Raw genomic sequence first — 54,451 nt, 5'->3', positions numbered from 1 at the left:
GGGTCGTCACGCGCAACGAGAAATGGCATCGGCTGCCCGGCACGTTTCCGCCGTCGCAGACGTGCTACATCAGGTGGCTGCAATGGCGCCGCACGGGCTTGATGAGCGCGATTCTCGACGAGCTCGGCCTGAGCGGTTGCGCGCTTGCATCGGCGTCTCGCGCGGATTCGGCGCCTCCGGCGGGGTCGACTGCCGACGCCTGAAAATCGCGGCCTGGAATGGCATATATTGTTGGAACGGGTGAGTACCCGCAACGGCGCGGCCCCGATCTGCAGCAGCCGCGCGCCTCCGGGTATGATGCCGGGCGCGGTACCCGCCGCGACGGCTTCCGATGCCGCATTCTTGCCACGAGAACCATCATGCCTGCCCAACACGACGAAGCACCCGGCGCTCACGACACGACGGACAAGCCGAAGCGCAAGACACTGTCCATGTCCGTGCGCAATCTCCTGATGGTCGCCATTGGCGTCGTGATGTTCGCGATCGTGTCGGGCGTCGTGCTGTACAACCCGATCATGTACGGCGACGAGATCCCGAACTTCGGCATCATCCTGATGCTGACGGTGCCGGTCATCGCAGGCGTCGCGTTTCGGGTCGGGCTCGACGCGTGGCTCGATCGCGAGTGAGCGGCAAGAACGCCACCTCCTCATCCCATCATGCCGCCTTGACCGGCAATACGACCCACACTTCGAGGCCGCCGCCGTCGCGCGGATGAAACTGCAGGCCGCCGCCGTGCAGCCGCGCAATCCGCTCGACGATCGACAGCCCCAGCCCCGTGCCGCCGCTATGCGCACGCGCGTTGCGGCCGCGCTGGAACGGCGCCTTCAGCTTCTCCAACTCCTCCGCCGTCAAACCTTTACCGCGATCGCCGACCGCAACCGTGACCGCGTCCTGCGTCGCCCACGTGCGCACCGCAAGCCCGCTGCCGCCGTAGACGATCGCGTTCTGCATCAGATTCATCAGCAGCCGCATCATGCTGATCGGCCGATATCGAACGGCCGGCAAGCTGCCCAGCGACAGGTCGAACTCGTGCCCGAGCCCCGCGAAGTCGCCCGCGAGCCGTTCGATCAGCGCATTCAGATCGCCGGGCCGCGCTTCCTCGCGCTCGCCGCTGCCCGCGTAATCCATGAACTGCTGCAGAATCGTCTCGATCTGATCCAGATACGATTCGGCGGCGATCACGAAACTGCTGTCGGCCCCCTGCGGCATCGCCATCGCCATCGACAGGCGCAGCTTCGTCAACGGCGTGCGGATGTCGTGCGAGATGCCCGCGAGCATCAACGCGCGCGTCGCTTCGGCGTCCTGTAACGCGCGCGTCATCTGATTGAAAGCGCTGCCCACGGCGGCGATTTCGGCGGGGCCGTCGGTCGGCAGCGGCGCGGGCAGGTCGCCGGCGCTGACGCGCCGCGCCGCTTGCGTGAGCTCGTGCAACGGTTCATTCAGGTGCAGCTGGATCGCGTAGCCGGCGAGCGCGGCGAGCACGCCAAGACCCAACGACAGGAAGATCGCCGCTTCGAGGCCGCTGCCCTGCGCGTCCTCGGGAACCGGCAGCGCGATCCAGTATGGTGCGCTGGCCAACGAACCCGCCGCGTGGTCGGACCCGGCAGCCGGCGCATGCATGCGAATCCACAGCCGCTGCGCGCCCTCGGTCTGCCACCGCACGGGCATATCGGCGGGCAGATGCTTCTGCAGGCTGTCGATGAAAACGCCGCGCTGATAGGTGCTGTACACACGCAACAGATCGTGCGGCGGTGTGTCGGTCGCTTCGGGGGGCAACTGCTCGCGCGCGTCGAGACGCGCGGTCAGCGCCGCGCGCGAGGCGGGCGGAGTGGCCGCGAGCAGGTTGTCGAGCGTCGTCACGTAGGTCGCGAACACGGCCGCCGCGCGTTCGACGCGTGGCCGCTGCACGTAATGCAGCAGCACGACGATCGAGCAGAGCTGGCTCAGCATCACGAGCGCGATCAACAGCGCGATATTGCGCGCGAGCAGCGTGCGCGGCAGCAGTGCGCGCGACAGCGAGCGCATCATGATTCGACATCGGCGACGAGCATATAGCCGGCGCCCCAGACGGTGCGAATGAAACGCGGCTTCGACGGATCGTCCTCGACGATCTGCCTCAGCCGCAGCACCTGTACGTCGATGCTGCGATCGAGCGCGTCATGGTCGCGCCCTCGCGCACGCGCGAGCAGGTTGTCGCGGCTCACCGCGCGATTCGGCGACGACGCGAGCGCGACCAGCAGCAGCATCTGCGCGGAATGAATCTCGAGCGGCTCGCCCGCGCGAGACAGCTCCTGCTTGCCGACGTCGAGCGTGAAGTCGCCGAAACGCACGCGCTGCGACGTCAGCGTGACGTCGCCCGCGGCCATCTTCTGGCGGCGCAGCAACGCATTGACTCGCGCCACCAGTTCGCGCGGCAGAAACGGTTTCGCGAGGTAGTCGTCGGCGCCGGTTTCGAGGCCGGTCACGCGATCGAGCGGATCGCCCTTCGCGGTCAACATCAGGATCGGCAAGGTCTGTCCTAGAGCGCGCAGCTTCGCGCAGATCTCGAGGCCGTCCTCTTCGCCGATCATCAGATCGAGTATCAGCAGGTCGAAAGGCTCGCGCTCCAGGTAGCGATTCAGGCGCTTGCCGTCCTCGGCCGCGCGCACGTCGAAGCCGTGACCGCGCAGGAACCGCAGCAGCATGTTGCGCAACTCGGCTTCGTCGTCGAGCACGATGATCCTGGCGGGGCGCTCCATCCGAAAGCTCCTCGATAACCGAGCCGCTCAGTGTGCGGCCCCGCGTTCCTGCATGAATGCCTCGATCTGCGGGAGCGTGATGTAGCCGGCCTTCTGCGTGTCGATCTCGTCGAAATGACGCGCGAGCATCGGCATGCCGGCCGCCGCCTGGTCGCGGGTCAGCTTGCCGTCGTGGGTGGTGTTCGCGCTTGAAAAACGCGTTTGCAACTGCTGCTCCATGCGCTCCATCCGCTGCTGGCCGATACCTTGCGGCGCGGCGGCCTGAGCGAATGCGACGGTGGACGCGCAGCACAGCAGCACGGTGGCGAGCAACTTCTTCATGACTGACTCCTTCGGTTGGAACATCGACCGTCGCCTGCCTGGGTGCCGCGATCCGTTTCGATGGACAGGCCGAATTCTTGGTCAGACGCCGCGCAATCGCAATTCAAGAATCATGTCGAATCATGTCACGGCGCCGGGTGCCGCTGCAGCGTGACATCGAACGAAATGAGTTCGCGGTTTCGTTTTGCGGGCCTGCTGCGTATCGTTCCGTCTGCCGTTCGTCGGCATTCACGTATCAGGAGTCCCAAATGACTATCCGTCTCGCCTGCGCCTCGACTTTCACCGCCGTCGGTCTCGCCTGTTCTTCCGCTGCCTACGCGAGAGTCGTCGTGTATCTGCCCGCCGCCGTGGTCTACGCGCCGCCGCCGCGGCCGGTCTACTACCCGGTGCCGGTCAATCCCGTGTACGTATCGGCACCGCCTGTCGCCGTGCCAGTGGCGGCCGCGACCATCGTCGCGGTGCCGCCCGTGCTCAACTATGCGGTGGTGCCCGCGCCGACGGTCAGCTATGCGCAACCGCTCGTGATCGCGCCGCGTTGAAAGCGCGCGCCGGGCCGTCGCGCGGGCGGTTTCGATCGCCCCGAGACCGGCCCACACCGTTGACTCAGCATAGGACACGGGCCTCGCGGGCACGCCTGGTGAATTCCCGTTGTCCCGTTGAAAGGTGGAGCGCCGCGTAAAACTTGCATGGAGTTTGCCGCTTCTTACCATCGCGCACCGCGCCAGGTGCGCGCCCGAAATGGCGCTCTGTGCCGTCACGGCTGATATTGACTACATATAGGCGGGATGGAACGGACCTTGCGATCCCTGTCGAGTTCGCGCGCCCCTATCCATCCTTCTTTCCTGGACCTTTGTGATGAATTACCAAGATATCGACAAGGAAATTGCCCACCTCGAAGTCGTTTTCAACGCACTTTCAGGGCGCGACCGTTTTCCGCTGTCGTACTGGCAGCGTCGGCTGCATGCGTTGAACCGTTCGTCGATGGTGCCCGCGCAACGCCAGCGCGTCGCCCGCCTCGAAGCGAGGCTGCGCTCGGTCGGCGCGCGACTGGACCAGCTCACCGGCGCGAACCGCGTCGGCTCCTGCACAAGCCCGCCGATGGCGGGCGGGTCCGGCATCCGTTCAGCCAGTTAATATCCGTGCCCCAAGCGCCAGCACGAGCGCGGGTACCATCACCAGCGCGCCGACTTTCAGAAACTTCATGAAGCTGACGTCTTCGCCTTCGCGGCGAATCGCGTTGAGCCACAGGATCGTCGCGAGCGAGCCGGTGATCGACAGGTTCGGCCCGAGGTCGACGCCGATCAACAGCGCGTCGATCACACGCTCGGGGCTATGCGCCTGCATCACGGTCGAACTCGCGATCAAGCCGGCCGGCAGGTTGTTGATCAGATTGCTGAGGAACGCGACACTCGCGCCGGCCCAGCCGGCGGCTTCGATTTCGTTGTGTTCGGTCGCGCGGCGCAACGCACCCGCGAACATGTTGATCACACCGGTGTGATCGAGCATCTCGACCAGCACGAACAGCCCGGCGACGAGCGGCAACACGTTCCACGAAATTTCGCGCATCATCGGCAGCGGCGATCTGCGCTCCTTGATCAGCACGACGAGCGCCGTCAGCGTGCCGAGGATCGCGGTCGGCAGGCCGAGCTGGATGTCGTAGGCGGAGACCGTCAACAGCGCGCCGGCCGTCACCACGATGCCCGCGAGCGCGACGCGCCCGCTCGCCGAGAGCTCGACCGCGTCGAGATTTGCCTCGCAGACGCCAGCGAGCGCCTCGCGTTGCGTCCAGCGCAGCATCACGAAGGTCGCGGCAATCGACAGCACCGACGGCAGCGTGAAGCGCAGCATCCACGGTCCCAGCGGCGGCGTGTGATTGCCGTACAGCACGATGTTGGCCGGATTCGAAATCGGCAGCACGAAGCTCGCCGCATTGGCGACGAACGCGCAGACGAACAGCAGCGGCAGCGGCGGTGTCTTCGCTTTCTTCGCCGCCGCGAACACGGCGGGCGTCAGCACGACGGCGGTGGCGTCGTTGGAAAGAAACGCGGTGATCACCACGCCGAACAGATACACGAGCACGAACAGCTTGCGCGGCGAACTGCGCGCATGATTGACAGCGAGCACCGCGACCCAGTCGAACAGCCCTTCGCGGCGGCCGACTTCGGATAGCAGCATCATGCCGAACAGGAACAGATAGACGTCGGTGCCCTTGCCGATCGCTTCGACCGCGAGATGCAAGGGCAATAGGCCGAGGGCGACGAGCAGCGCCGCGCCGCCGACGGCCCACACGGCTTCGGGCCATTTGAACGGCCGTGTGATCACGCCGGCGGTGGCGAACGCGGCAATACTCCAGGAAAGAAAAATGGAATTCACGGCTTAAAGCCCGAATAATGGGTTATGTCGATGGCTGCGCAAAGCGCGCAACCTTGTAGTTCGGGGCAACAAATTACCACAGCGGTACCCAGGCGAGCGCTCCACAGCAGTGTGCGTGCCTTCATGCGCGTACCTTCAGCGCGCATGCCTTTCGACACGATTGACATCACCGCGACAACGATCTGTTCCCGCGCACCCGCCTATTCAGTTTGAATGGGCATCCCTACTATCCGCATTCCCACGCGGCTTCTCGCGAGCAACGGATAGAACACGATGCAAACACACGCTTGCGCTCCCACGCGCTACCACGGCGCGGCGATCGCGCTGCACTGGCTGGTCGCCGCGCTGATGATCTGCGGCTTCTACATCGGCTGGATCATGACCGATATCCCCGGCTTCACGCCGACGAAGCTCAAGTACTTCTCATGGCACAAATGGATCGGTGTGACCGTGTTCGCGCTTGCGCTGCTGCGCGTGCTGTGGCGCGCGACGCATCGCGCGCCCGCGCTCGATGCCGCGACGCCCGCGTGGCAGAAGGCCGCCGCGCATCTGGTGCACGGTCTGCTGTATCTGCTGATGCTCGCGATTCCGCTGTCCGGCTACTTCTACAGCTCGGCGGCCGGCATTCAGGTCGTGTATCTGGGCATCCTGCCGCTGCCGACGATCATCGGTCCCGATCAGGCGCTGAAGGCCACGCTGCGCACGGTGCACGTGCTGCTCAATTACACGCTGCTCGCGCTCGTGCTGATGCACGCGCTCGCGGCGCTCAAGCATCAGTTCATCGATCGCGACGGATTGCTCGCGCGCATGGTGCCGTTTCTGAAGACCCGCGCATAACGATATGACAGCTACAAGAAAGCCATAACTCCTGTCGATTGGTTACGACTGGTTGGCAATCAAATTCCTCGCGGTGTGCAATCAGGCCGCGAAGCTCGGATAGGATGCGTACCATTATGAAGACACCCTTTTATCACTCCGCTCATCGCGCGACGCTCGCTTCTTTCGCGGTGCTTGCGCTGCTCGGCGCGAACCTCGCGCACGCCGATGTCGACCTCGCGAAAAGCAGCGTCATCGCCACGACCAAACAGATGAACGTGCCCGTCGACGGCAAGTTCAGGAAGTTCTCCGCGCAACTGAATTTCGATCCGGCGAAGCCTGCCGCGGGCAGCGCGAACGTGTCGATCGACACCGCGAGCTACGACCTCGGCGCCGACGACTACAACAAGCAGGCGCAAGGCAAGGAATGGTTCGACAGCGGCGCCTTCCCGAGTGCGACCTTCGTGTCGAGCTCGATCGCGCCGGCTGGCGGCAACCAGTACAAGGTGACCGGCAAGCTGACGATCAAAGGCAAATCGCAAACGGTCGTCGTGCCGGTCGTGATCGCGAGCCAGGGCGCCACGCAAACTTTCGACGGCTCGCTGCCGATCAAACGCACGCAGTTCGACGTCGGCACCGGCGAATGGAAAGACACGTCGGTGGTCGCCGACGAAGTCGTCATCAAATTTCATCTGGTCGCGGCGAAGAAATAACCCACAACGCCGCAGCACCGCCTTACCCTTCGACCTCTGGAGTCCAACTTGAAGAAATCCTTCCTGCTCGCCGCCGGCGCGCTCGCCGCTGCATGCTCGTTCAACGCGATGGCCGCCGCCGAAACCTACCTGCTCGATCCGACGCACACGTCGCCGAGCTTCGAGACCGACCACTTCGGCGGCCTGTCGATCTGGCGCGGCAAGTTCAAGAAAAGCAGCGGTACCGTCGTGCTCGATCGCGCGGCGAAGACCGGCACGGTCGAGGCGACGATCGACCTGACCTCGGTCGGCATCGGCAACGACAAGCTCAACGAGGAACTGGTCGGCGACAAGTTCTTCGACACCGCGAAGTTCCCGACCGCGACCTACAAGGGCACGCAGATCCGCTTCGACGGCGACAAGCCGGTCGAAGTGATCGGCACGCTGACGCTGCACGGCGTCACGAAACCGGTCAATCTGAAGATCGAATCATTCAAGTGCATCAAGCACCCGATGCTGAAGCGCGAAGTGTGCGGCACCGAATCGGTCGCGACGTTCAATCGCGACGATTTCGGCATCGACTTCGGCAAGGCGTACGGCTTCAACATGAAGACCACGCTGCATATCCAGGCGGAAGGCGTCAAGCAGTAAGCGCATCGCGCCCGGCACGGCCGGGCGCCGAACTACTGGATCGCGGGCTGCGCCGGCGCGCGCGACGCGTGGCGCGCCTCCAGCCATGCGACCAGTTCCTCGCGGCGCATGGCCTTCGCGAACAGCCAGCCCTGCGCCCATTCGAGCGATGCCAGGAACGACACCTGCCGCGCGATCCGCTTGAACGCGAACCAGCCGAACCCGGCGCCCATCGCGACGCCTATCGACAGCCACATCGCCAGCAGGCCGGGCCAGTCTCTCAGCGGGCTGGAGCGCCGGCCCTTGACGACGACGCCAAGCGCGCGCGTCGCCGATCGTGCGACCGCGTAGTTCCATTCATCGCTATCGACGCGCCCCGCCCGCTTCCATGCACGGAGCTTCTCGTCGGGGTCCGCGCCCGTCGACAGCGCGAAGTTTCTGAAGCCACTTTTTTTCAACATTGCGTTGAACGACACGCGTGCGGCCGACCGCGGCGGCCCTGACCGGCGGAAGTCGCGGCAAGGTACCATGCCGGGCTGGCGCGATCGGAACGCGCGCCTTCGCCGCTCCTGCTCATTGCCGTCGTCCGCGTCAATCCCCATGAATTCGCCAACCCGCCGCATCGCGCACCTCGATATGGACGCGTTTTATGCGTTCGCCGCCGAACTGCTGCGCTATCCGGAACTGCGCGGCCGCGCGGAGGTGATCGGCGGCGGCCGCAACAGCGCGCCGCAGGTGCTCGAAGACGGCAGCAGGCGCCGCCCGATTACGCGGGCCGCGGCGTCGTGACCACCTCGACCTACGAGGCGCGCGCGCTCAGCTTGTTTTCGGCGATGGGCATGATGAAGGCCGCCGTCAGGACGTTCACGGACCGCATCGAGGATCGCGGCATCGACGAGATCGACGTGGGCTGCCTCGCCGACAAACGACCTTTATTTTCCGCATCAGTTTCCGATCAACCGCTCCATCCTTGCCGCGCGCGCTACTGGATCGGCGGCACCACGCCGAGTTTTTCAGCCAGCATCCTTTCGTAGACACCGAAGTGCAGGTCGACCTCCTCCTGCGTAACGACGGTCACAAGGATGTTGATCTGCGCCGGTTGCAGCCCGAGCACCGTCGCGACCGCCGCTTCCAGGTGCGGCGCGCATAACCGGTCGTCGGCGAACGTGGTGCCGACAGCGATCTCGTAAGCGGAATCATGCCGGCACACCACTTCAACCAGCCGCGCCCGGGCGCTCATGTTGCTGTCGATCGCCAGCCGGATGACTTCAACCGCCGTGCGCATCGTCCCGGTCGGGAAACCCTTTGTTGAGCGCAACCGGATACGGTGCCGGCCAAGGGTGAACCAGTCGTATTCGAATTCCATGGTGTCCTCGCAGGGTGTTGCAGGGTGTCGTGAAAATAGGGGTGTGGCAATCCGAATTCAAGAACAAAAAGTCGCCATAGCTCCTTGAAATTTCCGTTTCCAGTCCTATTTTAGATATCGCTCAGGCAGTCGCGCCGGGATGTTTTGGCGCACTGCGTGTTTCGATTTGTTTGCCGGCAGCATGGCGGACGGACTGGAGCGCGTAGGCCAGTTCGTCTTCCTGCTGGTTTATAGGAGGAAACGACCATGAGTGATCTCTACTTCGGGACCGACCTTTTCAGCGAGTTCGACCGTCTGCAACGGCAGATGGCAAACCTGTTCGGCGGCTTCCCCTCCAGCATCCGTTCCGGGCGCTTCGGCGCATTCCCGCAGGTCAACATTGGTTCGACCGACGACTCGATTGAAATCGTCGCGTTCGCGCCGGGTATCGATCCGGCGAACCTCGACGTATCCATCGACAAAGGACTGTTGACCATTAGCGGCGAACGCGGGACCGCACAGCCGGACGCGGCTGGCGACGACACGCGTACCTATGCGCAGGAGCGCTTCACCGGCTCTTTCCGGCGCGTCATTGAACTGCCGCAGCATGCCGACCCCGACAAGGTGACGGCGCAGTACACCAATGGCTGCCTGACCGTGAGCATCGGCAAGCGGGAGGCGTCCAAGCCGCGGGCCATCACCGTTCAATGAAATGCGTCAAGGAACTGAGGAGGACATCATGAACGACACGACAGAACTTGCCCGGAAAGATGAAACGGCAGTGTCCCGGCGCGAAGACGAGCAGTCGCAACGCGGAATCACGCTAACGCCGCCCGTGGATATCTTCGAGGATAGCCAGGGCGTCACCCTGTGGGCTGATCTGCCCGGCGTAACAAGGGACCGGCTCGATGTGAAGGTGCATGACGGCAACCTGTACATCGAGGCCGAGGCGGTGGTGCCCACGCCAGCGGGGCTACGCGTACAGCATGCGGAGATCCGCCAGCCTCACTTCGCGCGGGCTTTCTCGCTTGGTGCCGAGTTCGACACCTCGAAAATCGACGCAAACCTGAAGGACGGCGTGCTGAAGCTGACGATACCGCGCCGCGACGAGGCGCGGCCGCGCCGCATCGAGGTCCGCACGAACTAGCAGTGCGGGCGACAGCGACGAGGAGGAAACCCGGTGGTGGCCGTCTGGCCACCACCTCTCGACCGCCGCAGCCCGGATGTGACACGTTGAGTGTAAGTAGGCGGCGAAATCGCTGCTTCGGTGAAATGACCCATATCCGGCTCTCCTGCCAGACCGTAGAGGAGGATGCGATGAACACCGACCCGAAGAAGTGGAATCCCTTCAAGTTCCTGCGTGGCGCGGGGCGCAAGTCCGGCGCGGACAGCCCGGAAGGCCCGCCGGCAAGCGAACAGTGGCGGGCCCCGTTCTCCGACATTCCACGATTCTTCTCGCGCGAACCGTGGCGTGCAGTCGAAGAGTTCTTTCATGATCCGTTCGCCGGACGGGGTGCTCTGGAACGATGGTTTGGCGACTTCAGTTCATCGCGCTTCCAGCCGCGCATCGACGTGGTCGATGATGGGCAGGTACTGCGTGTAACCGCCGAGTTGCCCGGAATGGAGCGGGAGGATCTGAACGTCACCGTCGAGGATGGGTCGCTCGTGCTGCGCGGCGAGAAAAAACAGGACGTGCGCAGCGAGGAAGACGGCTGCTACCGGCTTGAGCGCGCCTATGGAAGCTTCGTGCGCACGATCCCGATGCCGGAAAACGCCGACCCCGAGCACGCCCTGGCGAAGTTCGACAACGGCGTGCTCACGTTGACCGTACCGAAATCGGAGCCGTCGCGATCCGCGAGCCGCACGATCGATATCGGCTAGTGGGCTGGCAAGTCGCGCCGGTAGCGGATGAATATCGGGCTAGCCGGGCCGATAGCTCAGCTTGTAGAGCTGCATCGGGGCGGGCATCAAGTCTGCTCATTTGCAGCATCGGGCGATGATCGTCACGCGTATCGCGTGACGCCAGCAGCAGCGCATCGGGCGCGGTGCTTGCGTCACGTGAATGATGGCGCGCGACTCGATAGACGCGCACAGCGCTGTAACGGCGTTTCCTTGGCTACTGGGAGGCACTATGCAGAGGGAAGACATTACCTACCGTGGTTTCGTGATCCGGCCGCTCGTTACGATGTCGGAGCGGGGGCGCTATGCAGCCGCGGCCATTGTCACGGATCGGGACAGCGAAAGCCGGACGCTCGGCGTCGAGGGCGACTTTGGCGACATGCAAGAAGCGTGGGACCAGGCAATCGAACTGGCGATTGCATGGATCCATCAACGCAATGTCGTATCGGACCACTACATCCGTCAGCGATAAATCCAGATGTCGTCCGACACCGGCGATCTCGTCGGTAAGCCGCACGCGGTCCGGAACGTCTGTGTCATGTTTGCCGTGGCCAGCGCGGGGTCTGACCATGCGGCGCGGCGAATGGGACCGACCATTGCCCCCCGAAAGGCGGACGACAGACTCGATTCAAGCTGGCGAAAAAAAAGCGCGCAGGGTGACGCATCCACAGCATCCACATGATGCCAGTCATTCGCGTCGGTCGGCAGAACGTCGTCTGGAGCGGAGGCAACGCAAAAAACCCGGAAAAACAGCGCACCTCAATCCCATCGCTCGTCACGGACCTGAACAACGTCGGCCTCGATCCGCACCGGAAATGCCACCACATCCTCATATGCCGGCGGCGCCAACACCTTCCCGGTCCTGATGCAAAACCGTGCACCGTGGCGCGGACAGACGACCACGTCGCCTTCCACAACACCGCCCGTCAGGATGCCGCCGTCGTGCGGGCAGACATCCTCGATTGCATAACAGGTGCCGTCGACGTTGAACACAGCAACCTGCGCGCCATCGACCTCGACGCTGCGTACAGACCCAGCGGGGAAATCCCCGATCGCGGCGACATCGACCCAGTCGGACATGTCAAAGCATCCCCAATTGCAGGCGCGCCGCATCCGACATCCGGTCTCTCGACCACGGCGGATCCCACACCAGTTCAACGTGCACGTCGTTCACTCCGCTCGCCGAGAACACCGCATCCTCCACCGTCGCCGGGAAGGTCTGCGCAACCGGGCAGCCGGGCGCGGTCAGCGTCATGCGGATCCCAACGCGGCCTTCGGCTTCGTCCACGTCAAGACCGTAAACAAGCCCCAGATCGTAGATGTTGACCGGAATCTCCGGGTCGAACACGGTGCGCAGCGCGTCGATCACGCGCTCTTCAAGATGTTTTGTCGTTGTGCCACTGCCGGGTTGTGCGGCCTCGGCGCGCTTCAGCCAGTCGAATGTGCTCATCGTCTGCCTCACTCTGTGGAAACGGGGCGATCCTCGTCGTGCAGCGCGGCGTGCAGCGTATGCCAGGCGAGCGTCGCGCACTTCACCCGCTCGGGAAATTCACGTACTCCGGACAGCACCGCCAGCTTGCCCATCTCCGGCGCGGCTGCCGCCTGCCCTGCAGCGGGTGTTGTCACCATGTCGTGAAAGCGCCCGAACAGCGCTTCGGCCTCTGCTTCGGTTTTGCCTTTCAGCGCCTCGGTCATCAGCGACGCTGATGCTGTCGCAATTGCGCAGCCTGCGCCTTCGAAGCTCGCCTCTTTGACGATGCCGTCCTCGATTCGCAGATATAGCGTAATCCGGTCGCCGCACAGCGGGTTATAGCCTTCAGCCGTGTGATTGGCACCGGACAGTCCATGACAGTTACGCGGCCGCCGGTAGTGGTCGAAGATAACCTCCTGATACAGATCACGCAGATCGCTCATGTTCCGAATATCTCCCTGACTTTGACGAGGCCTTCGATCAGCGCGTCGATATCCTGGTGCGTGTTGTAGAGGGCGAGCGACGCGCGCACGGTAGCCGGTACGCCGAAGCGCTGCATCACCGGCATCGCGCAATGATGGCCCGCACGCACGGCGATGCCGTGACGATCGAGAATCGTGCCGACATCATGGGCATGCACGCCGTCGAGCACGAACGACACAATGCTTGCCTTGTCGCGTGCGCTACCGATAAAACGCAAGCCCGGTATCACCCGCAGCGCGGCCGTCGCATAGGCGAGCAGTTCGTTCTCGTGCGCGGCGATGACTTCCATGCCGATGCTGTCGACATAGTCGAGTGCCGCGCCCAGCGCAATCGCGCCGGCAATGTTCGGCGTACCCGCCTCGAACTTCCACGGAATCGCGTTGTATTCCGTTTTCTCGAACGTTACCGAGCGGATCATGTCGCCGCCGCCCTGCCATGGCGGCATCGCCTCAAGCATTGCGGCCTTGGCGTATAGCACGCCAATGCCAGTCGGTCCGTACACCTTATGCCCGGAAAACGCGTAGAAATCGCAATCTATCGCGCGGACGTCGACCGGCAGATGCGCGATTGCCTGTGCACCATCCAGCAGCACCGGCACGCCCCGCGCGCGTGCCGCTGCAACGATGCGCTCCACCGGATTGATGCTGCCGAGCGCGTTGGCCAGATGAGTCATCGCGACCAGCCGCGTACGTTCACTCAACAAACGCTCGTACGCGTCGGCGTCGAGCGCGCCCGTATCGTCGATCGGCACGACCTTCAGCGCCGCGCCCGTCTGCTCGCAGACGAGTTGCCACGGCACAATGTTCGAATGGTGCTCCATCGCGCTAATCAGGATTTCGTCGCCGGGCTTGATTTGCGGGCGAGCATAGCTCTGGGCGACGAGATTGATCGCTTCGGTCGTGCCACGCACGAACACGATCTCCTCCGGACGCTGCGCATTGATGAAGCGTGCAATCTTCGCGCGTGCGGCCTCGAATGAATCGGTCGCGCGCTGAGACAGCAGATGCACGCCGCGGTGTACATTGGCGTTGCTATGCCGGTAGTAAGCGTTTTCCGCGTAGATGACCGAGGCAGGCTTTTGCGTAGTGGCGCCATTGTCGAGATAGACCAATGGCCGGCCATGCACGCGCTCGCCCAGAATCGGAAAATCGGCTCGCCAGTGCTCGACATTGCGCGGATCGGGCGTCTGCATCTGTTCGATCGGCTTCATAGCAATTCCCTGATGCGCTCCCCTTCCGGGGTGCGCGCGAACAGCAGGTTTTCGAGACGGCCACGCAGCGAATCGATGCGCACACGTTCGACAATGTCGCGCGCAAATGCGTATGTCAATAGCGCCCGCCCCATACGCTCTTCGATGCCCCGTGCACGTAAATAGAACAGCTGGCTGTCGTCCAGTTGCCCGACCGTCGCGCCGTGTGTGCATTTCACGTCGTCGGCGTAGATCTCGAGTTGCGGCTTCGTGTCGATCTCCGCATCGCGTGACAGCAGCAGGTTGTGATTCGCCTGATGCGTGTCCGTTTGCTGCGCATCGCGATGCACGATGACGCGTCCGTTGAACACGCCGCGCGCAGCGCCGTCGAGCACGCCGCGATAGTATTCGCGACTCGTGCCGTGCGGCTCAGTATGATCGATGCGCGTGTGGTGATCGACGTGCTGCCGGCCCCCAACGAAATAAAGACCGTTCAACGTGGCTTGCGCGTTCTCGGCGTTCAGGCTTGTGCCAATACCAGTGCGCGACAACGCGGCGCCGAACGCGAACGCATGTGAGGTAAAACAACTGCCACGTTGCTGCGCAACGGCGACTGACGCGATATGAAAAGCCTTCGAGCTTTCCCGCTGCAACCGGTAGTGCTGCACATCCGCCTGTTCGTCTGCGACGATGCGGGTGACCGCGTTGGTCCAGTACGCGTCGTCGCATAGCCCTAAAAAGTGCTCGACGATCGTGCAGCCCGAGCGTGTTCCTGCAAGCACGACATTGAACGGCTGCATCGCAAGATTCGCTTCATCGGTCAGGAACAGGATCTGCACCGGTTGATCGATGACCTCGCCAGGCGGCAGCACGACGGCAAACCCGTCCGTCATAAACGCCGTGTTTAGCGCGGCAAAGCCATCTGCATATTCCGGCGAGACAATCGCCGCCTCCAGCCGTTGCGGCATTTCTTTCAACGCCCGCGTGAGCGAGCCTACAAATACGCCATGCGGCAAGCCGTTGAGCTTCGACAGCCGCGGCACATGCCGACCGTTGACAAAGACCAGTCGATGCCCGGCAGGGTCCAGCTCGAGTTCATCGACGATGCGGCGCCCGTCCCTACCGCCGCTGAGGTCGATGAGGTCGGTGCGTTGTGCCCTGAAATGCCAGGGACGCTTGCCAAGCGCCGACACGTTCGTGTATTTCCAGTCCTCGTGCCGCGTGGTCGGAAAACCCAGCGCGTCGAACTGGTCGAACGCGCTTCGGCGCGCGTCACGCAGCCACGGAAATTCAGCGCCGGGCAACGTCTTCGCGAGTTGCCCAAAAGCCTGATGGAAATAGTCGAGAGATTCGTTTTTCATGGACGCCCCGCACTTTCCTGGCTTGCTCTATTTTCTGCTTGCACCGCTTCATCGTCGATCCAACCATAGCCTTTACGCTCCAGCTCCAGCGCCAGTTCACGGGACCCCGACTTCACGATCCGGCCATTCGCCAGCACATGCACGCGATCCGGCACGACGTAGTCCAATAGCCGCTGATAGTGCGTCACGAGCACGATCGCCCGTTCTGGACTGCGCATGCTGTTGACGCCCTGCGCGACAATCTGCAATGCATCGATGTCGAGTCCGGAATCCGTTTCGTCGAGAATGGCGAGCCGGGGCTCCAGCACGACCATCTGCAGAATCTCGTTGCGTTTCTTCTCTCCGCCGGAAAAACCTTCGTTCACGGCGCGATACAGCAGACTCTCGTCCATCTGCATCAGCGTTATCCTCTCCTTGACCCGTTGCAGAAACTCCATCGCATCGAGCTCCGGCTCGCCACGATACCGCCGCTGCGCATTCAACGCCGCCTTCAGCAGATAAATGTTGCTTACGCCGGGTATCTCGACGGGATACTGGAACGCGAGAAACAGTCCTTGATGCGCGCGCTCCTCGGGTGCGAGCGCCAGCAGATCACGGCCGAGATACGAGACCTCGCCGCCCGTGACAGCAAACTCCTCGCGCCCGGCCAGCACCTGGGCAAGCGTGCTCTTGCCCGAGCCATTCGGGCCCATGATCGCGTGCACCTCGCCGGCCTTTACACTCAGATCGATGCCATGCAGAATTTTCTTGCCGTCGACTTCGACCTGCAGATTGCTGATTTCAAGCATGGTTCGAATCCTTCGAATCGCTGAGGGTTATCCCACGGCGCCTTCCAGACTGACGCCGAGCAGCTTTTGCGCCTCGACAGCAAACTCCATCGGCAGCTCCTTGAAGACCTCCTTGCAGAAGCCGTTCACGATCATCGACACAGCATCTTCCGGCGACAACCCACGCTGCCGGCAATAGAACAACTGGTCTTCGCCGATGCGCGATGTCGATGCTTCGTGTTCGACCTTCGCGGTCGGGTTCTTGACCTCGATGTAAGGGAATGTGTGGGCGCTGCAACGGTTTCCGAGCAAAAGCGAATCGCACTGCGTGTAGTTGCGCGCGCCTTCCGCCGCACGGACGACCTTCACGAGGCCGCGATACGCGTTCTTGCCGCGGCCAGCCGAAATGCCTTTCGACAGAATCGTGCTGCGCGTATTGCGGCCGACGTGAACCATCTTCGTTCCGGTATCGGCCTGCTGATAGTGGTTGGTCAGCGCGACCGAATAGAATTCACCGACCGAGTTATCGCCCTGCAGGATCACGCTCGGATACTTCCACGTAATCGCCGAGCCGGTTTCCACCTGAGTCCATGAAATCTTCGAATTCGCCTCGCGGCAGTCGCCACGTTTGGTCACGAAGTTGTAGATGCCGCCCTTGCCCGACGCATCGCCCGGATACCAGTTCTGCACCGTCGAATAGCGGATCTGTGCACCTTCCAGCGCGACCAGTTCGACCACAGCGGCATGCAGCTGGTTTTCGTCACGCATCGGCGCGGTGCAGCCTTCCAGATAGCTCACGTACGCGCCTTTGTCCGCGACGATCAGAGTGCGCTCGAACTGCCCGGTATTCTGCGCGTTGATACGAAAGTAGGTCGACAGTTCCATCGGGCAGCGCACGCCCGGCGGGATGTAGCAGAACGACCCATCGCTGAACACGGCGGAATTGAGCGCAGCAAAGAAATTGTCGGTGTGCGGCACGACCGAGCCGAGATACTTTCGCACCAGTTCGGGATGATGCTGTACGGCATCCGAGAACGAACAGAACACAATGCCGAGTTCCGCCAGCTTTTCGCGGAACGTAGTCGCTACCGACACGCTGTCGAATACCGCATCCACCGCTACGCCCGCCAGCAGTTCGCGCTCCCTCAGCGGCACACCCAGCTTTTCGTAGGTACGTAGCAGTTCCGGATCGACTTCATCGAGACTCTTCGGTCGATTCTTCGTCATCGGCGCGGAATAATAGATGATGTTCTGATAATCGATCGGCGGGTGTTCGACAGTCGCCCAATGCGGCTCGGTCATCGTGAGCCAGTGGCGATAGGCCGCGAGTCGCCATTCGAGCATGAACGCCGGCTCCTCTTTCTTCACTGAAATGAGCCGGACCACGTCCTCGCTTATCCCGCGCGGAAGCGCATCGGCCTCCAGATCAGTCACGAAACCGTGCTGGTATTCGCGGCTGATCAGTTCATCGAAACCGGTTGTGGATGCGCTCATGCGTGGCCTCCGTCAGTCGACATGCGCGCAGGCATCGCGACCGCGCGGTGGCTGGGGATGCTACGGGCGCGGATCGCGCTGATATCGACCGCGCGCAAGGCGGGGCCCGCCATGTCCGCCAGCGTGACCTGCTGCAACGCTTCGTAGATCAGGCGATTGACCTTCTGCCAGTTGGCGCGCACCGCGCACGCCGCCTCCTGGATACACAGTCCTGGCGTAGTGCTGCATTCGGTCATCCCAATCGGGCCGTCGACAGCGGCGATCACCTCCGCCAGCGTGATCCGCCCGGGCGGTCGAGGCAACAGGTAACCGCCGTTTGTGCCGCGCAGCGACTCCACGACACCACCCCGCGTCAGAACTTTCAGCACCTTTGACACCGTAGGCATCGCGACGCCGGTCACCGTCGCAATGCTGCTTGCGCTGTGGACGGCATCCGGATCGCGCGCCATCGCGGTCATGATCACCGTGCCGTAATCGGCAAGTTTGCTCATGCGCAACATAGGAACATCTCCCGTTTTAATCGGGACCTATTTGGTCCTGATTAAATCGAAACCGAATCCGCACGTTTGCAGTGAGCGACACTGTCCTGTGGGGATTCCTGGCCACGTCGCCAGCCGCTTTCCGTTTCGGGAAAAGCGTTTCGCCAACGACGCAACGCCAATTTCATTCTAGACCTGTATGCACGACCTTGTCAGTGTATTGGGCCTATGTGTTCCGCGCATACATGAAAGCCCGGAGTCCACGTTCACCGTTGCCGGCATCGTCGTGGTGCCGACGGCGGTGTGAGCCGCGCACCGGACCGGGATCAGGTGAAGCTCACGGGACAATAGGGTGCGGTTCGTGGCAACCGTATCGCACTCGACACCTGCTGGCGCGGCCGCTTTTGCGATGACCGCGAGGTAGTCAACCGCACGCTTTCGGGTGGCCTGGACGACTCGATCCTCGGTGTCCGCGATCATTTCGGTGCCGTATGCGAGGACATGAAATTCCGGGATGACATTGAGCCCCGTGGTTTTGGCGCCATTTTCCATGGCGAGCGTCACCGTCATTTGAATGCGGCTTCGGAGAGGGCCGAACCATCGGTCTGCACCAACGGATGATCTGCACCAACGGATGCTTGAACATACGTTTCTCCCCGCGGCCAGACATATTCGCGCTGACATCCTGCGCCCGTCGCCTGAACGAGGCCCGGGTGGATCGAGGCGACCCCTTCAGTATGGTCACCATGACAGGGTCCGGCACGCAGTCCATGTGCGGGTAGAGTAAGACGACGAAGAACACGAACCCGATCTGTCGCCGTTTCCGAACATGTTGATTTCGTCGATGCTACAGCTTCGTTGCGCGTCACCCAGCAGCAATCTTCATCTTTGTGCTTCCCGGCATGAGCAGAAGGAATGTCGCATGGTTCTGATGCAAATAGGCTCCGCGAATCGGTTAAAGTATTCAGACCAACAATCTGGTGGTCGGTGATGATCAAGCGCAAGGGCCTGGAGGCGGTGTTTGATGGGCGACATTTTGATCGGGAGATCATCATTCTCTGCGTGCGCTGGTACCTTAGCTCAGCCTGCGCGATCTGGTCGAGATGATGGCCGAGCGCGGTTTGTCGCTGGCGCACACCACGATTATGCGTTTGGTGAAGCGCTTCACACGGGAGTTCGTCAAGCGCTGGAATCGTTTTGGCATACCCACAGGGCGGTCACGGCGTGTTGACGAAACCTACCTGAAGGTTCGTGGCAAATGGGATTATCTGTACCGTGCGGCAGATCGAGGTGGCCAGACGGTAGACTTCATGCTCAGAGCGAAGCGCGATGTGTCCGCGACCAAAGCCTTTTTCAGCAAGGCAATCAAACATCAGGGCCAGCTGCCGGAGACGATCACGCTCGATGGGTATGCCGCCTCACACCGAGCGGTGCGTGAGATGAAGACCAATGGCCTGCTGCCCGAGGGCACGAAGATCTGGTCCTCGGAGTACCCGAACAATCTAGCCACGTCGATGGGTAGTCGAGCGCAGCTTCGGACGGCTCAACCGCTTTCGACGCCTCGCACGTGACTACGAACGCTTGCCCGAAACACTCGCAGTGTCTGCATTTTGTCGTCTTCGCCATGCTTATGCTTGTCCATACAATCCCAGTACTGCGAAGTTCGTAACACCGTCTAGTTCAAAGCCGGGCCGCTGGTCCATCTGGTAGGTGACAACTTGACCGTTGTGCAGGTCCATCAGATCGGTGTCTAACTTTTGACTGCAATTCATCGGGACGGGCTTATTCGTCTAACGGTTTGGGTCCAAGGTGTTCCCTCCAGAACGTCTAGTCGACAGTCAGATGCGGCGGAGTATGAAGCAGGGGAAGCGACTGTAGCGTCGTAGCCACAAAAATGCTCGCCTGAATCCCGTCCGTAATCGCTGCCCACTGACGATGCATTTCCCTTATTCATCGTCTTGTCCTCGATTACTTATCGCAGCTCGGCACCTTCATCAGCAGGGAGACTGATGAACGCAGCCACTGACAGACAACTCAAGGCCCCAACGATAAAGAACGTCATCGGAAAATCGCTCATCGTCAAATGCTCCGCACTATGCCCGTGAGTCTGTGCAGTGATCGTCAAGCAGAAAGCACATAGAGCGACACCAAAACTCATCGACGTCTGCTGCATCATAGTCGAAAGTGCTGTTGCCTTGCTCATAATAGCCTTCGGAACGCCAGAAAATCCGACCGTATTCATCGTGACCATTCCAAGCGAGTTGACAATGCCCGCCATGAAAAGCACAGCAGACATGAAATAAATTGATGTTCCCGGCGAAAACGAACCATAGGCTGCAAATGCAGCAGCCGACAATACGGTCGCTGTAATCATAAGAGGCTTAAAACCGAATTTATTAATAGCCCGCCGCAGGATCGGCCGAATTCCAAAGGCACCAACCGAAAGCCAGGCACTCGTCAATCCGGATTGAATAGGCGTGAATCCCACGCCCACTTGCAAAAGCAGCGGAACGAAAATAGGCGCCGAACCAACCGCTATTCGTAACGGCATACCACCAATATTTGTGATACTGAATGCTTTATATCCGAAAATGCTAAGCGGGATTATCACGTCAGTACGATCTCGGCTATAGATCCAATAGGCGATCGACGCCACGATACCGATGCTCGTGACGAAAATTGTAGCGCTCAGCGGAACAAAATTGCGCCCGATAGTTTCCACGCCGCAGACCACTCCAGAAAGTCCGATCGCCATCAGAACGAACCCTGTTAGGTCGAATCGCTCCGTTCTTTCGGATCGCGAATCCGGCACAAACTTTAGTGACAACAAGATTCCCAGGACACCGAAAGGGATGTTGAGCAGGAATATCCACCGCCATGACGCCAGCGTGACGATGAAGCCTCCGAGAAGCGGTCCCAAGACACGACCGATGGTCCCCGGCACGGTGAACCACACCATCGCCATTACCAACTGCGCAGGCGGGATGCTGCGCAAGAGGATCAACCGTCCGACCGGCACCATCATCGCGCCGCCGAGGCCTTGCAATATCCGGAACAGAACGATTTGAGTGATAGAGGTTGCGGCTCCGCACAGTGCCGACGCCAGAGAGAATATTGCGACTGCCGAACAGAAAACACGGCGGGTACCGAAGCGATCCGTGAGCCAGCCGCTCGCGGGCAGAAACAGCGCCAAACTCAAGAGATACGCGCTGATAGCGAAATTGAGGTGAAGTATCTCAACGTTCAACGACGCAGCAATGGACTGAAGTGCCGTACCCAGTATCGATGTATCGACTGCCTGTAAAAACATCGGCACAGCGACGATCATAGGAATCAGTCGCGTGTGCCGAGAGAAAGACGCCAATTTGGCGTCCTGTTTTGCCCCGAGGGTTATATTTTCGTCAATCACCGAATTATCTAGTGCTTTGCTATCTGACGCCGGTAGATATCGAGAATCTCGGGGTCGTAGTTGCGGAAGAATTGCTGCCGGACGGGCTCTGTCATCGCTTCCATCTTTGCGATCTCTCTTGGCGAGAGGCTATAAACAATCATCCCGTGACGTGCAATTGCGGCCCTGTCCGTCCTCGCCTGTTCTCGAATCAGATCGCGTTCATAGCGCCCTGCTTCTACCGCCGCGTGTTGTAAAACATTTCGGTCCCCAACCGACAACCTCCCCCATACTGCGGAGTTGGCAACGACGGCAATCGCGCTATAGGAATGATTCGTGACCGTCACGGCCGATTGAACATCATACAGGTGGCCGACCAAGATTTGCGAGTAGAAGTTGTCTTGAGCCGCCACTCGTCCTGACTTGAGAGCCTCATATAGCTCGGGATACGGAAGACCGACGACCTGGGCACCCAAGGCCTTAAACGTCTCGACGAATGCCGGTTCCGGAATCACACGAACCGGACGGTCCGTCAGATCATTAGCGTGTTCGAACGACCGCCCCGACGTCGTGATCTGTCGAAATCCATTTTCCCACCATGCGAGACCCATCAGTCCATGGCCTTGGAGACCTGACATCAATTTCTGCCCAAAGGGACCGTCCAGCAGTTCATGCGCTTGGCGATCGCTGTGGACCACGAACGGAAGGTCCATGATCTCGAATTCGGGTTCGACATGACGCAGTGCCGGCGTAACCAGCAGCATCATATCGGGGGCACCAGGACCGCCCTCTTGCAACGTCTTGATCTGATCTTCGGGCGATCCCGGAACTGTCGCCCCACTCACTGTCACTGCCAGGCGTCCGTTGGATTCTTCGTTCACGAGTTCCGCGAACTTGATCATGCCGCGCACTGTCGGTTGGTTCGAGTTCAAGTGCGCCCGATATTCCATGATCGTGAGCGTTTGGACGGGTTGAGCATATGCCCATATCGGCTGCGCAAACAAAAGCGTTGCGAACATTGCTCCGGTAACGTCATGGCAAATTTGGTTTGGGGACCATCCCGATATGAAACGTGCAAATCGCTTTATCATGTTTCAAGCATCCTTCAAGACGGTGAAGTGAGGGTGTAGACGGGGCTGTGGACGGCGCATCTATCCGTTCATCGTTCTGACAACGCGGACCGGATCATCATTGCCAAAGTAATGATCCCGGCGCCCAAGGGCGGACCATAGTCATAAAGTCGCAGATGACGCGAAAAGAAAATCGTCGAAGTGAAAATTACTATCAGCGTGACCGCCACTACAACCGCAAAAACCACCATGAAATCCTTCTTCATGACTCACCCCTCGGCTCAAGGCCTTGGCGTTTCATCCCATCCCAAAACCAAAAAGGCTTCCCTTTGACACGGCAAAAGTTTGCGTAGTATCCGCCGTATGCCAGCAAGAGTGCGCCGTTCAAGAGCAACTCTTGAAGACCGGTGAACAATTCACGCGGATCAGGCGAGACGAAAAGATTCAGAAAGACGATCGTTACACTGATACCAGCCATGACGATCAGCGCCAGCGGCACCGCGATATCGAGTAGCAGCAACGTACCGAGTATGGTCTCAAGATACTTGACCATTTGATAGAAGCCGACATCTGCCATCGCACCGATATATGTACCCACTTTGCCCGCGTGGCTGAAATCCGGCACGTATCGAAAAATTGCGTAGTAAAGCCCTGACTCAAGATAGTGGAATGCGAAAAACAACCTGGCCCACATGACCAGGTACTTCCACGGTGATTCATGTGCCATCTTCATGGCGCTTTCCCTTGATGCAGATAAAAAAAACTACGTCACTTATGCAACGTAGCAACCCTCACTCGCGCACATCCGTTGCGCACTCGTACATCCGATTTCCGGACTTACGCGACGTCCTGCTTGAAAATGTTCGGCAACTTCCTCCAGTCGGCGATGCGGCCAAGAGTCGGTTTGAACGTCATCATCGGAAAGTAGTACTTGATGTACCACATCATCAGGATAAGATTCATGTACAGACAGCCGACGCCCATGTAAGGCGTGAACATCTTGTCGAAGCGATGGTTCAACACGATCGCGTTGTACCAGACCACGAACGACACGGGCAGCAGCATCAGCAGGCCCACGGGCACAAAGCAGCCGGTAATCAGGCAGACCCCGCCCACAATTTCGCAAATCTTCACAATATGGAAGAAGTGCGTGTGAACCATCGTGACCAGCAGTTCGTTCGATGCGTGCAACGTGCCGAACGGTTGCGGGAAGATCGGTGCGTGGCCCGTGGCCACGAGCCAATAGCTTGTGCCGCTGACGCACATCCAGCCACCGAGATACAGGCGGCAGAACAGGAGAATGACTTTGCCAACGAGTTGCGGCATCGTTTTCTGATCGATATACATAATCTAATCACTCTTTATTGGTTAGCCCGGAGCCTTGGCCGTTGCTTCCGCCGTCGCGGGGGGCAGCGACGCTCGTCTGTGCAACGCGATCGTGGCGAATGATCCAACCAGACCCGCTGATTTCGTAGACATCGACGACGTCTTGCGCAGGTTGACCGCGCGCGGCTTCGATCTTGTGGAAGACCGCGACGTCGTTACCTTCGACGATCAGTTTCTTCACCGTATGCGGGATCGGTTCGCCGTCTTGGTGATCGATCGTGTTCGGCGCGTTATCCACGGCCTTCTCTGCAAAGTACGTCTTGTATGCCTCGACGCCCTTACCCTTTGTGTAAGCCTCGTCCATGAACTCCGTAACGATTTCATGCGGGAGCTTACCGGTGCCGGCGTGCCAGTGCCAACGCGGGTCAGAGTGGAGTTGGTGAGCGATCTGGAGGATGAACAAGACGCCAAGAAGCGCGGTGACCATCCGTCCCTGCAAACTGTCGAGCCACGCGTTCACACACGTGGCAGTGCTATTCGAGGAGAGATCCTCTTGGTTAACCAACATCCTGCCTCCTTCGGAGCATTTATAAAAACTGGAAACGGTAGCGCGTGTTTTGCATTCAATTTAGCCTATTGAATGGTATAGCGCGCTAACGGATCATGTAAACGCCGGGAAAACCCCCACTCGAATTCATACCGGCTCATCTTGTGCGACCGGGGCTCCCCCTCTGGCTCTCGATGCCGAATTCCCCCTGATTTGACGTGAGCCTGAAGTCGACGTTTGGGGGGCGGCGGGGCTGGCCAACTCTGCGGTGGCACTGGCAGTGAACGCGGGTTGCGTTCGCTCCCCACCTTTCTTGCATTTACTTCGTCCTCCTACACGCACTACATGTATTAAGCGTCCCGATAGAGCATCCAGGGGAATACCCTTGAGCACGACGAATTTGAAATTCCTTTGATTTGGTAGGCATAAACGAATATTATTGTGAATGCCTAATGTCGTGCGCGGACTGCTCCGCCGTTGCAGTGGAGGCCGCACTTTGCAAATCAAATTACAATACGTAGGAGACGTTGAATTGCGTAAACTGCTTATCAGCTGCGCTCTTGCCGCAGCTTTCGCGCCTGCGGCTCACGCGCAGAACAGCGTGACCATGTATGGCGTTGCCGACGTGTTTGTCGGCTACTTCGGTAACTCGACCGGCCAACACGCCATCAGCCTGAACAGCGGCGGCGCCGGTGGTTCGCGCTGGGGCTTGCATGGCACTGAAGACTTAGGCGGCGGTCTGTCCGCAATCTTCACCCTCGAAAGCGGCTTCAACATCAACAACGGCACGTCCGGCCAGAGCGGCCGACTATTCGGCCGCCGCGCCTATGTCGGCCTCGACAGCAAGCAATACGGTCAGCTGATCGCTGGCCGCTTGCAAACGATGGGTTACGACTGGGGCGGCACGTTCGATCCGATGCTGCTCGCACCGGGATCGCCGCTGGGGTCGGTGGGCGGTGAAAACCCCCGCCCGTGGCTGTACAACATGCTGCAAGACCCGGCACGCTCTGACAACACGATTCAGTACTCGTCGCCCGAATTCCACGGACTGAGCGGCAGCGCCACCTACTCCTGGGGTGACAACCAAGGCCTGCAAACTGCGCAGCATTTCCAGTTGGTCACCGTCCGTTATCAGAACGGACCGCTGCTGACGGAATACGGTTTCGGCCACAGCCTGCAACCGTCTGCTGCCGTTGCTCGCAACACGTACGAAAACGTGCTCGGCATCCGCTACAACCTGAACTTTATGGAACTGTACGCTACGGGTCAGATCCGTACGAACGATCCGGGCCGGGTGGACAAGGGTTGGCAATTCGGTTTCACGGTGCCGACCGGCCCCGCTGGCACGATCCGCGTCTCGTATGGTGGCCTGAGCGACCTGAATATCGGTCCTGACGGCAAGCAGTTAGTCACGAACAACTACTACGGTAACTGGATCATCCGCTCGGCGGCTATCGGCTACACGTATTCGCTTTCGAAATCGACAATGCTCTACGGCTTCTTCAAGAAACTGTGGAACCGCGGCATCGCCAACCAAGCGATCTATCCCCCCGGTGGCCTCGGTGCGCCGGCTGGCCTGAACACCAACGTAACGGCAATCGGCTTGGGCTTGGCGACGCATTTTTAATGGCGTAACTGTCTGAAGTCTCAAAAAAACCTATCACGATAGGTTTTTTTTCTTCTCTACAATTAATCGACTAGATCATGTCACGCACCTATTCTTGTCTATTCTTCCGCTCTTTCTCGCCACGGTCACCGGGTTCGCCTGTTTTTGTCTGAATTTGGCAAAACGGTATGGTGATGCTACGTGGCTACCCGAAGATCCGATCGGGGCGGCCACTGTACAACGTTGGCTTTCCTTGGCTGCCGGGCCTATCGCCAGTGGCGCCGCGCTCGCCCGGCGACACCCTTGTATCCACGGTCGACGATGGCGACTTCCGGCGTGGCGTCGCACAGGATTGCTGCGTGTTCCAGCGCTTCAGCCAGCGTATGACCGTCGTACGCTCCCCGCGTCACAATGGTTGTCGCCTGGAAAAATTGGAATCTGGGGGCGATACAGCGAGAGCAAGTTGGCGCGTTCCTGAGGATCATCCGCAGGTTGTGACCTGCGCCGCACAGCACCGCGTGGATCGCATCGCCCAGCGCGCCATTGAGCCAGTTCCGATCCAGTCTTCCGTCTTTCTTCATGTGGCCAACGGCTGGTTCGATCGCGCTGCGTCGTCCCGGGTCGATGGTTTTACCTGTACCTGATCCTGGACCTGTACAGCCGCAAGATTGTCGGCTGGGAGGTGCACGACAGCGACGCTCAAGGCCACCAGCGTACTGGCGATGCTGCACTGGTTGGGTGTCAAGCCGTCGTAATCACGCCCCCGGGTCAGCGACGATAACGCCTACGCCGAGGCGCTGTTCCGAACCGTGAAGTACCGGCCGGAGTTTCCGGTCACAGGGTTCGACGATCTGAACGCTGCCCGCGCCTGGGCTGCCGGTTTCGTGCAGTGGTACAACTTCGAGCATCGTCATAGCGGCATCCGCTACGTGACGCCTGCACAGCGTCATGCCGGCGACGATCGTGCGCTTCTCGCGGCACGTCACGCACTGTACGTGAGGGCACGCGCATGCAATCCGGCCCGCTGGTCGCGTCATACGCGCAACTGGACACCGGTTGGTGCCGTGAGGCTTAACCCCTAACGTGACTCAGTCGTTCAGATGGCCTCGATCGGCGCGAATAAACAGCCGATCACGCCGGCACGCTTTGCCACTTCGATCGTCTCAGCCAGCAACTCTTCAACGCCAGCTTCGCTCAGGCGCTTCCTCCAGCGCGTCAGGCTCGACGGCTTGATCGGCGGTTCGGTTTGCAAATGGGTTTCGCCCCGTGAACACCTGCCAATACGGGTTCTCCACCCATTGCCAGACCAGCTCTTCGTCGGACAGGTCGAACGCGTGCTGCAGATACAGCAGCCCGGCAATCAGGCGCGACAACGTTGTCGGTCGCCCCTTGTGCGAGACGAAGCTCTCGGTCATCGATGCGTCCAGCCGCTCCCAGTTGATCAGATCAGTCCGGCGCACCAGTGGATGCTTCAGGTTGATCTGTTCTCGCGGCGTTTGCCGGAAGAATCTTGTTCCGTCACAGGCGTCTTCTGACCCATCTGCACCTCGTCATGTTTTGCAGGATTCACGCATCAATATGCCAGGCCTCTGCAATTCCAACAACACCATTTCGGCCCCAAAGTCACGTCATATAAGGCGCACCGGATTGTTCAGGATCGACGAAATAAAAAAAGCCCGGAGTGTTTGTCTCCGGACTTTTTTTATTTCAGCCAGATAGTGGCTTAGGCTTCGCCTCTGATCTTGTCGCGGATGAGCACGAAGATGAAAAGCAGCCAAGAAATGCCGAGACCGAAGTAGTCGAAGTTGCGTAGGGGACGGTAGTCCGCCCAACCCCAACCCGTCGAGCCGTCGATGGCCAGCAACGTCAGCGCGATACAGATGGCAATTGCGATCCAGGTATTCTTTTTCATGCGAAGGCTCCTTAAGCTGACTCTTTTTCTTCGACGGACACGCCGACCAGGCTCGGGTTGGTGTTCATCAGACCACCTTTACCCTTCAGGCTGAAACCCTTCCAACCCTCCCACAGCCACATCGGATTCAGGCTCGGACGGAAGCATGCCGCCATGTAGCCGCTATACGCGAGCAGCAGCAAACCGTTCATCAGTAGTTCTTGCGGGCCTGAAAACAATTGACGCGGCGTTGCCGAAATGAACGTGTTCAGCCAAAAAATCGTGACGGTGGTCGGCATCTCGAGAATCAGCGTCAGCAAGACAAAACGGTTCGTCAGAAGCAGAAAACCATAGATCGCTTCCATATATTTGATCCAGTGATACATACCGATTGCGTCGGCACCGGCCAGATATTCACCAGCGAGACCCGGAACCATCGGTACATAACCGTCGATCACGAATCGAATGCCGGAGAAGAAAAGGTGTGCGCCAAAATAGAGGCGAAGCCACGTAATGACGTACTTCCAGGGGGAAGAGTTAGCGCTTTGCATAGGGATATTTCCGAGAATTTAATGCGACACTACGACAAAATATGCCTGAGGCAGGTATATCACAAAGGCGGTGGTCTAGACCACCGCCTGAGATCCCGTTAGATGATGCCTTTGCGACGATCGCGAATCAGAACAATGATGACGCAGATCCACGGAATGGCCAGGCCGAACATATCGCGTGCACGCAATGCCCGATATTCGGTATAGCCCAGTCCTGTGGAACCGAAAAATACCCAGCACGTCATGATCACGCAGCAGGCAAGGCCGATATAAAGATTCCGATTGCTTTTCATGCACGCTCTCCTTACGCGACATCGCCCGATACTTCAACTGTCGATGCCGATTTAGCACCTTTACTCAACCTCGCGTGCTCTTTCCAGACATCGACCTTGAAGCCTTCCCATAGCGCGAGGGGTTTGTTGGGCTTAAACACACTCGCCATGTATCCGCCATACGCCAGCAGAATGAGGCCATTCATCAGCAGCTGATTCGGGCCAGAGAACAATTGACGCGGAGTTCCCACGATGAAAGTATTGATCCAGAAGATCGAGATCGATGTCGGGAACTCGAGAATCGCACCGAGCAACACGTATCGGTTCGTCAGCAGCAGGATACCAGCCAGCATTTCCAATGCCTTGACGGCAGAGAACATGTGAATGGCATCGAGTGCCTGCACGTATTGACCTGCGAGGCCGGGAATGAACGGAACCCAGCCTGTGGAGATATAGCGGAAACCAGACCACAAAAGATCGGCACCGAAATAGACCCGGAGCCAGAGTACCGCATATTTCCACGGTGGCGAATTAAGCCCCTGCATCGAATATCTCCTCTATCATTTTATGTTTATGCAACGCGGCGAAATCGAGTCCGCCGCCTTTTGCCCAGCAATTACGCCTCGACAACCCGATGCTGTTGTCCCGGCGTATGAATCCTGGCCAGTAACTCCCGATTCAATTCGAATCCGAATCCGGCACCTTCACTCGGATAGGCAAAGCCGCCACTAAAGCGCTGGCCACCGATCGCCAAGTCTTGATCGACCGGGATATCGTCACTGTTCCATGCCGCGTGAATCGCGAGCGGACCCATACTTTCGCTCATGAACTGGCATGCCCAGTCATTTGCGACCATGAGATGCGTGCTCGGCCCGGATTCGACGCCCGATCCGATCAGAGTGCTGCAAAACACGGGAATGTCGTACATGCGACATGCGGCCAGGAATCGCTGTGCCTTGACCAGCCCGCCTACCTTCTGAATCTTGAGAACGACACCATCGGCCGAACGACGCTCTGCGATTTCACGCAGATCGCCCAACTCTTGGGCTCCCTCGTCTGCGTATATCGGCGTGTTAATACGCTCACGCAGTTTGGCCAGGCTGTCGCGGTATTGATGCGCCAGTGGCTGTTCCATGAACGAGAGGTTGTATTGATCGAGGCGTTTCATCGTCGTCAACGCCTGCTCGTAGTTCCATGAGCCATTTGCGTCCAAGGTGATCTTGGCATCCGGCCCGAGCGCCGCTCGCACCTCGCGGACCGTAGCCACGTCGTTGTCGAACGTATGACGGCCGACTTTGAGCTTGAACGCCGAGAAGCCACTATCGCGAACTTGAATCGCCAGCTCTGCGACCTTTTCCGGCTCACCCGCCGACAAGACCCAACCGAGCGGAATCTTCTCGCGAGTGCGGCCACCCAACAGACTGTAGACTGGCACGCCCAAGGATTTGCCCTTCAGCTCATGCAGCGCACAGTCGACCAACGCCTTCGCCTGATTGTTGTCGCGGGCGAGTTGATCCATCATGCCGACGATCTTCTCGATATTGCTCGGATCTTCGCCAAGCAGGATTCGCGGCGCGAAAACATCGGAAATCATTGCCGTCATGGATGCCTGACTTTCACCGCGATACCACGATGACGTATCGCCCGATTCCGCATAGCCGACGAGACCGTTGTCAGCAGTAATAGCCAGGAGAAGCGTATTCAGGCGAGTGATTGTGACGTTTGGAAGCTTAATCGGCTTCTTCAGTGGCATCGAAATCGGAATACACTCAACGCGGGTAATCTTCACTTGATTTGAGCCTCTTAAGAATTCATAGAAAGGCACGTCAAAAATGACGCGCCGCGACAACTACCAGTTATCGCACAACCGGCCGACGCAATGCACTGCAGACGCGGATCAGCAGAACCACTGCCAATGCGACAGAGACCACGTAGCAGATGACGAACGCGGCGCCAAGTGCATTCGGACCGTCGAAGAATTTTGCGACGAGCGCCACCACGGTAGGGCCGAGTGCCAAACCCACGAGATTCGTGATCAAGTAATAGAGGGCGGTGATTTTGCCCATCATGTTACCCGGCGTGAAGTTGGCATTCGTTGCACCGCCTGCCACCGCGAACATCGCAAACATGAACATTTGGATGAAGTAAAGGATCATGCCCGCGCTCATCGTATGGACAAGCGGGAAGCATGCCGTAGCGATTGCCGCGATTGTCGTTGTGACCGCCGCCACCCGAACAGGCGCATCGACCATACCGCGCTTGCGCAGCCAGTCTGCAATACTGCCGCAGATCAACAGACCGAGTGGGGAAGCGAGCAGTGCAACGCCGCCGATCGCCTTACCGATTTCCGGACGCGCAACATGTAGCGTGCGAGCGATGATTTCCGGAAGCCATGCCATCTGCGAACCAATGGCAATACCGTATAGACAAATCGCAGTCCAGAGTTGAAGGTACACGCCACGATTCTTCCATACGAAGCACATGGTCTGCTTGTACGTCACCTCGGAAGTATCGGTCTGGAAGCGACGCACCGGCTCACGCAGCAGCCAAAGCAGTATCGCGAACGGAATCCCAATGATGCCCGGAACCAGCAGCACAAAGTGCCACGGCTTCATGCCACCGACGAAGGGCAGGTTATCGAATGCGCCTGCCGATGCTGCCTTCAACAGGACGGCACCGAGAGCCAAGGACAAACCCGTACCCAACATCGGCCCGATATTGTAGATACCGAAAGCAATACTGCGACGATGCGGCGGAAATGCGTCACGAATCATCGACTGCGATCCGGGAGCCAACGCCGATTCACCGACACCTAGACCAACACGCGTCGAGAACAACTGGAGATAGGTCGTGCTCAGACCACACGCCATCTGAACGACCGACCATGCCATGATCGCGGCGCCGAGAAGCGTCTTACGCTGGTACTTGTCGACCAGTATGCCCATCGGAATACTGAGCACGCTATACAGCAGCATGAATGAAAGGCCAAGCAACAAACTGACCTGAAGATCCGAAATTCCGAGGTCTTCCTTAATCGGCCCGACGACGAGAGCCAGCGCGCCGCGATCGATAAACGAGATGACGTACGTGGCCGTCAAAACGAGAAGCATCCACCATGCACCTTTGGACGTTTTTATGTTTTCCACGTTGTCGACGGGTGCCGACTTCACTTGCAGTTCTGCGGTCTCGCTCACGACCGTGTCTCCTTGAAATTATCCGTATAACTATTTAGCGACTTTCCCGCACCTCACTGTCGGCGAGCGCGGTCTTTGCCGCAGTCACGCCGGATACGATGAATTCGGCGATGTCACCCATCGAGTTGTAATACGGACCCCATAGCGACCCGCACTCCCCGATTGCATAAAGACCGTCAATCGGCTTGTCCAGGTGATCGAGAACACGCTGACCTGCGTCGTGCTTCGGACCTCCATGCGTGTTCAAATAGGTCGGCAGCATCGGCCCGATCGCGTAGTACGGGCCTTCGTCGTTGAGCGGCACGAGGAACGTTTCGCGACCGCAGTCTTGATCGAAGTTGTTCCGGCACTGATCGTTGTAACGCTCGACCGTCTCGCGAAGTGCGGCCGGATCGAGGTGGCCGGCCTTGCACACGCCCTGGATTTCTGGCCACTGGCACTTCAACGCCAGTTCTTCGAGGGTATCGGCCTTGACGATCAGGCCTTCTTCGAGTTCCTTGAGGTTGTCTTGCGACCACGGCGGCACACGCGAATTCAGCGTCGTCATTGCTGCACCACCTGCACGGACCTTCTCATCGAAGATGTGGAATGCCGGCACGTTCGTGAATTCCGGGGTGCCCGGCGTCGTTGCCAACCATGTATCGCGGTTTGCCAATCCGTGTTGAACAACCGACGTATCCACCGTTTCGTTATGGAAGCGCTTCGCCTGTCGGTTCACCCACAACAGACTGCCGCCGTCCTTGAAGGCACCACTTTTGTAGCCGAAGCCCGCGATCTTGTTCAGATCGTACGTCACGTAGACGTAGCCTTCCTTCGTCTTGATGCCCATGTTTAGCGGGCCCGCTACGGCATTCATGTGCCAGAGTTGCGCACCAACTTCCTGCGCCATGCGAATGCCGTCGCCGGTCAGATTCGGGCTACCAAGGAAGTAGATAGGGCAAGCAGTCAGGAACTGTTTGCACATGGCATCGTTGGCCTCGAAGCCGCCGCTGGCCAACACTACTGCCTTGCGAGCGCGAACCGCAATCGTCTTGCCATCATGTTCGGCTTCAACGCCGAGAATCCGTTTCGTCACCGGCTGCTGAACCAATTTGGTGACGCGTGTATTACACTGGACGCGCGCCCCCGCCTTCTCCGCTTGTGCGGAGATCGCATTCCAGAGGCCCGCACCGCCCGGTGCGGCCACGACACTCATACCCTTGATGCTTTCCCCGCCCGGAGCGCCCGGGAATTCGGGAAAAAATCCCGGTGCCGAGAACGGCTGCGGGTTGTCCTTGAGCGGCAATTCGAGTTTGTGCTGCCACGCCGGTATGTTCTTGAGACTCGAAACGAAATGGCGAAGAATGCTTTCATCTGTTTGGCCTCCACATAGCCAATTCAGATATTTGAACGACTCTTGTTCATCCACGGAGGTCATGATCAGACCACCCGCGACACAGACCGAGTTGCCGCCGCCCTGCACACCCTTTTCGAGAATGAGCACGTCGGCGCCTTGTTCAGCGGCTTCGAATGCAAACACCGCGCCTGCCCCGCCGTAGCCGACAACAACCATATCGGCTTGCCCATCCCATTGGGGTTCGGTCCAGTTCAATTCCATTTTCGTCATTCCGTGTATCTGAGGAAACATACCAGCGCCGTGCGATGTACCTAGGCTGCGGACGCAGCAGCGGCTCGTTCGGCCTCTTCCGCCGAGCGAAGACCGTTGTAGATTTCGTTGTAACGCAGCACCGGCTGATCCATCACCAACATGATCATCCTGCGATCCGGCACTTTCGAGATCGTTGCCTGCTGCGTCTCGATGATTGCCTTGTCTTCAGCGAATGCTGCTTCGGCGATCGCGAAAGCGTGATCCGCCAAATCGGCGTGGTCGTGATCCGGACCGAAGTTGTAGAAGAACATCGATTCCGTATCGTTGATCGGCGTGATCATCTGGCATGTGCAACGGCGGAAAATCGGCTCTTCCGCGGGCTTGCCATCGACGAGACGATCTTGAACGCCCGGCGCGTAGGAATGGATCTTGAGGATGAAGACCCCCGGTACCAGGAACGTGCTGACCACGTTGTCGTCGGAGGGAACTTCACCGAAGTAAGGATTCGATTGGCGGCCCAAGTGCCAGCGGTCAGCAATGACGCCACGCTCGATCGTATCGATACCGCGTTTCGCTTCGCCATCCTTCTGAATCTTGAGCGACACCTTGTTGTTGGCGCCGAACGTCGCTTCGTGAACATAAGGTGCGTGCGAAAGGTCGAGCAAGTTATCAGCGACAATTTCCGCATTGCCCTTCCATACCTTCTTCGAGCATTTCATCGCGAAGGTAGCGCTGTCCGGACCTTCGATCGGTGGAATCAGTGCGGGATCGGCCTTTGCAGCGTCACCCATCCACACCCATGCGGCACCATGCTTTTCTTCGATCGGGTAGCTACGAACGCAGACCTTCGACGAGATGCGATCGGTGCCCGGGATTTCCGTGCAGCGTCCATCCGCGGCGAATTTCAGGCCGTGGTACATGCAGCGCAGTTCGTCACCTTCCTTACGGCCGACCGACAGCGGAACCAGGCGGTGCGGGCACAGATCTTCGAGTGCTACCAGCGTGCCGTCTTCCTTGCGATAGAGCGCCAGTGTCTCGTTCATCACCGTGAACGGGACAATATCAGTAGCCGAGAATTCGCTCGACCATCCAACCATATACCAGCAATTCCGGAGGAATTTCATTTTTCAGTCTCCTGAGAAAGGAATTGAGAACGGATAAATCGAGAACAAGGCGCGGCACAATCGATCACCAGTTTGCGCATCTGACCTACTAGACTTAACCGGATCAGCATCCTATATAGTATTCAATTGCGTATTCTTTACATCATATCCCGTTGCTCCCCGCGACATGAACCGGGATAACCCTGAAATGCAAAAAAACGGCGTTTAACTGCTGGAACGCCGTGCATGCTTACAACTTGATTAGCTAAAGTAGACGCGTTCAGCCGTCGTATGCAGGACCTTCTGCTGATCTTCAGCCGACAGCGTGGCCACTGAGTCCTTGGCCATCTGAATCATGTCCTTGTACTCGCCCTTCGACTGAGCGATGTCTGAGCCCCACATCACACGATCGGCACCGAACGAACGCACCACCCGCTCAACAACCGGCGCGGACGGCAGGTCGAGCGCCTTCAACTTGCCGAGGTTGATCATGGAGTACAGCAGGAAGACGTTCGGGCTGTCCACGAACTTGAGCAGTGCTTCGTCCACACCGTAGTCGGGCTCCGGCCCTTCGACGACGATATTCGAGAAGTGATCAAGAATGACCGGCGTATTCGGGAACTCCTTCACGACGTCCTGGAGTGCTTCGAGTGCAACCAGACGATTCCAGCGATAAAAGTGCAGGCGCACCGAGCCGCCGAGATCGGTCACTGCAGTCCAGGCACGACGCGCTTCCGTTGACGCGAACCAGCTGCTGTCTGCACCTTTCTTCGGCTCCGTCAGACGAATGCCGACCGACCCGCGCTCGCCGACCCAGTATTTCACCGTTTCCTCGACGTTCGGCGCCAGTGCGTCGAGCATGCACAGCGAACGCAGACGATTCGGGTATTTCTGTGCCGAATCCACCACGTAGTCGTTATGGAAGCCGTACAGGTGCGCACGTTGCACCGCAAGCGCCTTATCGATACCCAATGCGTCGAGCAGCTCGATCAAGCGCTCGGCGGTCACGGGGTTGTCGAACGCGTTTTCTTCGAGAACACCGCTCAGCGGCGACGGAGGATACTTCTCGCGGTCGGTCGAAATCAGGTGTGCGTGGCTGTCGATCATGAGGTTACCTTTATAGAATTCAGTTTAGCCAGCGATATGCGGCGTTATTTCCAAGGGTCCACGCACACGTGGATCGCACCTTGAATCCCCCGGCCTGCGGTAGCCAAAATCGCGTCGTGGACCTGCGACAGGCCGAATGTGTGCGAGCACACTTCGTCGATCGGATAGCGGCCCGAGCCTACATAGCGCAGTGCCAGTTCGACAGCTGCGTAGCTACGGCCCCGCGGTGCACGAACCGTCAAATAGCGCTTCTTGATCTCGCCGATGGGTACGTGCTGCTCCAAGCCGTTCAGGCTCAAATAGGCGCCCTTTGCCGCCAGTGCGATCGACTGCTTGACGATCTCGCCCTTGGGGTCGCCGGTCGTATCAACCACGACGTCCACGCCCCGTCCCTTCGTGATACGCATCACTTCGGCTTCGAGGTCTTGCGTTTCGATGTTGATTGCGTAGTCGGCGCCCAGGCGCAGCGACAGATCGAGACGGCTTTGATCGCGTGTCATGCCCGCGGAAATCACCGTATATGAGCCTGCGGCCTTTGCCGCCAGTACGCAGCCCAAGCCCTGCTGGCCCGGTCCCCACACGAGTACGACCTTACCGGGACCTGCGCCGCCGTCGAGACATGCCCACTGCACGCCGTTACCGAACGGCACCGCCAGCGTTGCGTGCGTGGCCGGCATGTCTTGCGGAATCACGTGCATCACCGTGTTAAGCGGCAGATGCATATACTGCGCATAGCCACCCCATAGGTGCGGTGCCTTGTTGGCGGTGGACATACCAAAACGATCGGTATTCAGTCGGTCTTTAACGTTGAAGAAATCGACTTCCATACATAGACGGAAATCGCCCTTCATGCACCATTCGCAGTTCCAGCACGGAAGATATTCGTGAAGAGCAACCCGGTCGCCGGACTTGACGCCCCAACGCTTCGCCGCGACCTCACCGACTTCTTCGATGGTTCCGACGTTTTCGTGGCCCATGATGACCGGAACGTGACCAGCCTTACGGTACAGCTCGGGATCGCTGCCGCCGACGCCGCTGGCTTCGATGCGCAGAATTCCGGTTTCAGGCTTAACAGTCGGATATTCGAACTCACGGATTTCCGTGGTTTCGACATCCGTCTTGACTGCGGCCAGTACCTTTTTCGTCATGTGTTTGTCTCCTACTCGTCTTCGATCTCAAAGTTTCGAAAATATGCGACGTGCGTTAGCGCCAAAGATCGCGTTGAGATCCTCATCAGGTAATCCGTTGAGTGCAATACGGGTGAGTTTCAATGCATTGCCGTAACCTTCGCGAGAACTCACGACGGGGAAATCGGAACCCCACATCAGGCGATTCGTGCCGAATGCAGTTACCGCCTCGTGGACAAGCGGTGACGTCGCGTCCCCGAAGGGACGGCCCAAATGACATGTTTTCGGGTCGCGAGGCATCAATTCACCGAGCCCCGGGACTTTCAACATGACATTCGGGTAGGCCGCGAGTTTGAACACCTGGCGACGAATAGCGAACTGCTCATCCGTCGTGACAGGCGTGCTGGTGCCGCCCAGGTGTTCGAGGACGACAGTCGTCCCTGCCAACTTCGCGACCAGCTCGATAAATGCCGGCGCGTTGAATGCTTCCGCCGATCCCACACAACTGACGGGCAGTCCAGTTGCCTGAACTGCACGCCACGCTTCCGGAAGCCGACCGCCCGGAAGGCACGATGACGGGCGAAGCCGAATACCGGACACGCCTTCGCGCGCCAGGTTTTCGATTGTCATTGCAACGTCCGGGGCGTCGACATCAACCCAAGCCACGCTCGACAGACGGCCCGGATATCGCTTGACGCAGTCCTGCTGGTATCGGTTATCCGTCTGTCCGATCATCTGAGTGAGGATGGCCATATCAACGCCATACTCAGTCATTTGGTCGATCAACGTCTCGACAGGCTCATACCAATGAGGCGAAACGTGCGCGTGACTATCAACGATCATGTCAACCTCAGGCCTTCAGCGCGACGTCCGGATTGAGGGGCACTTCTTCCTTCCACGTACGGTCGTTCGGGAAGATCACCGTCGAAGCGTGAATCTGATTCCACGGAATTGTGTTTCTCAGCACGCTCGGCAGTTCGCCGCTTTCTGCGTAAGCACGAGCCGAACGGATCATCTGACGGCGCCATGCAACGACCGCGACGTCCGACGTGCCAAGGTGTTCCTTTGTGCGATCGAGGATGCGTCCCTGCGTTTCGCTGACTGCGTGGTCCTGCGTCAGGATGCCCTTGATGCCCGACATCGACGACGTCTTCATCGCTTCACGGTCCTGCTTGTACCAGTTGTCGATGTTCAGTTCCTTGCGGAAGTTTTCATCGAGCCAGTGACCGCCTTCCTGAATACGATATTCGATATCGACAGGCTGCGTTTCGTCGAAGAACCACTGGATGTGCCACGTCGATTCGTCATCGCGCGGAACGAATGCATTCGCCATGCGACGGTTTTTGCGGACGCCGAAGCCATCGGGCGGGATCAGTGTGAAGAACGGCAGGATCACTTGCGTGACACGGGCGTGCAGCTTCCCTTCCTCACGGAAGTTGCGGACGCCGGCGTAGCGCAGGCCGTACAGGGTGTATTCGACTTCGATCTTCGGACGCAGATCGCGTTCATGTTCGTACTTGGCCGGTGCTGCCCACGGTTGCTCGCGGTGCAGGATGCCCGCGTGTGCGGAGTCGATGGTGCCTTCGACGGCTTGAGCATAGTTGCAGTCTTCGAGAACCTTGAAGGCGGCAACTTTCTCCGCTGGGTACGACAGAAAGTCGAAGTCCGGGAATTGCGGGACTTTCGCCGGGTCGCCCATGTACGTCCAGATCACGCCAGCGACTTCACGAATCGGATACGCCACTGCCTTGATACGCGAGCACAGCTTCGAATCTTCGGGTTCGGTCGGAGTGTCCATGCACTGGCCATCGACGTCGAACTTCCAGCCGTGGTAGAGGCAACGCAGACCGCCTTCCGAGTTGTCGCCCAGCGCGAGCGACGCACGACGGTGCGGGCACTGTTCTTCGAGCAGGCCGACGTTTCCGTCGCTGTCGCGGAATGCCACGAGGTCTTCGCCCAGCAGACGCAATCGCACGGGCTTACCGCCCGGCTCGCTGATTTCCGACGCCAGCATCGCCGGAATCCAGAATTGACGGATCATGTCGCCGTTCGGCGTGCCTTTACCAACCTGGGTCAGTACGTCGTTATCTTCGCGGGAAAGCATGGGGTTTGCTCCTAAATTTCTTTATCTGTGAATATGCGTGGGATGCCTGCTCTCCCCACTAGCCTTAAACGAGTTCGACGGCCTTCAGCAGTCGATCACGCGCGTCTACGGTGTTGCTGTCGTTGCCAATGAAATCGTGCGCTTCGACAATCAGTTTGCGCAGAGCAAAAAGGTTCGCCAGTTCCGGCGCATTCGAGCCCTTCCGTTCAGCGGCCCTGATATCGCTATCGAGCACCCGCCAGACTTCATCGAGTTCGGATTCGCGGTAAACCATGTGTTCGAACGTACTAGACTTCTCCACGCGCCCGATCAGTTCGCGCAGCGTTTGCGGCGAGTAATCTTCGATCGAATGAATGTCATTCACGTCCATAGCTAATCCTTATTTCTTGGTACCAAAACCGAACGGCGAAGGCGGGAGGCCGAGCGCCTGGCGACCAAAAGCAGTCAGCGCCGAATCCCAAGTGAAAGCGAAATGCTGCGCTGCCGAATTGACGTCGCGCCAAATACGTTGGAGTTCCGAAGCGTTGTAAATGCTGGTGCCGCCAGCCGCTTCGAACACGCTGTTGGCCGCGCGACGCGCGGTTTGAGCCGAATACGCCCAATTGCGCGGAATACGCGACCATTCGAGTGCCGTCAGCGATTGCGCGCTTTCTGCCGTATCGATGCGGCGCGTGTCTTCGAGAATCAATGCATAGGCCGCGTCGAGGTCCGCCGTCGCATGTGCCAGGCGCTCGAGCGTCGCCGACTGTTCTGCCATCTGTTCGGCCGGCATTGCCTGGAGACGCGGCGCCAAACCTTCGCCGAACGACCGGAGTGCTGCGCGCGCGATGCCCAGCGGTGCACCGATGAGCGAGAACGGCGTTACGTTCTGGAACGGCATCCGGTAGATGGGTGCACGCATTGCGTCAGCGCCTTCGACGTTGCCCGTCATCATGTCTTTGACCGACACAGAACGATGCTTCGGAATGAACGCTTCCGCGACCTTGATCGTGCGGCTACCGGTGCCACGCAGGCCAGCCGTGTGCCAATCATCGACAATTTCGATATCCGAACGCGGAATCACGAAGAAGCGCGGTTCAGGCGGGCCGTCCGGACGCTGCATGGCGTTTCCGATGATGACCCATTGCACGTGGTCGATACCCGAACAGAAGCGACCGTCGCCATTCACGAGTTTGTAACCGCCGTCGACTTCGGTAATCGTGCCGCCCAAGCGGAACACGGTCGCCGTCAGTGCATGGCCTTCGCCAAGCACGTCTTGCTGTGCTTGCAACGGAAACAGATTCAACATCCAGCTATGACCGGCCAAAACGCCGAACACCCAACCCGTCGAGCCACAGGCCGATGCGATTTCTGCCGTAACTTCGACCAGCGTCGTAAAGCCCAATTCGGAACCGCCAAACGATTTCGGCGTAATGATGTTGAAGAGACCCGAATTGCGGAGTGCATCGATCGTTTCTTTGGGCACTACGCGATCGCTTTCGGTCTGTTTGACGCGCGAACGAATCGCATCATGCAAACCACGGGCGATATCAAGGGCTTCCTCGCGGAGGTTAATACGGCTCAAGACATTCTCCTGGTAGGACTTGCTGCCGCGGAACAGAGCCCGGCGCACAAAATAGTTCTGTTTACAAATCGGTCAGTGTTCGTTGCGACCGTAACGACCTTCGACGTTCACACGCTCCTTGGCGTCGAGGAACCAGCGATAGTGACCGCCCTTCGAGATCGGCGGGACATCGTCGGAAACGAGGTACCAGCTTTCGCCATCGTTTTCCGTCGCATAGATTTCGCCCGTTGCGGTACCGGCGATGAGCATGATCTTGTCATCCCAATGGTGCAGACCCATGCCCTCGATGTTGCCGATCACTTCCTCGGGCAAACCATTGCGCATGTGTCCCCAGGTAACGCCACCATCGGTGCTCTTGAGAACAGTTGCGTTCGCCGACTTACGGACGCCCCAATCACGCGGTGCGTTGCCCGGCCCACCGAGATACAGAACGTTTTCGTTGCGTGGGTCGATGAACATGGCGTCGGGATAACCGATAAGGTCTTGACGCGTCATCAGATGAACCCAGGTTTCGCCAGCGTCTGCGCTGTAGTGCAGGCCTTCGCCGCCGCACATGAACATCTGCTTCGGATTCGACGGGCGAATTACCACGCGGTGGTTGTCGTGGTAGAACTTGTCGTTTTCCGACTCGTACGAACGCGGTTCGGTCCACGAATTGCCGTCGTCGGTGGTCTTGAGAAGTGCGCCCTGTTCAATACAGACATAGAGCGTTTCCGGTTCGGCCGGGTGAAACGAAATGTTCTTGACGTGTGCAATATGCGGGGGCGGCGGAAACGTCCACTTGTCCTGGTCCGGCACCGTCATCATTTCGGGGATTTCGACCCACGAAGCACCCAGATCGTCGCTGCGATAGAGCGCGGACGGCTCGGTGCCCAGGAACAGGACGGTCTTCCCGTCGCGCTCCTGCTGCGCCATCGTATAGATATGCGTGCTACGCAGGCCATTGCTGGCCGGTTCCCACGTCACGCCCAGATCCTTCGAGACCACGAGACTGCCTTTGCCGTGTGCGCCCGCGAACAGCAGGCCGGCATTCGGAACATAGAGCAATGCGCTCACGTGGCGATCTTCCAGCGTCTTGCGCGTTAGTTTCCACGGGGTACTCGTGTCTGCACGCTCGAACACGAGCATGCCGCGAATCGTAGCAACCAGCAGCGTCGTTGCCGCGCCATCACCGTGCGTAACGGTCCCACCGTTGGTGGTCAGAACTGCGATCATTTCTCCTCCGTAAGGGAATACCCCATGTGATGTCGCCTGTTTTGCTCCGAAGAGCCTTTGACTTTTTTCTGTCTAGCCCAAATAATATGCAAAAAAGAATTACACGTCAAACGGGTTGAAAGAAACTTTCGATGATTGGTGATTGCGATGCAACAAGCCGGTACCTGAGGACGCGTGATGTGTAATTCTTGCGCGCCATTTACGGGGTTCCGTGCGTTCTACGATTTTGGAGGTGACATGACTGAAGTTAATGATGTGATGACTCTGCGCCTAACAGCGAGTCAATATTTGGCACGCAACACGCTAGCTCTGACATTTGAAGATCCCGAAGGCGAGCGTCTACCCGCCGCCGACGCGGGTTCGCACGTCGCACTCATCCTGCCGAACGGATTGACGCGTCAGTACTCCCTCCTTGAGTCCAGCAATAGCCTGATGCAGCGTTCGTACGTCATTGGCGTCAAACTCGACCCGCAGTCGCGCGGTGGCTCCCGCTACATCCACGAAACGATGCGTGTCGGCGACCTCGTGCAGGTCGAAACCCCGCGCAACAACTTCCCCCTCGACGAAGACGCTGAGCACACGGTTCTGGTTGCCGGTGGTATCGGGATCACGCCTATTCTGTGTATGTCGCGTCGCCTGAAGGAAATCGGAAAGTCGCCGCGTATCTATTATTCGTGCCGAGACCGGGTTGACGTCGCCTACGCCGAAGAATTAAAGACGTTCGAAGGTTCGGTCGTTCACGTCGATGCCGAAGTCGGCGCATTCCTCAATATCGCGGACGTCGTGAAGCAGGAGCCGGCGTCGGCCCACTTCTACTGCTGCGGCCCCGGCCCGATGCTGGAAGCATTCGAAAAGGCCTGCAACACGTTGCCCCCGGAACAAGTCCACGTCGAGTACTTCAGTGCCAAACACGAAGCGGCACTCGACGGCAACTTCGTCGTTGAGCTGTGTAAGAGCGGCAAGACGCTGACAGTCCCACAAGGTAAGACGATTCTCAGCGTCGTGCGCGAAGCCGGTGTGCCGATTTCATACTCGTGCGAAGAAGGCGTATGCGGTGCATGTGAAGTCCGCGTGCTGGAAGGACAGCCGGACCACCGCGACGCCATTCTGTCAGAGCCCGAAAAGGCTTCGAACAAGACGATGATTATCTGCTGTTCTGGCTGCAAGGGCGATCGTCTCGTCCTCGATCTATGAGAAACACCTCTGCGCCTATAGCGCGTACCCCATCTCACGTTAATCCAGGAGACAAGTAAGTGATTATTGATTGCCACGGCCACGTAAGCGCACCCGCAGAATTGTGGGTCTACAAGGCACACATTCTGTCGCATCGGGGCGAACACGGTCGCAAGATGCCGGAGGTGACCGACGAGGAAATCCTGCACTACGCCAACAAGAAGGAAATGGCGCCGGTTGGCCACCTGGACATGCTCGACCGCGTCGGCACGAACGTCCAGCTGATGTCGCCGCGTCCGTTTCAGATGATGCACAACCAGAAGCCGGGCAAACTCGTGCACTGGTTCACGGAGGAAACGAATAACATCATCTCGCGCACGGTCAAGTTGCTGCCGAAGCGTTTCATCGGCATCGGTGGCCTGCCGCAAGTGTCGGGCGACCCGATCGAAGTCGTCCTGCCGGAACTCGAACGCTGCATCAAGGAACTCGGCTTTAAGGGCGTCCTGCTGAATCCGGACCCGTTCGAAAACAGCGGTACTGAAGCACCGGGCCTGGGTGACCGTTACTGGTACCCTCTGTACGAAAAGCTGTGCGAACTCGAGGTACCGGCGCACATCCACGCTACTGGATCGCATTCCGCACGTACACCGTACACCGTTCACTTCATTAACGAAGAAACGATCGCGGTGTTTAACCTCGTCAATTCGAACGTCTTCAAGGACTTCCCGAATCTGAAGATCATGGTGTCGCACGGCGGCGGTTCGATCCCCTACCAGATCGGTCGCTTCCAGTCGGGCGCTTCGCGTGCCGGCCGCGATTTCCTCGACGGCATGCGTAACCTGTATTACGACACTGTGCTCTACTCGGAAGAATCGCTGCGTCTGCTGATCAAGACGGTTGGCGCTGACCGCTGCATGTTCGGTGCGGAATGCCCGGGCGTGGGTTCTGCCACCAATCCGGACACCGGCCGCACGTTCGACGACATCAAGCCCTACATCGAAGGCTTCGACTGGCTGTCGCAGGCAGAGAAGGACGCGATCTTCTTCGGCAACGCTCGCGACTTCTTCAAGCTCAACCTCGCCGATTACGAATGATCCCGGCGCCCACAGGACTCTAAATCATGGCAAAAATCGTATTGGGAATGGGAACGTCGCATGGCCCCATGCTCATCACGCCACCTGAGACCTGGGGCGCTCGCGTCCCCGATGATCGACTGAGCAAACATGACTTCGAAGGCCGGGAATGGGCCTTCGATGAGCTCGTCGAATATCGGCGTAGCGAAAACCTCGCGGAACAGATCACGCCCGAAAAGTGGAAGGAACGGCATGCTCAGTGCCGTTCGGCGATCGAGGAAATGGCGCGGGTGCTGGCAGAAGCGAAGCCTGACGTCGTTGTGATCGTCGGTAACGATCAGATGGAAATCTTCACGACGGATTGCATCCCCGCGTTTGGCGTCATGCACGGCCCTACGATCGTGAACAACATGATCAGCCACGATAAATTGATGCAAATGCCTCCGGGCGTGCGTCATTCGATGCCGGGTTACAAGCCAGAAACTGCCACGCATGAAGGTGTTCCCGAACTCGCAAAGCACATCATCAAGAGCGCGATTGCCGACAACTTTGATGTGGCCGCGCTCAGCCGCCTGTCGGAAACGGAAACGCCGCATGCATACGGTTTCGTCTTTCGCCAATTGATGAAAGATCAGGTCGTTCCGACCGTCCCGGTGTTCGTCAACACGTTCTATCCGCCGAATCAGCCGACCGTGGCACGCTGCCACGCATTCGGCGCTTCGATCGCTCGCGCAATCGAATCGTGGGATTCGGACGCGCGCGTGGCTGTCATCGCTTCCGGGGGGCTGACCCACTTTGTCATCGACGAGCGCGTTGACAATCTGATACTCGACGCGATGAAGAAGCACGACCTAACCCCGGTATTCGCGTTGGGCGAGAAAATCTTCCAGGCTGGCACCTCGGAGATCAAGAACTGGATTCCCGTCGCCGGCATGATGGATGAACTTGGCTTCGACATGACGGTGGTCGATTACGTGCCCTGCTATCGCAGCGAAGCCGGTACTGGCAATGCGATGGGCTTTGTGTACTGGAAGCCCCAGACCGAATAAGGAATATCAATATATGGCAACCAAAGACGAATATGTCCACCGCCTTCGTCGGTTGGACTGCTGCGCTGTCTCGGACGCACTCGACAAACTCGGCTTGTCCGGCGTCGTGAGCGGCGTCGCCCAAGCCTCAGGCTCGAAGCGCATCGCCGGTCGCGTTATCACGATGAAACTCGGTGTTGGCGATCCGCCTCCGGGCCCACCGCGTCATCTGGGCACCACCGCGATCGAACTCGGCGGCTCCGACGATGTGATCGTTGTCGAGCAACGTACCGGTATTGAAGCCGGTTCGTGGGGCGGCATCCTGTCGTTGGGCGCCAAGGTTCGCGGTATCGCTGGCGTGATCGCCGATGGTCCGGTTCGCGACATCGATGAATCCCGCGAGATGGGACTGCCGGTGTTCACGAATAAGTTCACCGCCCTCACCGCTCGTGGTCGTATCGTCGAAAAAGGTGTGAACGTCCCGGTTGAAGTGTTCGGGGCTGTAGTACAAGCCGGCGACTATGTGATCGCCGATAGCAGCGCCGTGATCTTCATCAGCCAGGCAAACATCGCCAAGGTGGTCGAGACTGCCGAATCGATCGTGGCACGCGAAGCCTTGATGGCGAAGGCCGTATTGGCGGGCACGCCGATCCATGAAGTCATGGGCGGAAACTACGAACTTATGCTTAAGGATTAACCATGTCGGAAATCGAACAAGACAAGAACGTTGCGCGCGCAGCGAAACTCGAAACGGCCACCCTGAGCGACGCACTGGACCGCCTGAGCCTGAACGGTCAGTGCTACAAGATCAAGCCGCGTGATTCGTCGTTCCGTATGGCCGGTCGGGCATTCACGATTCTCTACGGCCCGGCCGCATCGCCCGCAGGCACCGTGGGTGACTTCATCGACGACGTTTCGCCCGGCTCGGTCATCGTCCTCGACAATGGTGGTCGCGAAGACGCAACAGTTTGGGGCGACATCCTCACGGAAATCGCGCATCGTCGTGGTATCGCCGGTACCGTGATCGACGGCGTCAACCGCGACGTACACCTCTGCCTGTCGCTCGGCTACCCGGTTTTCTCCAAGGACAACTGGATGCGAACGGGCAAGGACCGCGTTCAGGTCGAAGCCACCAACGTTCCGGTGAATATCGGTAACGTGCGTGTTGCTCCGGGCGATCTGCTGCGCGGTGACGCTGACGGTGTGATCTCGATTCCGAAGGAACACGAAGAGCGCGTGCTTGCTGCTGCTGAAGAAATCGATGCCGCCGAGAAGGCAATCCGTGAGGCCGTTGCAACAGGTATGCGCCTGGACGAGGCTCGCAAGCAATTCAAGTACCACCAACTGCAAACGCGCCGGATCGGAGAAGAAGCATGACGGGACCGGTTTTCAATCGTCACGAGACCACGCGTCTCGACATCCGGAGGCCGGACATCACTCTGGTCAACGCCGCCGCAAAACTGCCGGCAGCAACGCTTCACGAGGCAGCCGGAAAGATCGGAGTCCTGCCTTATGAAATCAAGCCTGTCGCGCCCGGATTCAAGATTTGCGGCCCCGCTGTGACGGTTCATGCGCCCGGTGGCGACAACCTTTGGCTGCACCGTGCGATTTACTCAGCACAAGCAGGTGATGTCCTGGTCGTCTCCGTGAGCGAAGCCTATGAACACGGGTATTGGGGCGAAATCATGTCGACGGCCGCAAAAGTTCGCGGGCTTGCCGGTCTGGTCATTGACGGCTGTGTTCGCGATCAGCGACTGCTGTCGGAGATCGGGTTTCCCGTTTTCGCTCGCGGACTTTGTATCCGTGGTACAGGAAAAGATTTCGGTGCCACAGGTTGGATCAACGCACCGACTCGATTCGACGACGTGACGGTAAATGCCGGTGACCTGATCGTTGGTGACGAAGACGGTGTCGTGTGCATCCCGCGCGAGCGAATTGCCGAGGTGATCACTGCATCGGAAGGACGCGAAGCAGCAGAAGCACAGCAGATGAAGCGACTCGAGGCGGGCGAGAGCACGCTCAGTATCTTCGGGTGGGACCAGTAAGCCGGCCGAGACTGGCGGGTCGATTGCTTGAGGTGGTGTCCCTAAGGATCACCACCCTATCATTTTGTCCGTCTAGTTTTACGATTAGGAAGGTGAATTGAGCATAGAAGAATCTGAATTCAAACGCGCCATGCGCTGCTTGACCGGGCACGTGTGTTTGATCACGACTGGTTCTGACGCGGTCGGCCCGCTTGCCGGCATGACGGCAACCGCTGTGACGTCTGTTAGTGCGGCGCCCCCTATTCTGCTGATCTGTATCAATCGTGCGAACTCGTCTCTGGCGCACGTGCAGGCCACTGGCAACTTCGTCGTCAACGTCCTGGCGCGCAGCGAGCAGGAATTGGCGCAGCGTTTCTCGCGACCGATTTCGCCGCAAGAAAAATTTCAGGCGGGAACGTGGAATCGAATTAAGACGGGTGCCCCGGCTTTGGCCAGTGCTATGGTCAACTTCGATTGCAGCGTCGAACGCATCATCGAGATCGGTACGCATGCCGTGATTTTTGGACATGTCGAAGGCACGGCCATTAATGGCCAAACAACGGCGCCGCTGCTGTATTCCCAAGGATCCTACGGCGAATTTCAGACGAATAAGGCGATCGATTTCCATGATTTGCTGTGGATCTCCAACTGGGGTGCAGACTAATTTAACAATTTAGAAAGGAGGTACGGCGCGCATCATACTGCACGCGGCGGCAAGCGCATGAGCAACGCCATCAAGTTCATGAGCGGTGACTTCGGCGGATTTTCTGGCGGCGTCATGTACAGCATGGGTGGCGTGGCCGGTGACTTCGACAATAGCTCGGGCTAGAGTGCGTCGCTGATGTATCGTCATGGCTACACCCGCGCTGCCGTCGTTTACAAGGTACAGAACTGGACATTGATCAACGCTGGGCACGGCGGCCTGGCGAACCTGACGGCAGGCGTTCGAAGCCAGTTCGGCGGCCTGTCCGTAACGGGCTTATCGCTCTAGCACGCAATACGGAGTCGGGTGCGCGTATCTCCGCACTGGCCACGGGCGCTGGCTACGATCTGACGCGTATACGTACGAATTTGGCAACAACCTGCTGGAGAACGTTCGCGTCAATCAAACCGCTGCTCAGGGCACGTACACACTGTCGAAGCGCACGAGGATGTATCTGGGACCAGTGTGTACCAGCATACGAATGGCGCGTATGCTGCCGAAATCGGCAACATTGTTTCCAGCGGCAAGGTTCAGACCGTAACCGAACTCGGACTGCTGACGTCGTTCTAACGCGGGCTGTATATGAAAAAGGACACCCTCGGGTGTAATGCCGTTCAGTTAAGCGACTGAACGGCATTTTTTGTTCGTTGCGCAAAGCGGTTGTAAACGGGGCGAACGGGTGTTTAACTTCCATCTCCATGCCGGCAGATGATCTACGCCCATTCGTGGAATCACAGCCGCCGCTCGAATGGGACCGGCTGGGCAGCATCTTCCGTACGAGTGGATCGAGTGTGCGGCACAGGCCAGTGGCAGTGCGAGCACTCGTCGGCGCCGGCTACCCGCGCAGCAGACCGTATGGCTGGTGATTGCGCTGGCGTTGTACCGGCACCGGTCGATCAGCGAGGTCGTTGATGAACTGGACCTTGCCCTACCCACACCGCAAGCGTCATTTGTCAGTAAAAGTGCGATCGCACAGGCGCAGCAGCGCACCTGCGCCGCTCCTCTGGCATGGCTGTTTCACGAATCGGCCAGGAACTGGGTCGCGCAGGATCAGGCGAAGTATCTCTTCAAGGGCTTCGCGCTGTTCGCGATGGATGGCACCACGCTGCAAACCGCCGACAGTGCCGCCAACCGCAAGCACTTTGGCGCCTCAGCCGCCACTCATGACCGGGTTGGCAGCTCTCCTCAATTGCGCGCAGTCACGCTCACCGCCATTGTGACGGGTCTGGTGCGCGATGCCATCAGATCGTGCGCATGCGCGTTTCGCCGCAGGCACGAACGAAATGCCCGCAACTACCCGAATTCTGGAAGGCTCGCGCTGTGCTTGCCGTCGATGTCCGCGGCAGGCAACGGATCTTACTGACGTCCCTGACCGATCGACGGCGTTTCAAGGCGGCCGACATCGCGGCGTGCTACGAGCGTCGCTGGCAGATCGAGACCAGCGACCATGAATTGAAGCAGTTGATGGCGGGCATGGAGCTGACGCTTCGCAGTCAGACTGTGCAAGGGGTCTACCAGGAGCTTTGGGGCGCTCCGATCGCCTACAACCTGATCCGTCTGGAAATAGCCAAAGCCGCGCTTGATGCCGGGCACGCGCCTGAGGATCAGAGCTTCATTCGGGCCCCTCCATATCATCCAGTATGAAATGACATGGCCGGGCCGTGACGCGCTCGTACGGAAAACTTCCCACGCTGCTGACTCGCTTGCGCGAGCGGCTCAAGCAACTTCCCAACAAAAAATGGCCCGGGCGCACTCGCGCTCGGGCCGTCAAATCCAGACCTTTCCGTTACACCGTTCGATTCCTGAAGAGAGAGCTTAACTGAACGGCATTACGCCCTCGGGGGTCCTTTTTTCGTTTATTCTCGGGCCGCAAGCACTCTCATCAACCCCTCAAGAACAACCATTCGCCCTTTCTCATAAGTTGCGAGCAGCAATTCCCGGTCTTTACTCTCCAAAGCCTTCACGAGTTTGGCTTCGATATCAGCGCTACGATGTTGCGGATGCGCTGAAATATCAGCAGCCAGCGCCCGATAACGATCGGTAAGTCGCATCAATCGTAGGACTTCCCGTTTTAACACTTTATTAGGCGAGAGGTCGAAAATTTTATCGTGAAGTTCACGGTGTAATTCAATCCATCCCTCACGATTACCAGCTTGGATTAATTCTTCAAGCCGGGCAAGTAAGGCCTTGAATTCCTTAATCTGCGCGGATGTCGGCCATTCGACCGTCATTAGCAACTCTGCTTCGAGAAGTTGGCGCATCCGATACAATTGTCGGGCCTCATCGCTTGACAACTGAGCTACGAAGAATCCACGATTCGGATCGTGTTCGATGATGCCTTCTGCGGCCAGCAGTTTTAACGCCTCGCGCACTGGCACACGACTGATGCCGAAACGTTCAGCGAGGTCCGACTGTCGCAGTTGAAAGCCGGGTGCGAGGGTTCCCCTATTGATCAGTTTTCGCGTCTCAGACGCCACCTGAGCTGGAAAGTCAATGCCATCCAGTTCCGGGAGGGTGGCCGCGGGTGCACGGCTTCGTGTCGTGATCGTATTCATTTTGGTATTATATCGTGGAAGTCCCGCCTGACAATATTCACAAGTAGGTTGTCAAGGCGATTCGGTGATCGACTCCTTAGTCAGTTGTCTTCCAACAGACGAATCCTACCGTGGATGCTACGTAGGTTGTTCGGTCCCGTCCGTAACCGCTAGTGCTTTAGCGTCTTTCTATCGTCCTAGTCACGCGGCTGATCATGCTCTGCCGACTTGTTGTTGCTAAGTGGGCGGTTCGAACGAGTTTATCGTTCCGGCTAACCAAAAAAGGAAAGCCCGCTCGATGCGGGCTTTCCTTTGTTGCTACCTGGATTGAGATCAGTACACGAAGCCGGGCATCACTTCGCTAGCCGTGGGGACGTCCTTGATTTCGGGTATACGCGCCGAACCGAAGACCACCAGGGGACGCATCTGACCGCTCTTGATGTACGGGGCTGCGACCTCGTACGGGACCGGGATCACTTGCACCCTCGCTTTCATCAAGCCTTCGATCTCCGCTGCTGTGTCTTTGTAGGATAACTTAACCATGCGAACGCCGTTGCGCTTTTGCAATGTGGTCATCGCGGTCAGGTCGCGCGCGCCGTCAGCCGTCGTACCGAAGGTGTAGCAATCCGGATTGTCTTTCAGGCGGCTAATCAGATCGGCGTAGTCCTTGATGTCAGTTCCGGACACGCCTTTGCCGATTTCAGCGACCAAGACAACACCCGCGGGCGCAGCAACGAGCGCAGCCGCTGCCGGTTTAGCCGCTGGAGCAGGAACAGGTGCAGGTGTCGGTTTAGCAGGTGCACCCGCGAAGGCGACGCCAGAGATCAGTGCGTCTGCTGCGAGGACTGCCGAGAGGAAGAGTTTCCGGTTGAGCTTCAAGATCAATTGTCTCCACGTATTCGAAATGACGCCAGACAGGCAGGTCTGTTCGCCTGCCACCAATGTAATACTGTTTTGTATTATATGTCAATCTTCGTTGCCGACGCGTGATGTCGTGCACCGGTCTCGTTGAGCAACAAAGAAAGCGACTGAACACTCCTCGATTGAACTGAGCTCCGGATCGTGGAACGGACACACGGCCCGCTTCCAGGCTGTTGTTCGATGGCCATGGCTTCGATGTCATTGAGTGTTTATCTGTAGTCCTATGACATCGTGGTGCTGTGCGCTCACGCTGGCTTCGCGCTCTACCAGGCCCACCAGATTCAGTCGCATCTGCTGGGCTACCAGGCCCACCAGATTCAGTCGCATCTGCTGGACATTAAAGACACTTGGATGGCTTCGGTCGAAACGATCAGCGATCTACGTCGAGATCTCGATCCTGCTCAGAGCTCGACATTGGGGGTCGTTCTGTCAGACAACAAGCAGTCCAAAGATATCAACGTCGCGATTCGGTCAATGGCGGCAGAGCGACTCAAAAAGGACATCGACACCTACGAAAGACTCGTGCTTCCCGGTGACGATCGTCAGTATCTTGAAGACGACAAGAAAACGATTGCTGCGTTTCTGGTGGTGAACGACGAACTCTACAATCTTGCGACGTCGGATACTTCGGATATTGATGCCTAGCGGATTCTGACCAGCAACAAGAGCTTCGCAGTGTTCAAAATTGCGGGGGAAGCTCTCGGCGCTCACACGACGTACGTTCAGACGTTGGCGCAGCGCTCTGCTTTAGCCGCCAAAGAGATCGAGGAGCTGGTGAGTCACTCGGTAGAGCGCCGTTGATGAAGGGTCCAATCTGGTGAGCGATGCTGGCTCGAAAATCAACGATATGGTTCGCGAATTCGCCCACGTTTCCGCCCTGATGGACGAGATCACCAGCGCTTCCCACGACGGCCACCAAGGCATCATCGAGATCAATAAGGCTATCGCCGAAATCGATCAGATGACGCAACACAACGCGGCCCTCGTCGAGGAAGCGGCGGCCGCTGCGCGTGGCGTTCACTCGGAAGCTGAACGCCTGCAGACGTTGGTCGAAAACTTCAAGATCCCACGCTCAATGTGAACTAGCACATCCATGGACGGCTTCTTAACGTGGTCCAAAAAACGCAACCTCTCGAGGGGCGTTAATGAGATAGTCAGCCTGACCAAACGGTCCGATCGCCGCACGCTGATCGGCCGTTTCCTCGGGGGCTATCTGCGAGGCGGCATTGCGACAGTCCATCCGCTTCGCGGCCGTCAGCGCCCTAACAGCGAACACTGCTCGCTTCACAGCCCGCGCGATACGCTGGTAGTCGAACGCAGGGTAACCACCAATCAGCTTCGCGGCTTTCTGCTCGAATGCGGTGTAAGCCTGAGCGCACGCATCAGCATCCGCCTGCCTGCGCTGCCCGACGATGCCGCTCATGAAACAGCTCTGGTCGCAGGCGAACCACGTGACGCTTAGAGCCCGCGCCCGGCAAGCACGGCCAGTATCGACTGGTTTATTTTTTCTCGCTCAAGTTCGTAGACTCGCATGACTTTTTCACGCTCGCGCGTGCGAATTGCAGTCATGAGCCGGCGTTCGAGGTGCGCCTTCGGACGTTCGCCCGGCCGATGCGCTTCGGTCGCTAGTGCGCGGTACCGGTCGGTCAGTCGAATCAAGCGCAGGGCCTCGCGGCGGATAATCTTATCGGGGGAAAGATCAAATAGCAGCCCGTAGAATGCGTAGTATTCATCGAGCCATTCGGCTCGCTGATGGCTTCCCAAGTACTCGTCGAGCTTGGCAAGCATTCCATTGAGCTCGGCGGTTCGGGTGCGATCGGGCCACTCTATCGATTGAAACAAATCGCGCTCTACCAAATAGCGATAGCGGTAGAGCTGCGCCGCCTCATCCGACGATAGCGGCCCGACAAAAAACCCCCGATTTGGATCATGCACGATCACGCCCCACGCTGCGAGCAGATTCAATGCCTCGCGCACAGGCACCCGACTGACACTGAAGCGGTCAGCCAGTTCCGATTGCCGCATTTGTTGCCCTGGCGACAGGACGCCTCTGTTGATCAGCTTGCGCACCTCATCAGCAATCTGCGCCGGAATGTCGATATCATTAAGTTCGATTTTGCTCACGTGTGTAGTCGTATAGTTCGCCGTGTCCGACGCACTTCGTCGGTTCCGTAAGTTCGAATTTCGACCATATTGTATGCGATCCGCGAACCCATCCCTAAAAGCGGTGCATGTGTCAAGCTCGGTGTCGTCACCGAGCGCGAGAGGTGCACGGCGGTGCTGACATTGCTCTTCGAGCAAGCCGATCGCACTGTCGCTATTGCGGAATGCTACGAGGTCTTCACCGAGCAGCCTCGCACTAACGGCATCGATTTCCGAGACCGCTTCGGCGAGCGACTCCGGGCGCGGCGTCGGCCTCCCTGCATAAAAGCGGACCGCTGCGCGTCCCATGCGGGGCGGCGCGCCACCGAGTGAAAAAGGCGCAATGTGCTGTAGGGCATGCGATAGAGCCGCGCCCGCAACGAGCCGGCCCCCCTCCTGACTGGACATGATGTCCTTGACCGAACCCGAGCGACGCGAATGCGAGCCCCGGCGATGCGGATTGAACGACTGCCCGCGCCGCGGTATGCCACTTCTCACGGAATCGATGTCCGAGCGCAGACCCCACCCTCGGCGCATCGCGAGATGCTGATGCCCTCCTTACGCGGTCGTAAGGAAGGGTATGCCCGGGAGCGCGACACACGAGGACTATCCCGACCGTGACACCGCAATTCGCTCGGAATAAAAAGGCAGACAACACGCGATGATCGTTTGCTGGCGCAGGACTTCTGGGCCACCGCCACGGCGTCGGATCGATCTCAGACGCCGCGCGCCGCCAGAACAGCCATCAGACTCGCGAGCACCATTGTTCGCCCTTGATCATACGTAGCGAGCAGCAGCTCCCGGTTTTTAGTTTCTAGCGCCTTCACAAGCAGTAAATCGATCTTTGCATTTCTATGGTCTCGCTGCGCCGCGACGTCCGCAGCCAGCGCGCGATAGCGGTCGGTCAAGCGCAACAGACGCAGCACCTCGCGCTTGAGCACCTTGTCGGGCGAAAGGTCGAAGATCGCGTCATGGAACGCCCGATGGCACCTGATCCAACTTTCGCGATCGCCCGCGCGGAGCAGTTCGTCGAGTTTCGCGAGCAGAGCCTTCAGCGACTTGAGTTGGGCGGGCGCGGGCCACTCAACAGTCGAGAGCAGTTCCGTTTCAAGGAGCGCTCTCATACGGTAAAGCTGCCGCGC

The 54,451-nt window shown here is 58.9% G+C and carries 63 protein-coding genes and 9 pseudogenes (2 of these 72 cut by a window edge); 27 read left to right on the top strand and 45 right to left on the bottom strand.

Annotated features, from left to right (window positions below; all coding sequences use genetic code 11):
• On the top strand, positions 1 to 203 hold the 3' portion of the coding sequence (locus HDG39_RS20900; RefSeq protein WP_090806367.1) for a transposase. The gene continues 124 nt to the left of window position 1, outside the view; only the last 203 of its 327 coding nucleotides appear in the window; its start codon lies off the left edge, out of view; its stop codon occupies positions 201 to 203.
• 156 nt (positions 204 to 359) lie between these two features.
• On the top strand, positions 360 to 626 hold the full coding sequence (locus HDG39_RS20895; protein ID WP_018424948.1) for a hypothetical protein: 267 nt from the start codon (positions 360 to 362) through the stop codon (positions 624 to 626).
• A 28-nt stretch (positions 627 to 654) separates the two neighbouring features.
• Here HDG39_RS20895 and HDG39_RS20890 read toward each other — a convergent pair whose 3' ends face one another.
• Genes HDG39_RS20890 through HDG39_RS20880 form a run of 3 tightly spaced genes read right to left on the bottom strand, consistent with a single transcriptional unit; the run spans position 655 to position 3,059 of the window.
• Positions 655 to 2,028: an ATP-binding protein gene (locus HDG39_RS20890; RefSeq protein WP_184008201.1), complete on the bottom strand. Its 1,374-nt coding sequence runs from the start codon at positions 2,026 to 2,028 to the stop codon at positions 655 to 657.
• On the bottom strand, positions 2,025 to 2,738 hold the full coding sequence (locus tag HDG39_RS20885) for a response regulator (protein WP_184008199.1): 714 nt from the start codon (positions 2,736 to 2,738) through the stop codon (positions 2,025 to 2,027). The genes HDG39_RS20890 and HDG39_RS20885 overlap by 4 nt, the downstream gene beginning before the upstream one ends.
• A gap of 27 nt (positions 2,739 to 2,765) precedes the next feature.
• Positions 2,766 to 3,059, bottom strand: a complete 294-nt coding sequence (locus HDG39_RS20880) for an EF-hand domain-containing protein (RefSeq protein ID WP_184008197.1) — start codon at positions 3,057 to 3,059, stop codon at positions 2,766 to 2,768.
• A 248-nt stretch (positions 3,060 to 3,307) separates the two neighbouring features.
• On the opposite strand from HDG39_RS20880, the gene HDG39_RS20875 reads away from it, so the two are divergent.
• A complete protein-coding gene (locus HDG39_RS20875) occupies positions 3,308 to 3,598 on the top strand; it encodes a hypothetical protein (protein WP_184008195.1) in 291 nt (96 codons plus the stop codon).
• Between the two features lie 316 nt (positions 3,599 to 3,914).
• Positions 3,915 to 4,193 (top strand): hypothetical protein, encoded by a 279-nt coding sequence (locus tag HDG39_RS20870; RefSeq protein WP_018424943.1) that lies wholly within the window; start codon positions 3,915 to 3,917, stop codon positions 4,191 to 4,193.
• Here HDG39_RS20870 and HDG39_RS20865 read toward each other — a convergent pair.
• Positions 4,182 to 5,432 (bottom strand): arsenic transporter, encoded by a 1,251-nt coding sequence (locus tag HDG39_RS20865; protein WP_184008193.1) that lies wholly within the window; start codon positions 5,430 to 5,432, stop codon positions 4,182 to 4,184. The genes HDG39_RS20870 and HDG39_RS20865 overlap by 12 nt on opposite strands.
• Positions 5,433 to 5,705: 273 nt before the next feature.
• Here HDG39_RS20865 and HDG39_RS20860 point away from each other — a divergent pair, with 273 nt between their 5' ends.
• The 3 genes from HDG39_RS20860 to HDG39_RS20850 all read left to right on the top strand — a co-directional run bounded on the left by HDG39_RS20860 (position 5,706) and on the right by HDG39_RS20850 (position 7,591).
• Positions 5,706 to 6,269, top strand: a complete 564-nt coding sequence (locus tag HDG39_RS20860; protein ID WP_184008191.1) for a cytochrome b — start codon at positions 5,706 to 5,708, stop codon at positions 6,267 to 6,269.
• 116 nt (positions 6,270 to 6,385) lie between these two features.
• Positions 6,386 to 6,961: a YceI family protein gene (locus HDG39_RS20855; protein WP_184008189.1), complete on the top strand. Its 576-nt coding sequence runs from the start codon at positions 6,386 to 6,388 to the stop codon at positions 6,959 to 6,961.
• Between the two features lie 48 nt (positions 6,962 to 7,009).
• Positions 7,010 to 7,591: a YceI family protein gene (locus HDG39_RS20850; protein ID WP_184008187.1), complete on the top strand. Its 582-nt coding sequence runs from the start codon at positions 7,010 to 7,012 to the stop codon at positions 7,589 to 7,591.
• A gap of 32 nt (positions 7,592 to 7,623) precedes the next feature.
• Here the strand turns inward: HDG39_RS20850 and HDG39_RS20845 are convergent, their stop codons facing one another.
• Complete coding sequence (locus HDG39_RS20845) at positions 7,624 to 8,031, bottom strand: hypothetical protein (protein ID WP_260328117.1); 408 nt, start codon at positions 8,029 to 8,031, stop codon at positions 7,624 to 7,626.
• 139 nt (positions 8,032 to 8,170) lie between these two features.
• On the opposite strand from HDG39_RS20845, the pseudogene HDG39_RS20840 reads away from it, so the two are divergent.
• A pseudogene (locus HDG39_RS20840) lies at positions 8,171 to 8,472 on the top strand (Y-family DNA polymerase); the annotation flags it as partial.
• Positions 8,473 to 8,552: 80 nt separating this feature from the next.
• On the opposite strand, the gene HDG39_RS20835 reads toward HDG39_RS20840, so the two are convergent.
• On the bottom strand, positions 8,553 to 8,936 hold the full coding sequence (locus HDG39_RS20835) for a hypothetical protein (protein ID WP_184008185.1): 384 nt from the start codon (positions 8,934 to 8,936) through the stop codon (positions 8,553 to 8,555).
• Positions 8,937 to 9,182: 246 nt separating this feature from the next.
• Here HDG39_RS20835 and HDG39_RS20830 point away from each other — a divergent pair, with 246 nt between their 5' ends.
• From HDG39_RS20830 to HDG39_RS20815, 4 genes are all read left to right on the top strand, one after another.
• The gene (locus HDG39_RS20830; RefSeq protein WP_018424936.1) at positions 9,183 to 9,626 is read left to right on the top strand and encodes an Hsp20/alpha crystallin family protein; all 444 of its coding nucleotides are present in this window, start codon (positions 9,183 to 9,185) and stop codon (positions 9,624 to 9,626) included.
• A gap of 28 nt (positions 9,627 to 9,654) precedes the next feature.
• Positions 9,655 to 10,062 (top strand): Hsp20/alpha crystallin family protein, encoded by a 408-nt coding sequence (locus HDG39_RS20825; protein ID WP_018424935.1) that lies wholly within the window; start codon positions 9,655 to 9,657, stop codon positions 10,060 to 10,062.
• A gap of 170 nt (positions 10,063 to 10,232) precedes the next feature.
• Positions 10,233 to 10,796: an Hsp20/alpha crystallin family protein gene (locus HDG39_RS20820; RefSeq protein WP_184008183.1), complete on the top strand. Its 564-nt coding sequence runs from the start codon at positions 10,233 to 10,235 to the stop codon at positions 10,794 to 10,796.
• A gap of 250 nt (positions 10,797 to 11,046) precedes the next feature.
• Entirely contained in the window at positions 11,047 to 11,286 is a 240-nt protein-coding gene (locus HDG39_RS20815) for a hypothetical protein (protein WP_026226611.1), read from the top strand.
• Positions 11,287 to 11,573: 287 nt separating this feature from the next.
• Here the strand turns inward: HDG39_RS20815 and HDG39_RS20810 are convergent, their stop codons facing one another.
• The 10 genes from HDG39_RS20810 to HDG39_RS20765 form a co-directional block, all read right to left on the bottom strand.
• Positions 11,574 to 11,894 (bottom strand): Rieske (2Fe-2S) protein, encoded by a 321-nt coding sequence (locus HDG39_RS20810; RefSeq protein ID WP_018424932.1) that lies wholly within the window; start codon positions 11,892 to 11,894, stop codon positions 11,574 to 11,576.
• 1 nt (position 11,895) lies between these two features.
• The gene (locus HDG39_RS20805; protein ID WP_184008181.1) at positions 11,896 to 12,264 is read right to left on the bottom strand and encodes an SUF system Fe-S cluster assembly protein; all 369 of its coding nucleotides are present in this window, start codon (positions 12,262 to 12,264) and stop codon (positions 11,896 to 11,898) included.
• Between the two features lie 8 nt (positions 12,265 to 12,272).
• Positions 12,273 to 12,728 carry a Fe-S cluster assembly sulfur transfer protein SufU gene (gene sufU, locus HDG39_RS20800; protein WP_018424930.1) on the bottom strand — a complete coding sequence of 152 codons (456 nt, stop codon included), beginning with the start codon at positions 12,726 to 12,728 and terminating at the stop codon, positions 12,273 to 12,275.
• The gene (locus HDG39_RS20795; protein ID WP_184008179.1) at positions 12,725 to 13,978 is read right to left on the bottom strand and encodes a cysteine desulfurase; all 1,254 of its coding nucleotides are present in this window, start codon (positions 13,976 to 13,978) and stop codon (positions 12,725 to 12,727) included. Before HDG39_RS20795 ends, sufU begins: the two co-directional genes overlap by 4 nt.
• Positions 13,975 to 15,318, bottom strand: a complete 1,344-nt coding sequence (gene sufD, locus HDG39_RS20790; protein WP_184008177.1) for a Fe-S cluster assembly protein SufD — start codon at positions 15,316 to 15,318, stop codon at positions 13,975 to 13,977. The genes HDG39_RS20795 and sufD overlap by 4 nt, the downstream gene beginning before the upstream one ends.
• Positions 15,315 to 16,106, bottom strand: coding sequence for a Fe-S cluster assembly ATPase SufC (gene sufC / locus HDG39_RS20785; protein ID WP_184008175.1), 792 nt, complete (start codon positions 16,104 to 16,106; stop codon positions 15,315 to 15,317). The genes sufD and sufC overlap by 4 nt, the downstream gene beginning before the upstream one ends.
• Before the next feature lie 27 nt (positions 16,107 to 16,133).
• The gene (gene sufB / locus HDG39_RS20780) at positions 16,134 to 17,579 is read right to left on the bottom strand and encodes a Fe-S cluster assembly protein SufB (RefSeq protein WP_184008174.1); all 1,446 of its coding nucleotides are present in this window, start codon (positions 17,577 to 17,579) and stop codon (positions 16,134 to 16,136) included.
• Positions 17,576 to 18,079, bottom strand: coding sequence for an SUF system Fe-S cluster assembly regulator (locus tag HDG39_RS20775; RefSeq protein WP_018424925.1), 504 nt, complete (start codon positions 18,077 to 18,079; stop codon positions 17,576 to 17,578). Before HDG39_RS20775 ends, sufB begins: the two co-directional genes overlap by 4 nt.
• Positions 18,080 to 18,247: 168 nt before the next feature.
• Complete coding sequence (locus tag HDG39_RS35185) at positions 18,248 to 18,628, bottom strand: hypothetical protein (protein WP_260328115.1); 381 nt, start codon at positions 18,626 to 18,628, stop codon at positions 18,248 to 18,250.
• Entirely contained in the window at positions 18,625 to 19,056 is a 432-nt protein-coding gene (locus HDG39_RS20765) for a hypothetical protein (protein WP_184008172.1), read from the bottom strand. Before HDG39_RS20765 ends, HDG39_RS35185 begins: the two co-directional genes overlap by 4 nt.
• Here HDG39_RS20765 and HDG39_RS20760 point away from each other — a divergent pair.
• Both HDG39_RS20760 and HDG39_RS35180 read left to right on the top strand, forming a co-directional pair.
• Positions 19,049 to 19,563: pseudogene (locus HDG39_RS20760) on the top strand (IS6 family transposase); the annotation flags it as partial. The gene HDG39_RS20765 and the pseudogene HDG39_RS20760 sit on opposite strands and share 8 nt — an antisense overlap.
• 1 nt (position 19,564) lies before the next feature.
• Positions 19,565 to 19,727, top strand: a pseudogene (locus HDG39_RS35180) (transposase); the annotation flags it as partial.
• 303 nt (positions 19,728 to 20,030) lie between these two features.
• Here HDG39_RS35180 and HDG39_RS20755 read toward each other — a convergent pair.
• The 6 genes from HDG39_RS20755 to HDG39_RS20730 form a co-directional block, all read right to left on the bottom strand.
• Positions 20,031 to 21,467: an MFS transporter gene (locus HDG39_RS20755; protein WP_311666930.1), complete on the bottom strand. Its 1,437-nt coding sequence runs from the start codon at positions 21,465 to 21,467 to the stop codon at positions 20,031 to 20,033.
• Between the two features lie 8 nt (positions 21,468 to 21,475).
• Positions 21,476 to 22,465, bottom strand: coding sequence for a TRAP transporter substrate-binding protein DctP (gene dctP / locus HDG39_RS20750; protein WP_184008168.1), 990 nt, complete (start codon positions 22,463 to 22,465; stop codon positions 21,476 to 21,478).
• A gap of 140 nt (positions 22,466 to 22,605) precedes the next feature.
• Positions 22,606 to 22,782 (bottom strand): hypothetical protein, encoded by a 177-nt coding sequence (locus tag HDG39_RS20745; RefSeq protein WP_184008166.1) that lies wholly within the window; start codon positions 22,780 to 22,782, stop codon positions 22,606 to 22,608.
• The gene (locus HDG39_RS20740; RefSeq protein WP_184008164.1) at positions 22,779 to 23,249 is read right to left on the bottom strand and encodes a hypothetical protein; all 471 of its coding nucleotides are present in this window, start codon (positions 23,247 to 23,249) and stop codon (positions 22,779 to 22,781) included. Before HDG39_RS20740 ends, HDG39_RS20745 begins: the two co-directional genes overlap by 4 nt.
• Positions 23,250 to 23,353: 104 nt before the next feature.
• Complete coding sequence (locus HDG39_RS20735) at positions 23,354 to 23,842, bottom strand: DoxX family membrane protein (RefSeq protein ID WP_260328114.1); 489 nt, start codon at positions 23,840 to 23,842, stop codon at positions 23,354 to 23,356.
• A gap of 28 nt (positions 23,843 to 23,870) precedes the next feature.
• Positions 23,871 to 24,410 (bottom strand): hypothetical protein, encoded by a 540-nt coding sequence (locus HDG39_RS20730; protein WP_260328113.1) that lies wholly within the window; start codon positions 24,408 to 24,410, stop codon positions 23,871 to 23,873.
• 511 nt (positions 24,411 to 24,921) lie between these two features.
• On the opposite strand from HDG39_RS20730, the gene HDG39_RS20725 reads away from it, so the two are divergent.
• Positions 24,922 to 26,016, top strand: a complete 1,095-nt coding sequence (locus HDG39_RS20725) for a porin (protein ID WP_221305805.1) — start codon at positions 24,922 to 24,924, stop codon at positions 26,014 to 26,016.
• 154 nt (positions 26,017 to 26,170) lie between these two features.
• Positions 26,171 to 26,290, top strand: a pseudogene (locus tag HDG39_RS20720) (glutathione S-transferase); the annotation flags it as partial.
• Between the two features lie 181 nt (positions 26,291 to 26,471).
• On the opposite strand, the pseudogene HDG39_RS20715 reads toward HDG39_RS20720, so the two are convergent.
• A pseudogene (locus HDG39_RS20715) lies at positions 26,472 to 26,609 on the bottom strand (IS5/IS1182 family transposase); the annotation flags it as partial.
• Between HDG39_RS20715 and HDG39_RS20710 the strand changes: the two are divergent.
• Positions 26,609 to 27,077: pseudogene (locus tag HDG39_RS20710) on the top strand (transposase); the annotation flags it as partial. The pseudogenes HDG39_RS20715 and HDG39_RS20710 overlap by 1 nt on opposite strands.
• 47 nt (positions 27,078 to 27,124) lie before the next feature.
• On the opposite strand, the pseudogene HDG39_RS20705 reads toward HDG39_RS20710, so the two are convergent.
• From HDG39_RS20705 to HDG39_RS20630, 16 genes and pseudogenes are all read right to left on the bottom strand, one after another.
• Positions 27,125 to 27,535: pseudogene (locus HDG39_RS20705) on the bottom strand (transposase); the annotation flags it as partial.
• Between the two features lie 183 nt (positions 27,536 to 27,718).
• On the bottom strand, positions 27,719 to 27,907 hold the full coding sequence (locus HDG39_RS20700) for a hypothetical protein (RefSeq protein WP_018424911.1): 189 nt from the start codon (positions 27,905 to 27,907) through the stop codon (positions 27,719 to 27,721).
• 11 nt (positions 27,908 to 27,918) lie between these two features.
• Positions 27,919 to 28,437 carry a hypothetical protein gene (locus HDG39_RS20695; RefSeq protein ID WP_260328112.1) on the bottom strand — a complete coding sequence of 173 codons (519 nt, stop codon included), beginning with the start codon at positions 28,435 to 28,437 and terminating at the stop codon, positions 27,919 to 27,921.
• 98 nt (positions 28,438 to 28,535) lie between these two features.
• Complete coding sequence (locus HDG39_RS20690; protein ID WP_184008160.1) at positions 28,536 to 28,730, bottom strand: hypothetical protein; 195 nt, start codon at positions 28,728 to 28,730, stop codon at positions 28,536 to 28,538.
• Between the two features lie 11 nt (positions 28,731 to 28,741).
• Positions 28,742 to 29,254, bottom strand: a complete 513-nt coding sequence (locus HDG39_RS20685) for a hypothetical protein (RefSeq protein WP_184008158.1) — start codon at positions 29,252 to 29,254, stop codon at positions 28,742 to 28,744.
• Between the two features lie 71 nt (positions 29,255 to 29,325).
• Positions 29,326 to 30,498, bottom strand: coding sequence for a mandelate racemase/muconate lactonizing enzyme family protein (locus tag HDG39_RS20680; protein ID WP_311666936.1), 1,173 nt, complete (start codon positions 30,496 to 30,498; stop codon positions 29,326 to 29,328).
• 67 nt (positions 30,499 to 30,565) lie between these two features.
• On the bottom strand, positions 30,566 to 31,903 hold the full coding sequence (locus tag HDG39_RS20675; protein WP_184008156.1) for an MFS transporter: 1,338 nt from the start codon (positions 31,901 to 31,903) through the stop codon (positions 30,566 to 30,568).
• A gap of 34 nt (positions 31,904 to 31,937) precedes the next feature.
• Positions 31,938 to 33,500: an FAD-dependent oxidoreductase gene (locus HDG39_RS20670; RefSeq protein ID WP_184008154.1), complete on the bottom strand. Its 1,563-nt coding sequence runs from the start codon at positions 33,498 to 33,500 to the stop codon at positions 31,938 to 31,940.
• A gap of 50 nt (positions 33,501 to 33,550) precedes the next feature.
• Positions 33,551 to 34,615, bottom strand: coding sequence for a Rieske 2Fe-2S domain-containing protein (locus HDG39_RS20665; RefSeq protein ID WP_260328111.1), 1,065 nt, complete (start codon positions 34,613 to 34,615; stop codon positions 33,551 to 33,553).
• Positions 34,616 to 34,855: 240 nt separating this feature from the next.
• The gene (locus HDG39_RS20660; protein ID WP_184008152.1) at positions 34,856 to 35,701 is read right to left on the bottom strand and encodes an amidohydrolase family protein; all 846 of its coding nucleotides are present in this window, start codon (positions 35,699 to 35,701) and stop codon (positions 34,856 to 34,858) included.
• 44 nt (positions 35,702 to 35,745) lie between these two features.
• Entirely contained in the window at positions 35,746 to 36,849 is a 1,104-nt protein-coding gene (locus tag HDG39_RS20655; RefSeq protein WP_184008151.1) for a zinc-dependent alcohol dehydrogenase, read from the bottom strand.
• A gap of 27 nt (positions 36,850 to 36,876) precedes the next feature.
• Complete coding sequence (locus HDG39_RS20650; RefSeq protein ID WP_184008149.1) at positions 36,877 to 37,671, bottom strand: amidohydrolase family protein; 795 nt, start codon at positions 37,669 to 37,671, stop codon at positions 36,877 to 36,879.
• Between the two features lie 7 nt (positions 37,672 to 37,678).
• Positions 37,679 to 38,932, bottom strand: coding sequence for a Rieske 2Fe-2S domain-containing protein (locus tag HDG39_RS20645; protein WP_184008147.1), 1,254 nt, complete (start codon positions 38,930 to 38,932; stop codon positions 37,679 to 37,681).
• Positions 38,933 to 38,996: 64 nt separating this feature from the next.
• Complete coding sequence (locus HDG39_RS20640; protein WP_184008145.1) at positions 38,997 to 39,302, bottom strand: hypothetical protein; 306 nt, start codon at positions 39,300 to 39,302, stop codon at positions 38,997 to 38,999.
• 9 nt (positions 39,303 to 39,311) lie between these two features.
• Positions 39,312 to 40,544 (bottom strand): acyl-CoA dehydrogenase family protein, encoded by a 1,233-nt coding sequence (locus tag HDG39_RS20635; RefSeq protein ID WP_311666941.1) that lies wholly within the window; start codon positions 40,542 to 40,544, stop codon positions 39,312 to 39,314.
• A 24-nt stretch (positions 40,545 to 40,568) separates the two neighbouring features.
• Positions 40,569 to 41,711, bottom strand: coding sequence for a WD40/YVTN/BNR-like repeat-containing protein (locus tag HDG39_RS20630; RefSeq protein ID WP_184008143.1), 1,143 nt, complete (start codon positions 41,709 to 41,711; stop codon positions 40,569 to 40,571).
• Between the two features lie 237 nt (positions 41,712 to 41,948).
• Here HDG39_RS20630 and HDG39_RS20625 point away from each other — a divergent pair, with 237 nt between their 5' ends.
• From HDG39_RS20625 to HDG39_RS20590, 8 genes and pseudogenes are all read left to right on the top strand, one after another.
• On the top strand, positions 41,949 to 42,905 hold the full coding sequence (locus HDG39_RS20625; RefSeq protein ID WP_184008141.1) for a PDR/VanB family oxidoreductase: 957 nt from the start codon (positions 41,949 to 41,951) through the stop codon (positions 42,903 to 42,905).
• A 59-nt stretch (positions 42,906 to 42,964) separates the two neighbouring features.
• Positions 42,965 to 43,978 carry an amidohydrolase family protein gene (locus tag HDG39_RS20620; RefSeq protein WP_184008139.1) on the top strand — a complete coding sequence of 338 codons (1,014 nt, stop codon included), beginning with the start codon at positions 42,965 to 42,967 and terminating at the stop codon, positions 43,976 to 43,978.
• A 26-nt stretch (positions 43,979 to 44,004) separates the two neighbouring features.
• Positions 44,005 to 45,006, top strand: a complete 1,002-nt coding sequence (locus HDG39_RS20615) for a DODA-type extradiol aromatic ring-opening family dioxygenase (protein WP_184008137.1) — start codon at positions 44,005 to 44,007, stop codon at positions 45,004 to 45,006.
• Positions 45,007 to 45,019: 13 nt separating this feature from the next.
• Complete coding sequence (locus HDG39_RS20610; protein WP_184008135.1) at positions 45,020 to 45,682, top strand: RraA family protein; 663 nt, start codon at positions 45,020 to 45,022, stop codon at positions 45,680 to 45,682.
• 2 nt (positions 45,683 to 45,684) lie between these two features.
• Positions 45,685 to 46,362 (top strand): RraA family protein, encoded by a 678-nt coding sequence (locus HDG39_RS20605; protein WP_184008133.1) that lies wholly within the window; start codon positions 45,685 to 45,687, stop codon positions 46,360 to 46,362.
• Positions 46,359 to 47,030, top strand: coding sequence for a 4-carboxy-4-hydroxy-2-oxoadipate aldolase/oxaloacetate decarboxylase (locus tag HDG39_RS20600; RefSeq protein WP_184008131.1), 672 nt, complete (start codon positions 46,359 to 46,361; stop codon positions 47,028 to 47,030). The genes HDG39_RS20605 and HDG39_RS20600 overlap by 4 nt, the downstream gene beginning before the upstream one ends.
• A gap of 97 nt (positions 47,031 to 47,127) precedes the next feature.
• A complete protein-coding gene (locus HDG39_RS20595; protein WP_260328110.1) occupies positions 47,128 to 47,673 on the top strand; it encodes a flavin reductase family protein in 546 nt (181 codons plus the stop codon).
• Positions 47,674 to 48,410: 737 nt separating this feature from the next.
• Positions 48,411 to 49,535 (top strand): annotated as a pseudogene (locus tag HDG39_RS20590) (transposase domain-containing protein).
• A 33-nt stretch (positions 49,536 to 49,568) separates the two neighbouring features.
• Here HDG39_RS20590 and HDG39_RS20585 read toward each other — a convergent pair.
• Both HDG39_RS20585 and HDG39_RS20580 read right to left on the bottom strand, forming a co-directional pair.
• Entirely contained in the window at positions 49,569 to 50,267 is a 699-nt protein-coding gene (locus HDG39_RS20585) for a GntR family transcriptional regulator (RefSeq protein ID WP_184008129.1), read from the bottom strand.
• Between the two features lie 312 nt (positions 50,268 to 50,579).
• A complete protein-coding gene (locus tag HDG39_RS20580) occupies positions 50,580 to 51,131 on the bottom strand; it encodes a tripartite tricarboxylate transporter substrate-binding protein (protein ID WP_184008127.1) in 552 nt (183 codons plus the stop codon).
• A 270-nt stretch (positions 51,132 to 51,401) separates the two neighbouring features.
• Between HDG39_RS20580 and HDG39_RS34660 the strand changes: the two genes are divergently transcribed.
• Together HDG39_RS34660 and HDG39_RS34655 are read left to right on the top strand one after the other, a co-directional pair.
• A complete protein-coding gene (locus HDG39_RS34660) occupies positions 51,402 to 51,812 on the top strand; it encodes a hypothetical protein (RefSeq protein WP_221305804.1) in 411 nt (136 codons plus the stop codon).
• 172 nt (positions 51,813 to 51,984) lie between these two features.
• The gene (locus HDG39_RS34655) at positions 51,985 to 52,248 is read left to right on the top strand and encodes a hypothetical protein (RefSeq protein ID WP_221305803.1); all 264 of its coding nucleotides are present in this window, start codon (positions 51,985 to 51,987) and stop codon (positions 52,246 to 52,248) included.
• Positions 52,249 to 52,272: 24 nt separating this feature from the next.
• Here the strand turns inward: HDG39_RS34655 and HDG39_RS20570 are convergent, their stop codons facing one another.
• From HDG39_RS20570 to HDG39_RS20560, 4 genes and pseudogenes are all read right to left on the bottom strand, one after another.
• Complete coding sequence (locus tag HDG39_RS20570; protein WP_184008125.1) at positions 52,273 to 52,590, bottom strand: hypothetical protein; 318 nt, start codon at positions 52,588 to 52,590, stop codon at positions 52,273 to 52,275.
• Positions 52,591 to 52,625: 35 nt separating this feature from the next.
• Positions 52,626 to 53,291, bottom strand: coding sequence for a GntR family transcriptional regulator (locus HDG39_RS20565; protein WP_311666949.1), 666 nt, complete (start codon positions 53,289 to 53,291; stop codon positions 52,626 to 52,628).
• Positions 53,292 to 53,426: 135 nt separating this feature from the next.
• Positions 53,427 to 53,618: pseudogene (locus HDG39_RS35875) on the bottom strand (Rieske 2Fe-2S domain-containing protein); the annotation flags it as partial.
• Between the two features lie 407 nt (positions 53,619 to 54,025).
• Positions 54,026 to 54,451, bottom strand: partial view of a GntR family transcriptional regulator gene (locus tag HDG39_RS20560; RefSeq protein ID WP_184008123.1) — the 3' portion only. It continues 249 nt past the right edge of the window; the window shows 426 of its 675 coding nt (coding positions 250-675); the start codon falls outside the window, past its right edge; its stop codon occupies positions 54,026 to 54,028.

The organism is Paraburkholderia lebeckiae (genome assembly GCF_014201005.1).
Classification (GTDB): Bacteria; Pseudomonadota; Gammaproteobacteria; order Burkholderiales; family Burkholderiaceae; genus Paraburkholderia; species Paraburkholderia tuberum.
This window is presented reverse-complemented; position numbering and strand designations above follow the sequence as displayed.

Excerpts from the sequence above, each read along its gene's own strand:
- HDG39_RS20895 (WP_018424948.1), top strand. The coding sequence starts at position 360 with ATGCCTGCCCAACACGACGAAGCACCCGGCGCTCACGACACGACGGAC.
- HDG39_RS20890 (WP_184008201.1), bottom strand. The coding sequence starts at position 2,028 with ATGATGCGCTCGCTGTCGCGCGCACTGCTGCCGCGCACGCTGCTCGCG.
- HDG39_RS20885 (WP_184008199.1), bottom strand. The coding sequence starts at position 2,738 with ATGGAGCGCCCCGCCAGGATCATCGTGCTCGACGACGAAGCCGAGTTG.
- HDG39_RS20880 (WP_184008197.1), bottom strand. The coding sequence starts at position 3,059 with ATGAAGAAGTTGCTCGCCACCGTGCTGCTGTGCTGCGCGTCCACCGTC.
- HDG39_RS20875 (WP_184008195.1), top strand. The coding sequence starts at position 3,308 with ATGACTATCCGTCTCGCCTGCGCCTCGACTTTCACCGCCGTCGGTCTC.
- HDG39_RS20870 (WP_018424943.1), top strand. The coding sequence starts at position 3,915 with ATGAATTACCAAGATATCGACAAGGAAATTGCCCACCTCGAAGTCGTT.
- HDG39_RS20860 (WP_184008191.1), top strand. The coding sequence starts at position 5,706 with ATGCAAACACACGCTTGCGCTCCCACGCGCTACCACGGCGCGGCGATC.
- HDG39_RS20855 (WP_184008189.1), top strand. The coding sequence starts at position 6,386 with ATGAAGACACCCTTTTATCACTCCGCTCATCGCGCGACGCTCGCTTCT.
- HDG39_RS20845 (WP_260328117.1), bottom strand. The coding sequence starts at position 8,031 with ATGTTGAAAAAAAGTGGCTTCAGAAACTTCGCGCTGTCGACGGGCGCG.
- HDG39_RS20835 (WP_184008185.1), bottom strand. The coding sequence starts at position 8,936 with ATGGAATTCGAATACGACTGGTTCACCCTTGGCCGGCACCGTATCCGG.
- HDG39_RS20830 (WP_018424936.1), top strand. The coding sequence starts at position 9,183 with ATGAGTGATCTCTACTTCGGGACCGACCTTTTCAGCGAGTTCGACCGT.
- HDG39_RS20825 (WP_018424935.1), top strand. The coding sequence starts at position 9,655 with ATGAACGACACGACAGAACTTGCCCGGAAAGATGAAACGGCAGTGTCC.
- HDG39_RS20820 (WP_184008183.1), top strand. The coding sequence starts at position 10,233 with ATGAACACCGACCCGAAGAAGTGGAATCCCTTCAAGTTCCTGCGTGGC.
- HDG39_RS20815 (WP_026226611.1), top strand. The coding sequence starts at position 11,047 with ATGCAGAGGGAAGACATTACCTACCGTGGTTTCGTGATCCGGCCGCTC.
- HDG39_RS20810 (WP_018424932.1), bottom strand. The coding sequence starts at position 11,894 with ATGTCCGACTGGGTCGATGTCGCCGCGATCGGGGATTTCCCCGCTGGG.
- HDG39_RS20805 (WP_184008181.1), bottom strand. The coding sequence starts at position 12,264 with ATGAGCACATTCGACTGGCTGAAGCGCGCCGAGGCCGCACAACCCGGC.
- sufU (WP_018424930.1), bottom strand. The coding sequence starts at position 12,728 with ATGAGCGATCTGCGTGATCTGTATCAGGAGGTTATCTTCGACCACTAC.
- HDG39_RS20795 (WP_184008179.1), bottom strand. The coding sequence starts at position 13,978 with ATGAAGCCGATCGAACAGATGCAGACGCCCGATCCGCGCAATGTCGAG.
- sufD (WP_184008177.1), bottom strand. The coding sequence starts at position 15,318 with ATGAAAAACGAATCTCTCGACTATTTCCATCAGGCTTTTGGGCAACTC.
- sufC (WP_184008175.1), bottom strand. The coding sequence starts at position 16,106 with ATGCTTGAAATCAGCAATCTGCAGGTCGAAGTCGACGGCAAGAAAATT.
- sufB (WP_184008174.1), bottom strand. The coding sequence starts at position 17,579 with ATGAGCGCATCCACAACCGGTTTCGATGAACTGATCAGCCGCGAATAC.
- HDG39_RS20775 (WP_018424925.1), bottom strand. The coding sequence starts at position 18,079 with ATGTTGCGCATGAGCAAACTTGCCGATTACGGCACGGTGATCATGACC.
- HDG39_RS35185 (WP_260328115.1), bottom strand. The coding sequence starts at position 18,628 with ATGACGGTGACGCTCGCCATGGAAAATGGCGCCAAAACCACGGGGCTC.
- dctP (WP_184008168.1), bottom strand. The coding sequence starts at position 22,465 with ATGTTCGCAACGCTTTTGTTTGCGCAGCCGATATGGGCATATGCTCAA.
- HDG39_RS20745 (WP_184008166.1), bottom strand. The coding sequence starts at position 22,782 with ATGAAGAAGGATTTCATGGTGGTTTTTGCGGTTGTAGTGGCGGTCACG.
- HDG39_RS20740 (WP_184008164.1), bottom strand. The coding sequence starts at position 23,249 with ATGAAGATGGCACATGAATCACCGTGGAAGTACCTGGTCATGTGGGCC.
- HDG39_RS20735 (WP_260328114.1), bottom strand. The coding sequence starts at position 23,842 with ATGCCGCAACTCGTTGGCAAAGTCATTCTCCTGTTCTGCCGCCTGTAT.
- HDG39_RS20730 (WP_260328113.1), bottom strand. The coding sequence starts at position 24,410 with ATGTTGGTTAACCAAGAGGATCTCTCCTCGAATAGCACTGCCACGTGT.
- HDG39_RS20700 (WP_018424911.1), bottom strand. The coding sequence starts at position 27,907 with ATGAAAAAGAATACCTGGATCGCAATTGCCATCTGTATCGCGCTGACG.
- HDG39_RS20695 (WP_260328112.1), bottom strand. The coding sequence starts at position 28,437 with ATGCAAAGCGCTAACTCTTCCCCCTGGAAGTACGTCATTACGTGGCTT.
- HDG39_RS20690 (WP_184008160.1), bottom strand. The coding sequence starts at position 28,730 with ATGAAAAGCAATCGGAATCTTTATATCGGCCTTGCCTGCTGCGTGATC.
- HDG39_RS20685 (WP_184008158.1), bottom strand. The coding sequence starts at position 29,254 with ATGCAGGGGCTTAATTCGCCACCGTGGAAATATGCGGTACTCTGGCTC.
- HDG39_RS20670 (WP_184008154.1), bottom strand. The coding sequence starts at position 33,500 with ATGGAATTGAACTGGACCGAACCCCAATGGGATGGGCAAGCCGATATG.
- HDG39_RS20665 (WP_260328111.1), bottom strand. The coding sequence starts at position 34,615 with ATGAAATTCCTCCGGAATTGCTGGTATATGGTTGGATGGTCGAGCGAA.
- HDG39_RS20660 (WP_184008152.1), bottom strand. The coding sequence starts at position 35,701 with ATGATCGACAGCCACGCACACCTGATTTCGACCGACCGCGAGAAGTAT.
- HDG39_RS20655 (WP_184008151.1), bottom strand. The coding sequence starts at position 36,849 with ATGACGAAAAAGGTACTGGCCGCAGTCAAGACGGATGTCGAAACCACG.
- HDG39_RS20650 (WP_184008149.1), bottom strand. The coding sequence starts at position 37,671 with ATGATCGTTGATAGTCACGCGCACGTTTCGCCTCATTGGTATGAGCCT.
- HDG39_RS20645 (WP_184008147.1), bottom strand. The coding sequence starts at position 38,932 with ATGCTTTCCCGCGAAGATAACGACGTACTGACCCAGGTTGGTAAAGGC.
- HDG39_RS20640 (WP_184008145.1), bottom strand. The coding sequence starts at position 39,302 with ATGGACGTGAATGACATTCATTCGATCGAAGATTACTCGCCGCAAACG.
- HDG39_RS20630 (WP_184008143.1), bottom strand. The coding sequence starts at position 41,711 with ATGATCGCAGTTCTGACCACCAACGGTGGGACCGTTACGCACGGTGAT.
- HDG39_RS20625 (WP_184008141.1), top strand. The coding sequence starts at position 41,949 with ATGACTGAAGTTAATGATGTGATGACTCTGCGCCTAACAGCGAGTCAA.
- HDG39_RS20615 (WP_184008137.1), top strand. The coding sequence starts at position 44,005 with ATGGCAAAAATCGTATTGGGAATGGGAACGTCGCATGGCCCCATGCTC.
- HDG39_RS20610 (WP_184008135.1), top strand. The coding sequence starts at position 45,020 with ATGGCAACCAAAGACGAATATGTCCACCGCCTTCGTCGGTTGGACTGC.
- HDG39_RS20605 (WP_184008133.1), top strand. The coding sequence starts at position 45,685 with ATGTCGGAAATCGAACAAGACAAGAACGTTGCGCGCGCAGCGAAACTC.
- HDG39_RS20600 (WP_184008131.1), top strand. The coding sequence starts at position 46,359 with ATGACGGGACCGGTTTTCAATCGTCACGAGACCACGCGTCTCGACATC.
- HDG39_RS20585 (WP_184008129.1), bottom strand. The coding sequence starts at position 50,267 with ATGAATACGATCACGACACGAAGCCGTGCACCCGCGGCCACCCTCCCG.
- HDG39_RS20570 (WP_184008125.1), bottom strand. The coding sequence starts at position 52,590 with ATGAGCGGCATCGTCGGGCAGCGCAGGCAGGCGGATGCTGATGCGTGC.